Genomic DNA, 56,685 nt, shown 5'->3' on the forward strand with positions numbered 1-56,685 from the left:
CGCCGATCCGACGCTGGTCGCTCGCTACCACGAGGACGTCGACGAGCTCGCCGCCAAGCTGGCCGGGCTGTTGTCGGCCGCGCCCGAGTACGCGCAGGGCGGCGCGCCCAGCGTCACGGATCTGCAGGCCGGGCTGACCAAGCCGAATACCCGGTACGTCGTGCTGGCGCACAAGGCCTCGCCGGTCACGTGTGCCAAGATCCGGGCGCTGGCGGTGTCCAACACCAGCGACCCGGCCAGCATCGTCGGGGTCTACACCAACTCCCGCGACGACCGTCGTACCTATCCCGGGGGCACGCTGGCGGCGAACGTCATCGGCTTCACCGACGCCGACGGTGTCGGCAAGGGCGGGATCGAGCAGATGCTGAACGACCGGCTGGCCGGCAAGGACGGCCAGGAGTCGTATCAGGCGGCCTCCGGGGTGGAGATCCCCACCACCGGGGTGAATCTGAAGCCGGCGGTGGACGGGCAGAGCGTGAAGACCACCATCGACCCGGACATCCAGTGGGCTGCCGACCAGGCGCTGTCCCAGGAGGTGAAGAAGACCGGCTCGCTGTCGGGGACGGTCGTGGTGCAGGACGTGAAGACCGGCCAGATCCTTGCCCTGTCGAACTACCCGACCTTCGACCCGCGCCACATCAGCAAGGCCGACACGCCCAACCTGGGCAACCGCGCGTTCACCGACCCCTTCGAGCCCGGGTCGGTGGCCAAGGTCATCACCATGTCCGCGGCCATCGAGACCGGCGTGGCCGAGCCGGACACGCAGCTGCCGCAGTTCTCCTCGCCGAAGCTGTTCAACGGCGTCTTCTACCACGACGACGTGGACCACGGCCCGTGGAGCCTGACCATGACCGGAGTCCTGGCCGCGTCCTCCAACGTCGGCACCATCGAGGTCGCCGACCTGTTCCAGCCGCACGGCGTGGACCGCGACCAGACCATCGCCAAATACCAGCGGCTGTACGGCTTCGGGCAGAAGACCGGCATCGGCTTCCCCGGCGAGAGCGCGGGCATCCTGGACCCGCCGAACAAGTGGAGCGACTCCGAGCGCTACACGGTGCTCTACGGCCAGGGCCTGGCCGCCACCGCCGTCCAGGACGCCTCGGTCTACCAGACCATCGCCAACGGCGGCGTGCGCATCGCGCCGTCCCTGATCCAGGGCTACACCGACTCCTCCGGCAAGTACACGCCGGCTCCGGCGCCGCAGCAGACGCAGGTGGTCAGCGCCGCGACCGCCGGCAAGGTGGCCGACATGCTGGAGGCGGTCACCACCTCCCAGCGCGGCACCGGTACCACGGCCAAGATCCCGGGCTACCGGGTCGCCGGCAAGACCGGCACCGCGAACCGTTACGACCAGAAGACCGGCGGCTACAACGGCTACACCGCGTCGTTCATCGGCTTCGCCCCGACCGACAAGCCGCAGATCGTCGTCGCCGTGTCGTTGCAGGCCCCGGTCGGCGCGCACTTCGGCGCCGAGATCGCCGCGCCGGTGTTCACGCAGGTCATGGGGTTCGCGTTGCAGAGCCGCGGGGTCGCGCCGACGGACACGCCGCCGGCCGATCTGCCGACCACATACGGCACCGGTGACTGACCGGTCACCAGGAGCTGTCCATGAAGTCATTGACATTCAAGGCGGCCCCTGCCGCGTCCGTCACGTTTCACCAGCGGGTTTGGTCCGCGAGCGCGGCGGACGCGAATATTCAGCGAGGAGCTGAACGCACGACCGCGCTCTGCGAACCGGTAGCCTTCCGCACGTGCCCCATCTGACCGTCTCCGCCGATCCGAGGACGTATCGGGATCCCATGACCTCCACACCGCGCCCGCACCACCTTCCGCAGCACAGCGTCCGCGCCTGTGCGGAGTACGTCGGCGCTGCCGTGGCCGCGACAGCGGCCGCGACCACGGAGGCCCTGGACACGGCGGTCACCGGGCTCTCGCACGATTCGCAGGGCATCCGGCCCGGCGACCTGTACGTCGCCTGGCCGGGCGCGGCGCGGCACGGGGCCGAGTTCGCCCCCGGCGCCGTGGCCGCCGGAGCGGTCGCGGTCGTGACCGACGCCGCGGGCGCGATGATGCTCGACGGCCTCGCGGCCCCGGTCCTGGTGGCCGAGGACGTGCGCGGCCTGGCCGGCCGGCTGTCGGCGTTCGTCTACGGCGAACCGGCGGCGCGGCTGGCGATGTACGGCGTCACCGGCACCAACGGCAAGACCACGACCAGCTACCTGATCGACGGCGGCCTGCGCCGCGCCGGCCTGAAGACCGGCGTGATCGGGACCGTGCAGATCCTCATCGGCGACGAGGTGGTGCCCTCCGTGCGCACCACGCCGGAAGCCCCGGACCTGCAGGCGATCCTGGCCACGGCCGTGGAGAAGGACGTCGACGCGGTCGCGATGGAGGTCTCCAGCCACGCGCTGGCCTACGGCCGCACCGCCGGGATCCGGTTCAAGGCGGCCGCGTTCCTGAACCTGACGCAGGACCACCTGGACTTCCACGCCGACTTCGAGGACTACTTCGAGGCCAAGGCCAAGCTGTTCACCCCGGAGTACACCGAGCGGGCCGTCGTCGACGTGGACGACGAGCACGGCCGCCGGATCGTCGAGCGGTGCCGGGCCAACGGCGTCGAGGTGCACACCTTCTCCATCAAGGGCGCCGCCGCGGACTGGACCGCCGAGGACATCGTGCTCGGCGCCGACGCCTCGACGTTCACCGTCGTCGGCCCGGACGGCCGCCGGCACAAGGCCTCCGCCGGGCTGCCCGGCGACTTCAACGTCGCCAACGCGCTGGCCGCGATCGTGCTGCTGGCCGTCACCGGGATCGACCTGGAGACCGCCGTCGCCGGCGTCGCCGACGTGCACGGCGTTCCGGGCCGCATGGAGCGGGTCCAGGTCCCCGGCCAGGAGTTCCTCGCGGTCGTCGACTACGCCCACACCCCCGACGCGGTGCTGACGGCGCTTCGCGCGCTGCGGCCGGTGGCCGAGCGCGGCCACGGCCGGCTGCGCGTGGTGGTGGGCTGCGGCGGGGACCGCGACAAGACCAAACGGCCGCTGATGGGCGCCGCCGCGGTGCGGCTCGCCGACGAGGCCGTATTCACCGATGACAACCCGCGTACGGAAAGTTCAGCGGACATTCTCGCGGCCGTCACCGCCGGCGCCGACGCCGAACTGGCCGGTGCCGAGCAGAATTACCGCGTGGTCGCCGACCGGGCCGAGGCGATCGCGTACGCGGTCGCCGCCAGCGGCCCCGGCGACGTGCTGATCGTCGCCGGCAAGGGACATGAGCAGGGGCAGGAGATCGCAGGAGTGAAGAAGCCGTTCGACGACCGGGTGGTGCTGCGCGCCGCTTTGGAAGCGGCCGGAAAGGACCGCAGCGAGCAGTGAGCCCCCATAATCTCGGCTGGATCGCGGACACCGTGGGCGGGACCCTGAGCGGTCCCCCCGGTACCGCCCAGGAGGAGCTCGCGGAGCTCGACGTCACCGGGCCCGTGGTGTTCGACTCGCGGGACGCCGCGCCCGGAGCGCTGTTCGTGGCGTTCCCCGGCGAGGCCGCCGACGGCCACGCCTTCGTCCAGGCCGCCGTCGACAAGGGGGCCGTCGCCGTTCTGGCCGCCCCCGACGAGGCCTACCGCAAGCCGTGGACCGGCAGGGGGAGCGTCCCGACCGTCACCGTCCAGGACGGGGACCTGCTGCGCGCGCTGTCCGCGCTGGCCACCGCGCACCTGGCCGGGCTGCCCCGGACCACGGTCGTGGGCCTGACCGGCTCGGCCGGCAAGACCACCACCAAGGACCTGATCGGCCGGCTGGCCCGCGAACTGGGCCCGACGGTGGCGCCGAAGGGGAGCTTCAACAACGAGCTCGGATTCCCCATCACCGTGCTGCGCACCGACCAGGACACCCGGTACCTGGTCGCCGAGATGGGCGCGCGCGGCATCGGGCACATCAAGCACCTGGCGACCATCGCGCCGCCGCGCATCGGCGTCGTGCTGAACGTCGGCAGCGCGCACCTCGGCGAGTTCGGCAGCGTCGAGGCCATCGCCGAGGCCAAGGGCGAGCTGGCCGCCGCCGTGCCGGAGGCCGGGAACTGCAACCCCGACCGGGACGGCGTGGCCATCCTCAACGCCGACGACGTCCGGGTGCGGGCCATGGCCGCGCGCACCAAGGGCCGCGTGGTGCTGTTCGGCGAGGCGCCGGACGCCGACGTGCGGGCCGAGGACGTGCACATCGGCGCGGACGGCCGGGCGGGCTTCACGCTGCTCTACCGCGACGCCGAGGGACCGCACCGGTTCCCCGTCGCGCTGCGCCTGGTCGGCGAGCACCAGGTGTCCAACGCGCTGGCCGCCGCGGCGACCGGCCTGGAGCTGGGCCTGGCCGGCGAGAAGGTGGCCGAGGTGCTCTCGGCCGCCGAGCCGGACAGCAAGTGGCGGATGGCGATCGGGGAGTCCGCCGACGGCGTGACCATCGTCAACGACGCCTACAACGCCAACCCGGAGTCGATGCGCGCGGCGCTGAAGACGCTGGCCACCATGGCCCGCGCGCGTCCCGGCGCGCGCTCCTGGGCGGTGCTGGGCACGATGGGCGAACTCGGGGACAACGCCGCGGTGGAGCATGACGCCGTCGGGCGGCTGGCGGTGCGGCTGAACATCAGCCAGACCGTCGCGGTCGGCGCGACCGCCGCCGCGATCCACAGCGGGGCCTCGATGGAAGGGTCCTACGACGGGGAGTCGGTGGCCGTGCCGGACGGCGAGGCCGCGCTGGCCTTCGTGCGCGCCGGCGCCAGGCCCGGCGACGTGGTGCTGGTGAAGGCCTCGCGCTACGTCGGCCTGGAGTGGGTGGCCGAGGCGCTGCTGGAACGTGCGGGTGCGGGGGACGGGGACTCCGACGTGGACAGCGGGGACCACGGGGACTTCAGACATGGTGCCGGGGACGGCGACGCGCCGCAGGCGCGCGGTGCGGGAGGTGGCGTCCGGTGAGCAACTTCGCGGCGGTCCAGACCGGGGTGGGCGCGATCGTGCCGCACGCCGGTTCGGAAGGCGGCCTGCAGATGCGCGGGGTGCTGTACGCGGCGGGGATCGCGCTGTTCTTCTCGCTGATCGGCACGCCGATGGCGATCAAGACCCTGGCGCGCTACGGCTTCGGCCAGCCCATCCGTGAGGACGGCCCGACCACGCACCAGGCCAAGCGCGGCACGCCGACCATGGGCGGCGTGGTGATCGTGCTGGCCACCCTGCTCGGCTACGGCTTCACCAAGCTGGCCACGATGAAGGTGCCGACCGCCTCCGGGCTGCTGGTGCTGTTCCTGATGGCCGGCATGGGCGTGGTGGGCTTCACCGACGACTTCCTGAAGGTGTTCCGGCAGCGCTCGCTGGGCCTGCGGGCCAAGGCGAAGATGGTCGGGCAGTGGATCGTGGCGATCGCCTTCGCGGTGATGGCCATCCACTTCCCCAACGCGCTGGGCTACACCCCGGGCAACACGCACCTGTCGTTCGTGCGGAACATCTCGGCGGTCGACCTGGGCGCGGTGCTGTTCGTGATCTGGGCCGGGCTGCTCATCGCCGGCACGTCCAACGGCGTGAACCTGACCGACGGACTGGACGGCCTGGCCACCGGCTCGTGCGTGATGGTGTTCGCCTCCTACGTGCTGATCGGCGTGTGGCAGCACGGCGAGTCCTGCGCGACGCTCGGCACCGGTGTGCAGGGCTGCTATCCGGTCCGAGATCCGCTCGACCTGGCGATCGTGGCCGCGGCCATCATGGGGGCCTGTTTCGGCTTCCTGTGGTGGAACACCTCGCCGGCCAAGATCTACATGGGCGACACCGGCTCCCTGGCCCTCGGCGGCGCCCTGGCGGGCCTGGCGATCTGCTCGCAGACCGAGCTGCTGCTGGCGCTGCTCGGCGGGCTGTTCGTGATCATCACCCTGTCGGTGGTGATCCAGGTCGGCTACTTCAAGATCAGCGGCGGCAAACGGGTCTTCAAGATGGCCCCGCTGCACCACCACTTCGAGCTCGTCGGCTGGGCCGAGGTGACGGTGGTGGTGCGGTTCTGGATCATCTGCGGACTGTTCGTCGGACTGGGGCTGGGCGTGTTCTACGCCGGGTGGATCACGGTCAAGTAGCTTCGTTCGACGTCAGGCCCCGCTGCTACGAAGGCAGCGGGGCCTTCGTCGTCGCGGTGACGGTCCAGTGCGCTGTGTCCAGTGTCCGCAGCGACGCGTCGGCGTAGAGCCCGCACAGGTCGCGCGGCAGATCGACGCGCACAGCGGTGCCCTGCGCGTCGACCAGCGCGATCGCCGGCGGCACGACGCCGATGGCCGGACACGCCAAGACCGGGCCGGCGGGCTCGGGGATGAGCGGGGGCTTGAGGGCGGCGAGCACCGCTTGGAGATCGGCCGCGGTCGAGGTCTGGGAACTCGTCACGGTGAAGGCACCGGTGTCCCAGCTGTCCGTGCAGCGCACCGCACGGACCGGGGCGAAGCCCGGCGGGACGCGGCCCGCGGTCTGCTGCGCGGGCGGCGTCCCGGAGTCGGCCGGCGTGGGCGGCAGCGGCCGGAAGGCCGGTTGCGGGGCGATCGCGCACGCGGGCAGGACGTAGACCGGCGGTCCGGTCGGCACCGTGGCCAGGACCAGTCGGGTCGGGATGTCGGTGGAGCCGGGGGCCAGGCGCCATCCCAGGCCGGCTCCGCCGACCGCGGCGATCGCCGCAGCTCCGAGTGCCGCCACAACCGCGAGTCTCATGGCTTTTCGACGCGGGGCGGGCGCCGCCGGTTCCCCGGGTCATCATCGCCGGTCACCCGCGATCCGCCACCCGCCACCCGCGATCCGCGATCCGCGATCCGCGATCCGCGATCCGCGAGCAGCCTGCTAGCTGTGCGACCAGCTCTTCGCCACCCGCTCCGCCAGGGCCGTCAGGTGGAACTCGGCATGGGCCATCGCCTCCTGCGCGGAGCCGGCCTGCTCGGCGACCTCGTACGCGGCCGCGAATCCGGCGGCGGCCAGTTCTCGCTTGCCCACTTCCACCACGCCGGCCAGGACCAGGCACGGCCGGCCGGACTTCAGGGCGGCCTCGGCGACGCCGGTGGGGACCTTGCCGCCCAGGGAGCTGTGGTCGAAGCGGCCCTCGCCGGTGATGACCAGGTCCGCGTGCGCGATCAGGTCGGCCAGGCCGGTCTCGGTGATGACGGTGCCGATGCCGGCGACGCGGCGGCCGCCCAGGAGCATCAGGCCGTAGCCCAGGCCTCCGCCCGCGCCGGCGCCGGGGGCGTCCAGGGTGCGGCGGATCGCGCCGGGTTCCTGGCCGATGGCGCCGGCGAGCTCGGCGAAGTGCGTGAGGGCGGCGTCCAGGCGCTGGACGTCGTCGTCGGTCGCGCCCTTCTGCGGGCCGAAGACGGCCGCGGCGCCGCGCAGGCCCAGCAGCGGGTTGTCGACGTCGCTGGCGATGACGATCTCGACGCCCTCCAGCCGGCGCCGGGGCTCGGTCAGGTCCAGCGTGTGCAGGCTCTTCAGGGCCGCGCCCCCGGCGCGCAGCACCTCGGCCGGCTCGGCGCCCAGGGCCGCCAGAAGCCCTGCGCCGCCGTCCGTGCTGCAGGTCCCGCCGAGCCCGATGACCAGGCGCTTCGCGCCGTCCTCCACGGCCGCGGCGATGAGCTCGCCGACGCCGTAGGTGCCGGCGGCCTTGGCGTCGCGCTCCTCGGCCGGGACCAGGTGCAGTCCGCAGGCCTCGGCGACCTCGATGTACGCGGTCGGGTGTCCCGCGACCTCGGTGTCGCCGGCCGGGCCGCCGCTCAGCTCGATCAGGTAGCGCCCGGTGACCTCGGTCCCCAACGGCCCGGTGACCGTGGCCAGCCGCTCCCCGAAGCGCCGCCGGCCCTCGAAGGCGTCGGCGAGGGCGTCCAGGAAGCCGGGGCCGCCGTCCGACATCGGGACGGCCGTCACGGTGTCCTCCGGCGAGGTCCGGAGCCAGCCGGCGGCGACGGCCTGCACGGCCTCCGGGGCGGTGAGCGTTCCGGCGAACTTGTCCATGGCGATGACGATGTGCACGCACCGGATGGTAATCGCTTTCCCCCAGCCGGAGCTGTGACGTCCGCCACGGCGCGCGGTCCTCGCTTCTCGTCACACTGACACTAGGGTATGATCCTTTAACGTCAGATAGACGAAAAGGGGTGACGGGATGTCCACAGCGTCCACCGAGGCACCGGCTCCGGCCTTCCAGGAGCCGACTCCGACGCCGGTCAGCCTGCTCCTGCTGGGCCGCTCCGCCGACCCGCGCAGCGAGCGCGGCGTGGAGTGCCCGGGCGATCTGCCCCCGGCCTCCGACCCCGACCTGGTGGCCCGCGCCGAGGCGGCGAAGGCCAAGCTGGGCGACCGGCTGTTCATCCTGGGGCACCACTACCAGCGCGACGAGGTCATCCGGTTCGCCGACGTCACCGGCGACTCCTTCAAGCTGGCCCAGCAGGCCGCGGCCCGCCCCGAGGCGGAGTACATCGTCTTCTGCGGCGTGCACTTCATGGCCGAATCGGCGGACATCCTCACCAGCGCCGACCAGCAGGTGATCCTGCCCGACCTGGCCGCCGGCTGCTCGATGGCCGACATGGCCACCGCCGAGCAGGTCGAGCGCTGCTGGGAGCGCCTGCAGGACCTTGCCCGCGGCGGAGCCGCTGATGGATACAGCGCGGAGAACGTTGTACCGGTCTCCTACATGAACTCCTCCGCCGACATCAAGGCCTTCACCGGCCGCCACGGCGGCACGATCTGCACCTCCTCGAACGCCCAGCGGGCCCTGGAGTGGGCCTTCGCCAAGGGCGAGCAGGTCCTGTTCCTGCCGGACCAGCACTTGGGGCGCAACACGGCGGTGCGCGACATGGGCTTCTCCCTGGACGACTGCGTGGTCTACAACCCGCACCGCCCCGACGGCGGCCTGACGGACGACCAACTCCGCGGCGCGAAGATGATCCTGTGGCGCGGCCACTGCTCGGTCCACGGCCGCTTCACCCCGGAGTGCGTGGACGACGTGCGCGAGCGCGTCCCCGGCGTGAACGTCCTGGTGCACCCCGAGTGCCGCCACGAAGTGGTCGAGAAGGCCGACTACGTGGGCAGCACGGAGCGCATCATCACCCTGCTGAACGAGGCCGAGCCCGGCAGCGCCTGGGCCATCGGCACGGAGCTGAACCTGGTGAAGCGCCTCGCGACCGAGCACCCGGACAAGCAGATCGTGTTCCTGGACAAGAGCATCTGCTACTGCTCGACGATGAACCGCATCGACCTCCCGCACCTGGTGTGGGCGCTGGAGGCGCTGGCCGACGGCCGGGTGCCGAACGTGATCGAGGTGGACGCGGACACGGCGCACTACGCGCGCGTGGCGCTGGAGCAGATGCTCGCGCTGCCGTAGGGCGGGGGACAAGCGGGGGATCAGGCGTGGGGCCGGGCTCTTGAGGGTGAGCCCGGCCTCATTGGTTTTCGTTCACTGGGTTTCGTTGACTGGGTTTCGTTCACAGGTCTTCGCTCACCCTGTCCAGCGCCGCGAACATCCGCCCGGCCGCGGCCGTCACCTCGGCGCGCACCGCCTCGATCTCCTCCCCGGCGGCGAGCTTGCGCCGGATCTCGGCGACCACCGCGCGGAATGTGCCGGCGAGCGCTCCGGCCAGCAGGCGGGGGAGCGGGTCGCCGGGCGCGGCCTCCTCGGCCAGGGCGGCGGCGAGCGCGGCTTCCGAGCGCTCGGCGATCTCGCGGGTGCGGGCCCGCAGCGACGAGCTCTCGTCGACGATGTGCCAGAAGGCGTCCGCCTCCTTGCTCAGGCCGAGCGTCGGGTCGCCCTGGGCCAGCGCGCTCAGGACGCCGTCGCGGACGGCCGCGGTCGGCGTCGTGCCGCGGGGGCGGGTGCGGACCCAGGCGGCCAGGCGGTTCTCGACTTCGGACTGATCGGCGCCGACGTCCCCATACGCATCGCCGAGAACGGCTGGTCCACTGGCGGCGGACGTTCCGAGCAGCGCCAGGCCGAGGTGGTCGAGACCGTCCTGGCGACCGTCCTGCGCCTCAGGGAGCGCTTGAGCATCACCGGTTACAGCCACTTCTGTCTGCGCGACGCCGATTCCGCCGCCACCGGATCCCTCTACTACGGCTTCGGTCTACTCCATACCGACTACACGCCCAAGCCCGCCTTCGCCGTCTACCGAGCCGCCTGTCGGCAGGCCGGGCACTAGAAACGCCCCGACCGGGTATGAGCCGCCGCACAGCCGCGCTCTGTCCAGCACCACTGATCCGGGACCTGTGCGACGATGGGGACGGAATAGCTTCCGGCGGCGCGTGGTTCCCCCTTGTTGTGCAGGCGCGCTCCACGGGGCGCCGGTGTCCAGAAGAAGGAGTACGCATATGACCGTGCAGACGGAGGCCTCGCAGGAGGCGACTGTCGCGCAGGGCATCATCTTGACGGCCGAGGCGGCCTCCAAGGTGAAGTCCCTGCTGGAGCAGGAGGGCCGCGACGACCTGTCGCTGCGCGTCGCCGTTCAGCCCGGTGGCTGCTCGGGTCTGCGCTACCAGCTCTACTTCGACGACCGCACCCTCGACGGCGACGTGGTCGCCGGCTTCGACGGTGTGAACGTCGTCACCGACCGGATGTCGGCGCCGTACCTGGCCGGGGCGACGGTGGACTTCGTCGACACCATCGAGAAGCAGGGCTTCACGATCGACAACCCGAACGCGGGTTCGTCGTGTGCCTGCGGCGACAGCTTCAGCTAAAGAGGAAACGACCCGCCCGGGCCCGCACGGCACCCTCGAAGGTGTGTGAAGGCCCCGGCGGCGGTTAATACGGTGGGTGGGCCCGTTCGCGGGTCCACCCATTTGCCGTGCCCGCGAGATGCCCGCCAGAACCGCGACACCCGCGAGGTCCCCGGACGCCGGAGCGACCGGTGCCGCGGCCGACTTCCCCGCCGAACAGAATCGAGTCTCCCGTGCGTGTTGCCGTCGCCGCCTCCATCGCGACCGACCACCTGATGAGCTTCCCCGGCCGCTTCGCCGAGCAGCTGGTGGCCGACCAGCTCCACACCGTCTCGCTGTCGTTCCTGGTCGACTCCCTGGAGATCCGCCGCGGCGGCGTGGCCCCGAACATCTGCTTCGGCATGGGCAAGCTGGGCATGCGCCCGATCCTGGTCGGCAGCGCCGGCGAGGACTTCGCCGAGTACCGGTCCTGGCTGGAGCGGCACAACGTGGACTGCGAGTCGGTCCGGATCAGCGACCTGCTGCACACCGCGCGCTTCGTGTGCACCACCGACTCCGACCACAACCAGATCGCCTCCTTCTACACCGGGGCGATGGCCGAGGCCCGGCTGATCGAGATCGGCCCGATCGCCACCCGGCTCGGCGGTCTGGACCTGGTGCTGATCGGCGCCGACGACCCCGAGGCGATGCTGCGGCACACCGAGGAGTGCCGCGAGCGCGGCATCCCGTTCGCCGCCGACCCCTCCCAGCAGCTGGCGCGCATGGAGGCCGAGGACATCAAGCGGCTCGTGGACGGCGCGCAGTACCTGTTCACCAACGAGTACGAGGCCGCGCTGATCGAACAGAAGACCGGGTGGGACGCCGACGAGATCCTGCGCCGTGTCGGCGCCCGGGTGGTCACCCTCGGCGCCAACGGCGTGCGCATCACCCGGCGGACCGCGGACGGCGAGGTCCAGGTCCTGGAGGTCGCCACCCCCAAGGAGGAGGCGAAGGCCGACCCGACCGGCGTCGGCGACGCCTTCCGCGCCGGCTTCATCGCCGGCCTGTCCTGGGGTGCCGGCGAGGAACTGGCGGCCCAGGTCGGCTGCATGCTGGCGACCCTGGTGATCGAGACGATCGGCACCCAGGAGTACGACCTGAGCCGCGGCCGCTTCCTGGAGCGCTTCGCGGTGGCTTACGGCAGTGCCGCGGCCGGCGAGGTCGTGAAGCACCTGGCGGCCTGAGTGCCCTGAGTGTGCTGAGCAGTCTGGGCAGCCCGAGCCGGCCCGGTGCTTTCACTCGATCGGGTCAGTGCGGCTTCTGGTCAGCGCAGCTTCTCCACAACGCGCGGCAGCACGGCGAGGAAGCGGTCGACGTCTTCCTCCGCCGTGCCGAACGGCAGCGAGACCCGCACGTTGCCCCGGTCCGCGGCGCCCATGGCGACCAGCACGTGGCTCGGGGTGACGGTGTCCGAGGTGCACGCCGAGCCCGACGACACCTCGAACCCGGCCTCGTCCAGGTCCAGCACCAGGGCCTCGGCGTTGACCGCCGGACAGGAGAAGGCGACCAGGTTCGGCAGCCGGTCCACCGGGTCGCCGAAGACCTCGATGTCGTCGGCCACCGTCGGCAGCACCGCCCGCAGCCGCTCGGTCAGCGCGCGCAGCCTTACCGCCTCGGCCTCCCGCTCCTGCTCCCGGGCCAGCAGCGCGGCGGCGGCCGCGACGATCCCGGGCAGGTTCACCGCCCCGGGCACCCGGCCGTCCTCGTGCTCGTCGACGGCCCACGCCGGGGCGAACCGCGTCCCCTTGCGGACGGCGAGGATCCCGACGCCGGCCGGCCCTCCCCATTTGTGAGACGAAGCACACAGCACCGACCACTCCCGGGGCACCGGCAACCGCCCCACGACCTGGGCGGCGTCCACCAACAGCGGGACCCCGGCCCCGACCGCGGCCTCGAACACCGGCGCCAGCGGCTGGACCGTGCCGACTTCGTGGTTCGCCGCCTGCAGGCAGGCCAGGGCGGTCCCCGGCACCCGCACCTCGCGCGCGAAGACCTCGGGGTCCACGCGGCCGAGCGGGTCCACGCCGACCACCGACACCACGCCGGAGGCGGCCAGGACCTCGGCGATCGTCGGTTCGCTGCCGCTGCCGCTGCCGCTGCCGCTGCCGCTGCCGCCGGTGCCGCCGCTGCTACCGCCTCCACCACCACTCCCGACCGTCGCGACATGCAGCTCCGCCGCGTGCAGCACCGCCGAGTGCTCGACCGCTGAGACCACCAGCCGCTGTCCGGTCCGCCGCCGCCCGGCCAGCACCCCGGCGACCCCGTAGTGGATCGCCGCCGTCCCCGAAGGAGTGAAGAACACCTCCCGGGCCCGGCACCCGAGCACCTCGGCCACTGCCGCCCGGGACTGGTCCAGCAGCATCCGTGCCTGCCGTCCGGCCCGGTACAGCCGGCCCGGGTCGGCCCAGCCCTCGTCGAACGCCGCCAGCAGCGCGGCGCGGGCGGCCGGGTGCGGGGGCTCGGCGGAGGCGGCGTCGAAATGAGTCACAGCCTTGACGATACGGCGTGTTCCCCCGCTCCGATCTTCGGATGAACGCTCGTCAGTTCGGCCGTAAGCGTGACCGCCGCACCCCGCCACAAGCGTTAACCGGGACCTGCACGCGGGAGGCAATTGGGGCTGGAGTAGGGTTTGGCCGCGAGAGAGAAGACACCGCCCCTGGCAGGGCCGTGACGTGCGGGCACACCGGGTGCGATCCCGGCGGGTCCGCCGCCTGCCTGCCGCCAAGGCTTGAACCTCGGGAAGGCAACCTTGAGTCCACACGGCTCCGACCCGTCGCCGCAGCGCACCACCCCGGCGCGGCGATCGCGGCGCGCGAAGCTCGGCGTTCTTGCCGTGGCCGGGCTGGTCGCCGCGACCGCCACCGGCTGCGACAGCGGCCAGTTCAAACGGCTGGGCGTCCCCGCGCCGGCCACCAAGGAAGCGCCGATCATCCTGCACCTGTGGCAGGGCTCGTGGATCGCCGCGCTCGCCGTCGGCGCCCTGGTGTGGGGCCTGATCCTGTGGTGCGTCATCTTCTACCGCCGCAAGCGCACCGGTGTGGAGATCCCCGCTCAGACCCGCTACAACGTGCCGATCGAAGTGCTGTTCACGGTCGTGCCGTTCATCATGATCGCGGTGTTGTTCTTCTTCACGGCCAAGGACGAGTCCAAGCTCCTGGCGCTGCACAAGGACCCCGCCGTCAAGGTGAACGTCGTGGGCCGGCAGTGGTCCTGGTCGTGGAACTACAACTACGACGCGACCACGCAGCAGGCCACCCCCGGCCAGCTGGCCGTGTACGACGCCGGCACGCCGGCGGACCTGCCGGTGCTGTGGCTGCCGGTGAACGAGCGGGTGCGCTTCACCCTGACCTCCACCGACGTCATCCACTCCTTCTGGGTGCCGAACTTCCTGTTCAAGCTGGACGTGGTGCCCGGCCGGGTCAACGAGTTCGAGCTCACCCCGAACAAGGAGGGCGAGTTCATCGGCCGCTGCGCCGAGCTGTGCGGCGTCGACCACTCCCGGATGCTGTTCAAGGTCAAGGTCGTCTCCGCGGCCGACTACCAGGCCCACCTGGAGGCCCTGGCGAACAAGATCGACCCGGTGACCGGCAAGGGTCAGACCGGCCAGATGCCCGTGGGCTACAACCCGAACGGCGTCCCGCTGCGCGTCGGCCCGCTGACCGGTATCGGCAACGACACCACAGGGAAAGAAAAGTGACGGCCATCAGTGAACCGCGCGCGGTCAGCGCGCCGTACGAGCGCCGTGTCCCCGGCAACATCGTGGTCAAGTGGCTGACGTCCACCGACCACAAGGTGATCGGGTACATGTACCTCATCACGTCGTTCTGCTTCTTCGGGATCGGCGGCCTGCTCGCCCTGCTGATGCGCGCCGAGCTCGCCCGGCCGGGTCTGCAGTTCCTGACCACCGAGCAGTTCAACCAGGCGTTCACCATGCACGGCACGATCATGCTGCTGATGTTCGCCACCCCGCTGTTCATCGGGTTCGCGAACGTCATCGTGCCGCTGCAGATCGGCGCCCCGGACGTGGCCTTCCCGCGGCTGAACATGTTCGCCTACTGGCTGTTCCTGTTCGGCTCGCTGATCGCCGTCGGCGGCTTCCTCACCCCGCAGGGCGCCGCGGACTTCGGGTGGTTCGCCTACTCGCCGCTGACCGACGCGATCCACTCCCCGGGCATCGGCGCGGACATGTGGATCATGGGTCTGGCGCTGTCCGGCTTCGGCACGATCCTCGGTGGCGTCAACTTCATCACCACGATCGTGTGCATGCGCGCGCCCGGCATGACGATGTTCCGCATGCCGATCTTCACCTGGAACATCCTGCTGACCGCGGTGCTGGTCCTGATGGCGTTCCCGGTGCTGGCCGCCGCGCTGTTCGCGCTGGAGGCCGACCGGCGCCTGGGGGCGCAGATCTTCGAGTCGGACAACGGCGGGGCGCTGCTGTGGCAACACCTCTTCTGGTTCTTCGGACACCCAGAGGTGTACATCGTCGCGCTGCCGTTCTTCGGCATCATCTCCGAGATCATCCCGGTCTTCAGCCGTAAGCCGATCTTCGGCTACAACACGCTGGTGATGGCGACGATGTCGATCGCCGGCCTGTCGGTGACGGTGTGGGCGCACCACATGTTCACCACCGGCGCGGTGATGCTGCCGTTCTTCGCCTTCATGTCGTACCTGATCGCGGTGCCCACCGGCATCAAGTTCTTCGACTGGATCGGCACCATGTGGCGCGGCTCGCTGAGCTTCGACACGCCGATGCTGTGGTCGGTGGGCTTCCTGGTCACCTTCCTGTTCGGCGGTCTGACCGGCGTGCTGCTGGCCTCCCCGCCGATCGACTTCCACGTGCAGGACTCGTACTTCGTGGTCGCGCACTTCCACTACGTGCTGTTCGGCACCGTGGTGTTCGCGATGAACGCCGGCTTCTACTTCTGGTGGCCGAAGTTCACGGGCAAGATGCTGGACGAGCGCCTGGGCAAGATCCACTTCTGGATCCTGTTCGTCGGCTTCCACACCACCTTCCTGGTGCAGCACTGGCTCGGCGCCGAGGGCATGCCCCGCCGCTACGCGGACTACCTGGCCAGCGACGGGTTCACCACGCTGAACACGATCTCCTCGATCGGCTCGTTCGTCCTGGGCGCCTCGACCCTGCCCTTCCTGTACAACGTGTACATCACCGCCAAGCGCGGCAAGAAGGTCACGGTCGACGACCCGTGGGGCTACGGCCGCTCCCTGGAGTGGGCCACCTCCTGCCCGCCGCCGCGGCACAACTTCACCTCGCTGCCGCGCATCCGCTCCGAATCCCCGGCCTTCGACCTGCACCACCCCGAGGTCGCGGCCCTGGACCTGGGCCACGGGCACGGCAAGAAGCCCGCGGTGGCCGCCGCCAAGTCGGCGCCGGCGCAGGACACTCAGGACACGACCGGGACTGACACGGAGGACGGTGCCAAGTGAAGGTCGAGGCCAAGCTCTTCGGGTTCGTCGCCGTCTTCCTGATGATCGACATCCCGGTGTACTGGTTCCTGTCCAAGGACACCGTCGGCACCACCGCGCTGTCCATGGCCTTCGGCCTGTGCGCGCTGGTGTGGTTCTACCTGTACTTCACCGCGATCCGCATCGGGCCGCGCCCGGAGGACCGCGACGACGCGGAGATCTCGGAGATGGCCGGCGAGCTCGGCTTCTTCTCCCCGCACTCGTGGTGGCCGCTGTACACCGCGGGGTCCGCGGCGATCGCCTTCATGGGCATCATCTTCGGATGGTGGCTGTTGCTGGTGGCGGTCCCGTTCGGCGCCTACTCGGTGATCGGGTTGGTGTTCGAGTACTACCGGCGTGAGAACAACCGGTACGGCGAGGCCGGCGCCGGGCACTGAACCGGCGCGGCTGCCCCCGGGCGGTCTGCTGAAGTTGGAGAAGGGCCCGGGCCCCGGAGCGATCCGGGGCCCGGCCCTTTTGCTTTCCAATGTCTGCGCCCTGTCCCAGGAATGTCACGAGACGACCTTCTTTCGAGATCAGACGCAACGCACAAGGCCCCTGAGGCGTCTATCCGGGTGTAGATCGTAAGGATCATTCCAGGCTCAAGGGCATGACAACTTATAGAGCATGACAGCTCACGTGGAACGGGAGGGACTCGTGGCAGACCAGATCAGGCACGGTGTCACCGCGGGCGGACGGCGCCGGTATCGGCGGGTAGCGCAGTGGACGGCGGCCGCGGCGGCCGTGGCGCTGCTGGCGGGTGCGTGCGGCGGCTCGTCGGGCACCAAGACCGCGACGGCGCCGGTAGGGGACGGGCAGACGGCCTCGTCGCCGGCCTCCGGAGGGGCCGCGGGCGGCGCCCCGGCGACGTCCTCCTCCGCGGCTGCGCAGCCGATGACGCTCTCGGCCAGCCCCGCGGACGGCACCCAGGGCGCCGACCCGGGCAAGGGCATCCAGGTCGCCGCCGTCAACGGCAAGCTGGAGAGCGTCACGGCCACCGACGGCTCCGGCAAGACCGTGGCCGGGGCGCTGGCCGCTGACGGCTCCTCCTGGGCCTCCACGGGCAACCTGGCGATCTCCAGCACCTACACGGTCGTGGTGAAGGCGCAGGACGGCTCCGGGGGCGAGAAGACCACCACGTCGAAGTTCACCACCCTGACCCCGGGCAAGCGCCTGGGCCTGGACCACTACGTCCCGGACAACGGCACCACGGTCGGCGTCGGCCAGCCGGTCGCGGTCTTCTTCACCAACGCGCCGAACGAGAAGGACCGCGCGGCCGTCGAGAAGGCGATGACCGTCACCACCACCCCGCACGTGGACGGCGCGTGGAACTGGCGCAGCGACACCGAGGCGGACTGGCGCCCGCAGAACTACTGGCAGCCGGGCACCAAGGTGCAGGTGCACCTGGGCCTGAACGGCGTGAAGGCCGGCGAGACCACCTACGGCTCGTTCACCAAGGACTTCTCCTTCACCATCGGCGACTCGGTGATCAGCACCGTGGACCTGGTGAAGGACAAGATGACCGTCACCAAGAACGGCCAGGTCCTACGCACCATCCTGGTCAGCGGCGGCGAGGTCCCCAAGCACATGACCTGGAGCGGCAAGATGGTGGTCCTGGAGAAGGACTCCTCACTCCAGATGACCTCGGCCTCGGTGAACTTCACCGACGCCTCGGACTTCTACGACCTGAAGGTCCAGGACGCGGTGAAGCTCACCACATCCGGCACTTTCCTGCACGCCGCCCCCTGGAACGACGGCAAGTTCGGCCGCGTGAACGGCAGCCACGGCTGCATCGGCATGAGCCTGGACGACGCCGCGTGGTTCTTCAACACGGTGAAGGTCGGCGACGTGGTGAACGTCCTGCAGTCGTCGGACACCAAGCCCAACGTCACGACGAACTCGATGCCCGGCTTCGACGACTGGAACCTGAGCTGGAGCCAGTGGCTCGCGGGTTCCGGCGCGGGGGTGCAGGCGCAGTAGAGCTCGGTCGCTGTTCGCAATCGGTTGGCCACGTCCTGTCAGAGGGCGTGGCTAGCCTTTTGGGGTATGACAGTCGCTATGAACTACGAACCACCTCCACCTCCGGTAGCGGAGCTGGAGAAGTCGCCAGAGCTCTGGGCCGCCTTCAGCCTGGTGGAGTGGGCCGGCCTGCTCGACGGCGTCACACTGGAGATGTGGGAGCACATCCCCGAGGACTTCTGTCGGGATCACGAGCTCGACAACGGCCGCCTGATCCGGCGGGAGTCCGGCAGCCTGGGCCACCAGCACGTATCCATCGAGCTGGCCGTGGTCCTGAAGGCCGCAGCCAAGAAGGCGGTCGAGAAAGGCACGTTTCCCTGCCTGAAGGTGGTTGTGGACTCGGACATCCGGTTGTGGGAGGTGCCGTGCGCGACCGTACGTCGGCCCGATGTTCTGGTCTATCGCTGCCTCGAAGCAGAAGAAACGAAGCTGTGGGCCAAGCACGTGGTGTTGGCCGTCGAGATCGTGTCGAAGTCCAGCAGGGCGACCGACACCGGGCAGGACAATCCGGATACCGGGTTCGAGTCGAAGATGACTCAATACGCGCGTTCCGGGATCAAGCACTACTGGATCGTGCGGCTGAAGCCCGACGACTCGGCTGTCGAGTCGATCGAACAGTGGCGTCTGGGGGAGTACCGCGGTCGGTACGGACCGGTCGGGTACTGGGAATCCGGGCTCAGCCGTGACGCGGTCCTGACCGACGAGCCGTTCCCCATCGCCATCAGCTGGTCCGACCTGGAGTTCTGACCCCCGCGTGCCCGCCTCGGCGACCGGCGGGCACCCGAAACCGGCAGGCGCCCGCATCCGGCGCTCAGCCCTCCCGCACCAGCCGCTCCGACACCTCGACCCACTTCGCCAGCACCCGTTGCGCGGCCCCCGAATCGATCGCCTCGGCGGCCTTGGCCAGGCCGGCGCCCAGCCGTGCCGTCACCGGCTCGGCGGAGGGCTCCAGCGCCGCCAGTGCTGCGGCTGAGGACAGCAGGACCGCGTCGCGGACCGCGCCCTGCTCGCCGGCGAGCATGCGGCGGGCCACGTCCGCGTTGAACTCCGGGTCGGCGCCGCGCAGGGCGGAGACGGGGGAGTACTCGATGCCGACGTCGCGGGGGTCGAAGACCTCGCGGTGGACCTGGCCGCCGGTGGCGGTCCAGACGGTGGTGGTGGTGGCCACCGAGATCTCGTCCAGGCCGTCGTCGCCGCGGAAGACCAGTGCCTCCACGCCGCGGCGGGCGAACACGCCGGCCACGATCGGGGCCATGCGCTCGTCGAAGACGCCGACCGCGCTGGCCCTGGGCCGGGCCGGGTTGGTCAGGGGGCCCAGGAAGTTGAAGAAGGTCGGGATCGCCAGCTCTTTGCGGGGGACGCCCGCGTGGCGCAGGGAGGCGTGGAAGACCGGGGCGAAGCAGAAGGTGATGCCCACCTCCTTGGCGACCTGGGCCACCGCCTCGGGCGGCAGGTCCAGGCGGACGCCGAGCCGCTCCAGGATGTCCGCGGCGCCGGAGGAGGAGGACGCGGCGCGGTTGCCGTGCTTGACCACCGTGGCGCCCGCGCCGGCCGCGACGATGGCGGACATCGTGGAGATGTTCACGGTGTGTGCGCGGTCGCCGCCGGTGCCGACGATGTCCACCGTGGCGCCGGGGACGTCGATGAGCAGCGCGTGCTTGTACATCGAGCGGACGAAGCCCTCGATCTCGTCGATCGCCTCGCCCTTGGCGCGCAGCGCCACCGCCAGGCCCGCGACCTGGCTCGGGGTGGCCTCGCCGGTCATCACCCGGTCCATGGCCCACGCCGCGTCCTGGACCGAGAGGTCCTCGCGGCGCAGTACCGCCGACAGGAGCTCGGGCCACGTGCGCTGCTCGGTCATCGGCGGTTCGCCTCCGTCTACGGAACGCTGGGAACGCTCGGATCGCTCGGGTCGCTCAAAGGAGTGAATCTCGGAAGGAGAAGCGGCCCGGGGCCCGCACGGCCCAGGGCTCCTCCACAGCGGAACCCTACGCGGCGACGCGCTTGGCGAGCCGCGCCCGGACCAGCTCCGCGACCGAGTCTGCCAGGGCGACCGGGTCGATCGGGTGCGGTGTCCACGCCTCGGCCCGCGACCAGGTGGCCAGCCAGCCGTCCTGCGGGCGCCCGGTGAGCACCAGGACCGGCGGGCACTGGTAGATCTCGTCCTTGAGCTGGCGGCACACGCCCATGCCGCCGGCCGGGGTCGCCTCCCCGTCCAGGATCAGGATGTCGAAGCCGCCCTTGTCCACGGCGGCGACCACGGCGGCCGGCGTCGCGTACTCGTGCGTCTTGATCGGCGGCAGGTCGGCCGCCACCCGGCGCCCGAGCGCCAGCACGACCTTCTCCCGGGTGGTGGAGTCGTCGCTGTAGATGAGGACTTTGATGGCGGTCTCGCTGGCACTACCAGCGTTGCCGTGCTGGTTGTTCATAAGCGCGAGCTTACTCGGCGTGCAAGCTCGGCTTCCAGACGGTCGGCCCGCCGATCCGGCGGGTTCGGCCCGGGTCTGCTCACCCGTCCGGACCAGAACCCGGCTTCCGGTCGCTTGTCCTCAGATAGGACATCTCCGCCCGACAAGGTCTGCGGCCGTCGCTCAGCTGGTCCAGACGCCATACCGAGCGTGTCCGAAGCGGCCCGGGAACACCGGGATCCGGGCCTTCGTTAACTCGATCGGCCCCATACGCACAGGACACTGGTTCCTTAACACCCACCCCCGGCGCGGAGCCGCCATGGGGTGACGACATAATGGCGGCCGTGGCGACAGCAACTGCAACTACTCAAGCGGGGCAGGCCCACCGCCTGCCCAACCGGCCGAACCTGGTCAGCGTCGGAACGATCGTCTGGCTGAGCTCGGAACTGATGTTCTTCGCGGCACTGTTCGCGATGTACTTCACGATCCGATCGGTGCACGGGTCTGCCTACTTCGTTCAGCAGGCCAAGCACCTGAACATGTCCCTGGCCGTGCCGAACACCACCATCCTGGTGCTGTCCTCGGTCACCTGCCAGATGGGCGTGTTCGCGGCCGAGCGTGGGGACGTGCGGAAGCTGCGGAGCTGGTTCATCCTCACGTTCATCATGGGCGCGGTCTTCGTGTCCGGTCAGGTCTGGGAGTACTCGGCCCTGGTGAAGGAGAACTACACGATCGGCCACAACGCGTGGACGTCGGTGTTCTACCTCACCACCGGGTTCCACGGCCTGCACGTCACCGGCGGGCTGCTCGCGTTCCTGTTGGTGCTGGGCCGGACTTATCTCGCCAAGCGATTCACCCATGATCAGGCCACCTCCGCGATCGTCGTGTCCTACTACTGGCACTTCGTCGACGTGGTGTGGATCGGCCTGTTCTTCGTCATCTACATCATGAAGTAGTCCGGACCAGTGGAATCGGTAAGGAATCCTCTGTCGTGAACACGCTTTCGGCACGACGGCGCCATCCGCTGGCCGCGTTCGTCGTCCTCTTCTTCGCGCTGGCCATGATCGGCGCGGCATACGCCACCCTGGGCTCCTCCACGGCGTCGGCGGCTGGTTCGGCCGCCTACACGCCGGACCAGGTGCTGGCCGGCCAGAAGCTCTTCCAGTCCTCGTGCTCGTCCTGCCACAACATGAACGGCCAGGGTGTGCAGGGCTCGGGTCCGCCGCTGATCGGAGTCGGCGCCGCCGCCGTCGACTTCCAGGTCGGCACCGGCCGCATGCCCGCGCAGCAGATCGGCCCGCAGGCGCCCAGCAAGCCGCCGGTCTTCACGCAGGACGAGATCGACGACATGGCCGCGTACATCAGCTCGCTGGGGGCCGGCCCGGCCGTCCCGGACCCGTCGCTGTACGCCGCCGACCCGAACAACGCCGCGAGCGTCTCCAACGGCGGTGTGCTGTTCCGCAGCAACTGCTCGCAGTGCCACAACGTGGCCGGCGCCGGCGGTGCCCTGACCGACGGCAAGTACGCGCCGTCGCTGAAGGAGACCTCGCCCAAGCACATCTACGAGGCCATGCTCACCGGCCCGCAGAACATGCCGATCTTCAACGACAACGTGATGTCCCCGCAGGACAAGAAGGACATCATCGCGTACCTGCTGCAGACCCGTACCGGTCCCAACCCCGGCGGTCTGGACCTGGGCTCGCTCGGCCCGGTCTCCGAGGGTCTGTTCGCCTGGACGATCGTGCTGGGCCTGCTGCTCGTGTTCACCGTCTGGATCGGTGCGCACACCACCAAGGCGTCCCGTGCCCGTGTCGCGCACTTCGAGGCGACCACCGGGAAGGACGCCACCGACAATGACTGATCGGGACATGGAAACGGACCACCTGCCTGAGAACACCGGTGGGGCGGGCCACGGCACCCTGACCAAGGACGCCGCGGCGGACGACCCCTTCCAGGACCCGGGTCTGCCGGCCTACCGGCCCCGGGTCACCGACCTCGACCCCAAGGCCGCCAAGCGCGCCGAGCGCCAGGTCGCCCTGCTGTTCCTGATCTCGATCGTGGGTCTGATCGGGTCGATGGTCTGCTACACCTTCGTGCCGAACACGCGGGTGCACACCTTCACGGGCCTGGGCACCGTGAACATGAACAACCTGGCCCTGGGCCTGTGCCTGGGCTTCGCGTTCCTGGCGCTGGGCGGCGGGGCCATCCACTGGGCCCGCACCCTGATGACCGACGTGGACCTGGTCCAGGAGCGGCACCCGATGAAGTCGGACCCCGAGTCCACCGCGTTCGCGGTCTCGGAGTTCAAGCAGGGCGTCGCGGACTCCGGTTTCACCAAGTACCCGCTCATCCGGCGTTCCCTGCTGACCGCCATGATGATCCTCCCGCTGCCGGCCGTGTGGCTGCTGCGCGACCTCGGCCCTCTGCCGGGGGACGCCCTGCGGCACACCCTGTGGGCTCCGGGCGAGAAGCTGGTCAACCCGAACACCGGCCAGCCGCTGAAGGTCTCCGACGTCACGGTCGGCACGCTCGCGCTGGCGAACCCGGCCAGCCTGAACGACGTGCCCGAGGAGCGGATCGACAACCTGGCCAAGTCCGCGGTGCTGGTCGTCCGTCTGCCCCAGGAGGCCCTGAAGGGCTCCGAGGCGCAGAAGAAGAAGCAGTGGGACTGGTCGGTGGACGGCGTCATGGCCTTCTCCAAGATCTGCACCCACGTCGGCTGCCCGGTGGCGCTGTACGAGCAGCAGACGCACCACATGCTGTGCCCGTGCCACCAGTCGACCTTCGACCTGTCCGACGACGGTAAGGTCATCTTCGGCCCGGCCGCGCGGTCGCTGCCGCAGCTGCCGATCACGGTCGACGCCGACGGCAACCTGGTCGCCGTGAGCGACTTCCGGGAGCCGGTCGGCCCGAGCTTCTGGGAGCGCGGATGAGCGCCACGACTGCCCCGGTCGGCGGGGCCTCGGCCGACAACGAACCCGTGAAGACCGATCCGGTCTCCAACTGGGCGGACGAGCGGCTCGGGATCTACAAGGGCTCGAAGAACCTGCTCCGGAAGGTCTTCCCGGACCACTGGAGCTTCCTGCTCGGCGAGATCGCGCTGTTCTCGTTCATCCTGATCCTGCTCTCGGGCGTCTTCCTGACGCTGTGGTTCAACCCGAGCATGGGCGAGGTCCAGTACAACGGCTCGTACCACCCGCTCGACGGCGTCTCGATGTCCGAGGCCTTCGCCTCGACCCTGCACATCAGCTTCGACGTCCGCGCCGGACTGCTGATGCGCCAGGTGCACCACTGGGCGGCCCTGATCTTCATCATGTCGATCATGGTCCACATGCTGCGCATCTTCTTCACCGGTGCGTTCCGCAAGCCCCGTGAGATCAACTGGCTGATCGGCTTCACGCTGATGGTGCTGGGCCTGCTGGAGGGCTTCGCGGGCTACTCGCTGCCGGACGACCTGCTGTCCGGTACCGGTCTGCGCATCGCCTCCGGCGTCATCCTGTCGATCCCGATCGTGGGCACGTACGTCTCGTACTTCCTGTTCGGCGGCAACTTCCCCGGGCACGACTTCATCCCGCGCCTGTTCACCATCCACGTGCTCCTGATCCCGGCCCTGATCGTCGGCCTGGTGACCGCGCACCTGATCCTGGTGTTCGTGCAGAAGCACACGCAGTGGGCCGGTCCGGGCAAGACCAACGAGAACGTGGTCGGCCTGCCGCTGCTGCCGGTGTACACCGCCAAGGCCGGCGGGTTCATGTTCGTGATCTTCGGCGTCTGCTTCCTGCTGGCGGGCCTGGTCCAGATCAACCCGATCTGGGCGTACGGGCCGTACGTACCCGACCAGATCAGCGCGGGTTCCCAACCAGACTGGTATATCGGCTTCCTCGAAGGCTCCCTTCGCATGATGCCGAACTGGGAGTGGAACATCTGGGGCCACACGCTGTCCTTCAACGTGCTGATCCCCTCGCTGGTCGTCCCGGGCATCCTGTTCACCGCCCTGGCGGTGTGGCCGTTCCTGGAGCAGTGGATCACCGGCGACAAGCGCGAGCACCACATCCTGGACCGCCCGCGCAACCGCCCGACCCGCACGGGCCTGGGCGTCGCCGGGATAACGTTCTACGGCGTCCTGTGGCTGGCCGGCGGCAACGACCTGATCGCGACCCACTTCCACCTCTCGGTGGAGGCCCTGACCTGGACCTTCCGCGTCCTGGTCTTCCTGGGCCCGGTGATCGCCTTCTGGTGCACCAAGCGCATCGCCCTGGGCCTGCAGCGCCGCGACAAGGACAAGGTCCTGCACGGCCGCGAGACCGGCATCATCAAGGTCTCGCTGGAGGGCGAGTTCACCGAGGTCCACGAACCCCTGTCGGCCGGCGAACGCTACCGCCTGACCGCGCACGAGGTGCAGAAGCCGCTGGAACTCGGCCCCGCCACGGACGAGAACGGCGTCGAGCGCCCGGGCAACCGCGCGCTGAAGCTGCGCGCCAGGGCCTCCAAGGCGATGTTCTCCGACCACGTGGAGACCACGGTCGAGGAGTACAAGGAGATCGAGGCCGGGCACGGCCACCACTGAGGTTCAGCTGTCGCACGTCGCAGGGGTCTCGCCTTCGGGCGGGGCCCTTGTGGCTTTTCGGGGCGACCGGCTGGCTTGGGTGTGGGTGGGTCCACCGCGGTCCATGGCCCACTGCGGTCCACGGTCCACTTGGGCTTCGCTGGGGGGCGCTGCTTGGTTGGTCCTGGTGCCTGGTGCCTGGTGCCTGGTGCCTGGTGCCTGGTGCCTGGTGCCTGTGCCTGGTGTCGCGTTGGCGGCACACCAAAAGGGGACCGCGCACGAAGCGCGGTCCCCTTTCAGTTCTCAGTGATTACCAGCGGCGGTCGCGCGTCGGACGGTTGTCGTCGCGCTGGTCGCCGTTGCTGTAGCCGCCGCGCGGGCGGCCGAAGGCGGTGCGCTCGCCGAAGGTGCGACGCTCGCCGCCCTCACGGTTGTCACGGTCGAAACCGCCGCGCTGGCCGAAGCCGCGGTTCTGCGAGCCGTTGCGGTCGCCGCCGCGGTTGTCGCGGTCGAAGCTGCGGCCCTGCGTCTGCGAGCCGTTGCGGTCGAAGGGCCGACGCTCGCCGCCGCCCCGGTTGTCACGGTCGAAGCTGCGACCCTGCGGCTGCGAGCCGTTGCGGTCGAAGGGGCGACGCTCGCCGCCGCCGCGGTTGTCGCGGTCGAAGCTGCGGCCCTGCGTCTGCGAGCCGTTGCGGTCGAAGGGCCGACGCTCGCCGCCGCCCCGGTTGTCCCGGTCGAAGCCGCCACGGTTGGTGTCCCGGTTGGTGTCGCGGTCGCCGAACGAGCGACGCTCCCCGCCGCGGTTGTCGCGGTCGCCGAAGGGCCGACGCTCGCCGCCGCCGCGGTTGGCGCGGTCGAAGCCGCCACGGTTGGTGTCCCGGTCGCCGAAGGAGCGACGCTCCCCGCCGCGGTTGTCGCGGTCGAACGAGCGACCCTCGGCACCGCCGCGGTTGTCCCGGCTGAAGCCGCCGCGGTTGTCGCGGTCGCCGAACGAACGGCCCTCGGCGCCACCACGGTTGGTGTCGCGGTCGCCGAACGAACGACGCTCGCCGCCGCCGCCGAAGCCGGAGCCCGAGCCCGAGCGGTCGCCGCCGAAGCTGCCGCGCTTGTCCCGGTCGAAGCCGCCACGGTTGGTGTCGCGGTCACCGAACGAGCGACGCTCGCCGCCGCGGTTGTCGCGGTCGAAGCCGCCACGGTTGGTGTCGCGGTCGCCGAACGAGCGACGCTCGCCGCCGAAGCCAGAGCCCGAGCCGGAGCCCGAACGGTCGCCGCCGAACCCGCCGCGGTGGCCGCGGTCGAAGCGGTCGCGGTCCTGGCGGAAGCCTTCGCGTCCGCCGCGGAAGCCGCCCTCGCGACCGCCGCGGAAGCCGTCGCGGCCCTCGCGCCGGTCATCGCCCATGCGGGCATCGCGCGCCGCGCGGCGGGCCGAGTGGTAGGCGTCGGCCTCGGCGACGTACTCGGCCACCGGACGGCCGCCGGTCAGTTCGCGCAGGGCCTCCGAGCTCGGGGTGACCTTCGTCAGCTCCGCCTCGACGCCGGCCGTCTCCAGCAGGCGCATCGTGCTCTTGCGCTGCTTGGGCAGGACCAGGGTGACCACGGTGCCGCTCTCGCCGGCGCGGGCCGTGCGGCCGGCGCGGTGCAGGTAGTCCTTCGGGTCGCCGGCCGGGTCGACGTGCAGGACCAGGTCGATGCCGTCGACGTGGATGCCGCGGGCGGCGACGTCGGTGGCGACCAGGACCGGGACGCGGCCGTCCTTGAAGTCCGCGAGGGTCTTGGTGCGGGCGCGCTGGGTCATGCCGCCGTGCAGGGCCAGGGCCGAGACGCCGGCCTCGCGGATCTTCTCCGCGATGCGGTCCGCGCCCAGCTTGGTGCGGGCGAACAGGATGGTGCGCCGGCCGTCCTGGCCGCCGGGGGTGTGCCGGGCCGCGATCTCGGCGGTGACCATGGCCTTGTCCGCCGGCTCGACGATCAGCAGGTGGTGGTCCATCTGGGCCTGGTCGTCGTCGTCCGGGGTCACCGAGTGCAGGACCGGGTCGGTCATGTACTTCTGGACCAGCTCGTCGACGGCGCCGTCGAGGGTGGCGCTGAACAGCAGGCGCTGCCCGGCCGGGTCGGTCTGCGACAGCAGCTCGGTGACGATCGGCATGAAGCCCATGTCGGCCATCTGGTCGGCCTCGTCCAGGATGGCGATCTCGACCTCGGACAGGTCGCACTCTTCCTGCTCGATCAGGTCGGTCAGCCGGCCCGGGGTGGCCACCAGCAGCTCGACGCCGCGGCGCAGCGAGAAGACCTGCTTGTACATCGGCGCGCCGCCGTAGACCGCGGCGATGTCCGCGCCCACGGCGAAGCCGTACGGCTGCAGCGCGTCGCTGACCTGCATGGCCAGCTCGCGGGTCGGCACCAGGACCAGGGCCAGCGGCTTGCCCTTGCGGGCCCGCTTGCCCTTCAGGTTGGCCAGCGCGGCCAGGCCGAAGGCCAGGGTCTTGCCGGAGCCGGTGCGGGCCTTGCCCAGCACGTGCCGGCCGGCCAGGGCGTCCGGGATGGTCGCGGCCTGGATCGGGAAGGTGTTGTGCACGCCGCTGTCGGCGAGCTTCTTCACCAGTTCCTCGGGCAGGCCCAGCTCGGTGAAGGCGACGGGCGCGGAGCCGGCGGTCTCGGCGGCTTCGTCCTCGTCGTCGTCCTCGTCGTCCTCGTCCAGAGCGTCGATCTCGTCGGCGTCGTCATCGAAGTCGTCGTCGGCATCGTCGGCGTCGGCGGCGTCGGCGAAGTCGGCCTCAAGGCCGTCGAGCTCGGTGTCGAGGTCGGTGGCAATGTCGGTGTGGGTGTCGGTGTCGAGCTCGGCGGCGGGAGTGAACTCCTCGGCCGCGATCTCGTTCTCAGGGGTGATTGCAGACATGGCTGATTAAGCCCTTCTGAAGGCGGACACGTCCTCAGGGGCACACGAGCGCATGGATTGCGCCGCAGCGGGTTACAGAACGGTCACTAAGGCGGCCTGGTTCCATTGTTGGACGACCAGGTAGGCGATAGCCGCGCCTGAAGTGGTGGACCGGGGAATGGCAGGTTCCGGACCCCACTGCGTTCTGCGTCACATGAAGGAAGCCGGTTTCCGACCGGCTTCTAGGTGACCTGTCCCGCGCAGCGTTCGCTTGGATTTCGATCCATGGTAGCGGCCACCGGCGCGAATCCAAGAATCGCGCAGGTCAGGTGTGTCGGTTGGGGTCCTTCAGCTCCGCCGGCGGGGGCCCGTTGAGCGGGTCCACGCGTACCAGGTGGCCCCACCAGATGAGCCGGTAGGTCGAGGCCCATTCCGGGGTGCACGTGGTCAGGGTGATGTACTGCCCGGGCTTGGTGAACGGCCCGCCCTTGGGGATCGGCGCGATCGTCCCGATGTTGGTCGGGTCGGTCTGCGGCAGCTCCTTGTCCAGCGCGTAGACGTACCAGCCGTGGGTGGTCTCCACCACCACGTGGTCGCCGATCCGCAGCTGGTTGATGTACCGGAACGGCTCCCCGTAGGTCCGCCGGTGCGCCGCCACCGCGAAGTTCCCGGTCGGGTCCCACGGCATCGCCGTGGCCGGCGTCGTGTAGTGCCCGACGGCGCCCTTGTCGAGCACCTTCTCCTTGTCCACACCCTGCATCACCGGGATGTTGGCCTTGCCGATGGCCGGGATGGTCAGCAGCGCGAAGCCCTCGCTCGGCGCGAACGCCGACTTCGGCTGCGTGCCGGCCGGCGCGTTCGGCGTCAGCTGCTGCTGGAACTGCTGCTGGATCGCGCCGGCCTCGGAGTTGGCGGCCTTGTCCGCCTCCACGTTCGTCCACCACAGCGTGTAGACGACGTACAGCGCCATGACCGCGCCGAGCGTGATCAGCACCTCGCCGACGCTGGACAACAGCATCAGCCGGCGCTGTGCCGACCGCACCGCGCGGTTGGAGCTCCGGGCCGACCTGCTGCCGGGCGGCGGTGCCTGGTAGCCCTCCCCGTCAGGAGCCTGAGACGGCGGCGGCGTGTAGACGACCTTCGGGATCATCTCCGTCGGCGCGTCGGCGGGGGAGGGTACGTCGGTGATCCGCGGGATGTACTCCGTCGGAGCCTCGGGTTCCAGCGGGACCCCGTGGTTTTGCGGCATGTCCGAAACCGTAGCGGACCATCATTCTTCCGGTGGGCTGTATCCCGAATGACGGGGACCGCTCGGGGCCTCCCACTCTGATTCCGGCTTCACCGCGGCGGGTTTGGGCTGACGCCGCCGTTGCCACAGCACGTATCCGCCACCTGCGAGGATCACGATGAAGCCGATCAGCAGGACCGGGCTGAAACCGCCTGATCCACCTCCGCTTCCGGCCGCCGCGTGTGACCCGTTCGAGGGACCCGTGGAGAAAACCGGATTGGTCGGCCAGATGTTGGCGGTGTCGGTGGTGCCGGGAGCCGAGGCTTGAGGTGTCTGCCCACCGGACGGCGCCTCGGAGGCACCGGACCCCGTGGCGGCCGACGAAGGGGCGCCGGAAGCAGGGGACGTGTTCGCGCCCGTCGGCGCCGACCGCGAGCTCGGCGCGGTGCTGCGGGGCGCCTGATTGACCGGGAACATCGCGTCGAACCCGGGCAGGGCCTCGGGATCCACCGGTTCCAGGCTGACCGCCTGCACCGGCGCGATGATGCCGAACCCGAGCTGGTCGGTGTGCAGGTTCCCCGACGCCGGGTTGATCGAGCCGGCCATCTGCGCCACCACCTGGCGCGCCGGCCAGTTCGCGTGGCCGGCCCGCAGGATCGCGGCCAGGGCGGCGACGTAGCCGGAGGCGGTCGAGGTGTCGTTGCCGTAGGCGGCCAGCGTGACCGCCGGACCGGAGGAGGACGACTGCTGCGGGGCGCCGGAATCGTCGGCGGAGGCCACGTTCACCACGCCCTGCGGACGCTGCGACATCGCCTCCCCGGTGTCGCCGGCCGCCGCGATCACCAGCGCCTGGCCGCCGATCGACGCCGGATCGACCGAGGTGTCGGCGACGACCACGATCGCGCCGTCGGCCGATCCGGTCCGCACCTGCGCGTCCGGTGCCAGGGCGCTGATCGCGCACGCCGCCTCGGCGACCCGGTCCGGGGCGCCGACCACGCCGATGGTGACGCCGCCGCCCTTGGTGCCGGCGACGCTCCAGGCGCGGGTGGCGTTGAACGCCAGCAGCGGGCCCTGCGGATCAGGGCACGAGGCCGCCGAGGCGCGGGCCGGCCCGGCGGCCGCTCCGAAGCCGGCCAGCAGTGCCGCGCATCCGACGGCGACCAGAGTCCTTCTCAGCACATGGTGACGCTACCCGAAGCGGGGCGTTCTCATGGGTGACCGCCCGCGCCTCGGTGTCGTCGATATCCGTCAGGCCCCGTTGTGCCGGCCCGACCACGTCCACGCGTACCCCGGATCCTCCGAGGCCACGCCGCCCTCGCCGATCTCCAGCGGCCGGAACGTGTCCACCATGACCGCGAGCTCGTCGAAGAACTCCGCACCGATCGAGCGCTCCGCGGCGCCCGGCTGCGGACCGTGCGTCAGGCCGGAGGGGTGCAGCGAGATCGAGCCCTGGCCGATGCCCGAGCCGCGGCGCGCCTCGTAGTTGCCGCCGGTGTAGAACAGCACCTCGTCGGAGTCGACGTTGTGGTGGTTGTACGGCACCGGGATCGACAGCGGGTTGTAGTCCACCTTGCGCGGCACGAACGAGCAGATCACGAAGTTCGGGCCCTCGAAGGTCTGGTGCACCGGCGGCGGCTGGTGCACGCGTCCGGTGATCGGCTCGAAGTCGGCGATGTTGAAGGCGTACGGGTACAGGCAGCCGTCCCAGCCGACCACGTCGAAGGGGTGGTGCGCGTAGGTGAGCTTGGTCCCGCCGGCCCGGTGGCGCACCAGCACCTCCACGTCGGAGCCCTCGGCCAGCAGCGGCTCGGACGGCCCGCGCAGGTCCCGCTCGCAGTACGGCGAGGACTCCAGGAACTGGCCCTTCGCGGACAGGTAGCGCTTGGGCGGGCCGATGTGCCCGGTGGCCTCGATCACGAACAGCCGCAGCGGCTCGTCGCCGGCGCCGGCGGACGGCACCCACCGGTGGATGGTCGAGGTCGGCAGGATCACGTAGTCGCCCTGCCCGACCTCCAGCGTGCCGAAGGAGGTCTCCACGACGCCTGACCCGGACTCCACGTACACGCACTCGTCGCCTATGGCGTTCCGGTACAGGGGAGAGGCCTCGGTCGCCGCGACGTACGAAAGGCGCACGTCTCCGTTGCCCAGCAACAGATGCCGGCCGGTGACGGCGTCCAGGCCCGAGGCGTCGAGTTTGTGCGTCAGGAAGTGCCGCGGCTTCAGCGGACGGTTCGCGACCGCCCCGGACAGCGGTCCCGGCGGCTCCCATTCCACGGAGTCCACGATCGCCGTCGGAAGTCCGACGTGGTAGAGCAGCGCGGAGTCGGAGGAGAAGCCCTCGACGCCCATCAGCTCCTCGGAGTACAGCTCGCCGTCCGGGCGGCGGAACTGAGTGTGGCGCTTGTGCGGGATCTCGCCCACTGCGCGGTAGTAGGCCATCGCCGCCGTCCCCTTCGGGTTGTCCTGTCATCCGGGTGTTCGATAATCGGACGCTACTGTCCGCTCTCTTCGACCATGGGCTACCGTGGCGGTCATGTCAACCGCCGACCCCGGCGCCCTCGGCGTCCTGTTCGCAGAGCTGATCGACGACGCCGCGCTGTTCCCGCCCGGCGACGCCCCCATCGCCGAGGCGGTGCCCGCGCACCTGGCCTACGACGCCGGCGCCCACAGCGGCCTGCTGGGCCGCTTCCTGTGCCCGGTCTCCAAGCTCGCCGATCTGAAACCGCTGCTGAGCGACGACGAGGGCCTGCGGCTGGGCCTGATCGGCGACACCGGCGTGGACGGTCTGCTGGCCGCGTTCACCGAGTTGGAGGACGACGACCGGGTGATCCTGGAGGCCGTCGAGATCCGCCATCCGGGCGAGCGCCTGGAGGAGCTGGAAGCGAAGCTGCCGTACGGCGTCGAGGCCTACATCGAGATCTCCCCGGCCGACATGCGATCCCTGCTTCCCACCCTCACCGGCCGTGAGTCGCTGTACGCCAAGCTGCGCACCGGCGGGCTGACCGCCGAGGCGTTCCCGACGCCGCTGGCCGTGGCCGAGTTCCTGGTGGGCTGCGCGGACCTGGAAGTCGGCGTGAAGTGCACGGCCGGCCTGCACCACGCGGTGCGGCACACCGACGCCGAGACCGGGTTCACGCACCACGGCTTCCTCAACGTGCTGCTGGCCGCCGAGCGCGCGAGCGACGGCGCGGAGATCGAGGACGTGGCGGCCGTCCTGGCCGTGACGGACGGCGCCGAACTGGCCGAACGTGTCAAAGCTCTGACGGTCGAGGCCACGGCCCGGACCCGCGATCTGTTCCACGGCTTCGGGTCCTGTAGTTTCCAGGAGCCGATCGACGATCTGGCGGGCCTGGGCCTGCTGCCGGATCTGCCGACCGGCTGAAGGCCGCACCGCCCCAAGGCGCCGACGGCCCCGTGCCACCGAACGAAGGACGGTTATGACACAGCCCACCTGGGTCCCGCTCCCGCCCCAGACCGACTTCCCGGTCGAGAACCTGCCCTACGGCGTCGCGACCCACGGTGAGCGGCCGGCGCACGTGGTCACCCGGATCGGCGACTTCGTCGTCAGCCTCGGCGCGCTGGCGGCGAACGGCCTGCTGGACGGCACGATCGAGGACCCGGCGGCGTACTTCGGGATCGGCACGCTGAACCCGTTCATGGCCCTGGGGGCGCCGGCGTGGGCGGCGGTGCGGGCCCGGCTCACCGAGCTGTTCACCGACCCCGAGCGCCGCAAGGCCGTCGAGCCGCTGCTGGTGCCGCTGGCCGACGCGGTGCTGTACCTGCCGTTCCAGGTCGCGGACTACGTCGACTTCTACTCCTCCGAGGACCACGCCACCAACCTCGGCCGCATCTTCAGGCCGGACGCCGAGGCCCTGCTGCCGAACTGGAAGCACCTGCCGATCGGCTACCACGGCCGCTCCGGCACGATCGTGCCCTCCGGCACCCCGATCGTGCGGCCGACGGGCCAGCGCAAGGCCCCCACCGACGAGGAGCCGCGCTTCGGGCCCAGCGTGCGCCTGGACATCGAGGCCGAGGTGGGCTTCGTGGTCGGGACGCCCTCGCCGCTGGGCGGCGGGGTGCGCGTGGAGGAGTTCCAGGACCACGTCTTCGGCGTGGTGCTGGTCAACGACTGGTCCGCGCGCGACATCCAGGCCTGGGAGTACGTGCCGCTGGGCCCGTTCCTCGGCAAGTCGTTCGCGACCTCGATCTCCCCCTGGGTGGTGCCGCTGGCCGCGCTGCAGGACGCGCGCGTCGCGCCGCCGTACCAGGACCCGGTCCCGCTGCCGTACCTGCAGGGCGAGACCTGGGGCTACAACATCCACCTGGAGGTCAAGCTGAACGGGAACACGGTCTCCACGCCGCCGTTCGCGGGCCTGTACTGGACCCCGGCGCAGCAGCTGGCGCACATGACGGTGAACGGCGCGAGCCTGCGCACCGGCGACTTCTACGCCTCCGGCACCGTCTCCGGGCCGCTGCCCGAGCAGCGCGGCTCGTTCATCGAGCTGACCTGGAACGGCACCGAGCCGCTGGCCCTGGCCGACGGCTCCACGCGCACCTTCCTGGTGGACGGCGACACGGTCGCGATCGGCGGCGTCGCCCCGGGGCCGAACGGGGCGCGGATCGGGTTCGGCGAGGTGGTCGGGACGATCCAGTCGGCGGTGCGGCAGCCGGAGCTGTAGCGGCCGGCTCGCCGGTGTCGTGAGTGCGGAATCCTGGGTGTGAGTTCTGTCACGCGGTCGTGGTGAGCCTGGCGTCCAGCGCCGCGAGGTCCGCCTCGGAAAGCCCGTTCGCCAGCAGGTAGTCGGGCATCTTCAGCCCGGCGATCGTCGAACCCAGCGACGCCTCGATGGTGGTCCCGTGCCCCGCGAGGCGCTCGCTGGTCGCGACGAGTTGGTCCCGGGCGCCCAGGGCGGCGTACCGCTCCTTCATACGGTCGAAGGTGAGCAGGTAGTCGGCGACGATCTCGCCGGGTTCCGCGCCGGCCAGGACCAGCAGGACCAGCGCGATCAGGCCGGTGCGGTCCTTGCCGCCGGCGCAGTGGAACACCACGCAGCCGGGTTCGGCGGTGGCGATCGCCCTGACGGCGGCGACCACGCGCTCCGGGTACTCGGCCAGCAACGCCGGGAGGTACATCGGCGACGCCATGTTGTCGATCGGCGCCCAGTGGTCGTGGAACGGCGTGCCGGGCTCGGGGTCGATCGGCGCGCGGACGGTCGTGATGCCGGCGGGTCTGGGCGCCTCGTCCGGCCAGTCCTCGTCAGCGGCGCGCAGATCGAGCACGGTGCGGACGCCGTAGTCCCAAGCCGAGGCCCACCCGGTCGCGGTCAGCCGGGTCGGGGCTTCCATCCGGACGACCGCACCAGGCTTGATGCGGCCGAGGCCGCCGAGGTCCCGGACGTTGGCGCAGCCGTCCCAGGCGAGGTCTCTGCTTGCGATGAGGTCTGTATTCGCGCTGAGGTCTGTATTCGCGCTGAGGTCTGTGTTCGCGCTGAGGTCTGTGTTCGCGGTCACGCGGTTCAGATTAGGGGAGTGCCTCAGGCCGCGGAGAACTCCGCGAGCACATCGGCCAGCACCTCCAGCACCACCACCGCGTCCGGCAGCGGCGTGCCGTCCGAGGGCCAGTACACCCAGCGCGCGGTGCTGCCGTCCATGCTCACCGACGGCGGGACGAAGACGTAGCTGCCGCGGTCGTGCCAGCGCAGGCCCGGGTGCTCCTGGAGCGTCTCGGGGCGGCAGTCCAGGGAGCTGGACCACCACTCGTCCTCGTCGACGTCCTCGCTGTCGGGGTTGGTCCGCGGAGCGGTGAAGAACAGGTAGCGGCCCTCCACCTCGGCGACCGGGCCGGGGGCGGTGCCGGAGACCAGGATCCGGCGCAGGGCGTCGGCGCCGGCCTGTTCGGGCACGTCCAGGACCGAGTGGGTCTTACCGGTCGGCGTGGCGTAGTTGGCCTCGGGATGGCGGGCGCGCCACAGCGCCAGACGTTCGGGGTCGGTGCTGGCCTCGACCTGCCAGGCGCGCGAGAGCGGATGCGCGGCCGGAGTGGGACAGCCCAGACGGTCGCAACTGCACGAGCCCTCGCGCGGGGCGGCCGCCGGGACCACCGCGAAACCCGCGGCGACCAGGCGGTCGAGCGGATCCGGAAGGCCTTCGGCGGGCAGCCCGTCGGGGGAAGCGGCGAGATCGCGCTTCCGGTTCTTGGCAGGTCGCCAGCTCCTCGGCACCCAAGCCCCCTGACGTGGTCGAAGGCCTAACGCGGTAAGGGTCAGGATACCTTGTGGTAACCCGGTCTTCGTCAGGGGGTGCCGGTGGGGCGAAGCGTGGCGCGGGTACCGTGTGCGCGTGACCACACCTCCGCAGGGGACCCGGCCTGCCCCAGCAGACCGCCGCATCCCGCTGGCCGGCACGTTCAACCTCCGCGACGTCGGCGGCTACCCGGCCGCCGGCGGCACCGTGCGCGCCGGCCGGCTGCTGCGCGGCGACGCCCTGCACCGCCTCGACGACGGCGCCCGCGCGGCCCTGGCGGGCCTGCCGGTCCGGACCGTGGTCGACCTGCGCGAGGACTTCGAAGTCCGGCTGTCCCCGGACGCCCTGGACGGCACCGGCATCGCGGTCCTGCGCCTGCCGGTCTTCCGCGTCACCGGCGACTCCTTCGGCAAGTCCCCCGAGGACCTGACCACGGTCTACGAGCACATGGTGGACGCCTGCGGCACCGTCCTGGCCGTGGCCGTCGGACACGTCGCGACCGAGGCCGCCCAGCCGGTCCTGGTGCACTGCTCGGCCGGCAAGGACCGCACGGGCGTGGTGGTCGCGCTGGTCCTGTCGCTGCTCGGCGTCGCCGACGAGGTGATAGCCGAGGACTACCACCTCACCAGCGCCTACCTCGCTGACGAGTTCACGCAGGCCGTCGAGCAGCTCCAGGCCTCCACGGGCCTCGGGCAGAAGCTCCACGGGCAGGCCCTGGCCTGCCCGCCGGAGCTGATCCTGGCGACGCTGGGACGGATGCGCGCCTCGCACGGCTCGGTGGAGGGGTATCTGCTGGCGCACGGCTTGGCGGCGGAGCAGATCGCCGCGCTTCGCAGCAGTCTGATAGAGCCGCTCGCGGTGGTCGAGGTGGAGGCGGTCGCTGTGGAGACGGCTGACTGAGGGGAGCGGTGGCCGACCCTCACTCCCCGCTGGGCAGCGTCAGCACCTCGACCCCGTCGTTCGTCACCACCATCGTGTGCTCGAACTGCGCGGTGCGCTTCCGGTCCCGGGTCACGGCCGTCCACTTGTCGGCCCACATCTCGTAGTCGGCCGTGCCGAGCGTCAGCATGGGCTCGATGGTGAACGTCATGCCGGGCTGCATCACCAGGGTCGCGTAGGGGTCGTCGTAGTGCGGGATGATCAGGCCGGTGTGGAAGGCCGTGGAGATGCCGTGGCCGGTGAAGTCGCGGACCACGCCGTAGCCGAAGCGCTTGGCGTAGCTCTCGATCACGCGGCCGATGACGTTGATCTGCCGGCCCGGACGGACCGCCTTGATGGCGCGGTCCAGGGCCTCGCGGGTGCGCTCGACCAGCAGGTGCGACTCCTCGTCGACGGTGCCGACCTCGAAGGTGGCGTTGGTGTCGCCGTGGACGCCGCCGATGTAGGCCGTGATGTCGACGTTCACGATGTCGCCGTCCTGGAGCACCGTGGTGTCCGGGATGCCGTGGCAGATCACCTCGTTCACCGAGGTGCACATCGACTTCGGGTAGCCCTTGTAGCCCAGCGTGGAGGGGTAGGCCCGGTGGTCCAGCAGGTACTCGTGCCCGATCCGGTCCAGCTCGTCGGTGGTGATGCCCGGCTTGGCCGCCTTGCCGGTCTCCACCAGCGCGTCGGCGGCGATCCGGGAGGCGGCCCGCATCTTCTCGACCGTCTCGGCGTCCTGCACCTCGCCGCCGGTGTACGGCCTGGGTCCCTTGCGTCCCACGTACTCCGGTCGCTTGATCCCCGCGGGGACGGGCAGAGTGGGAGAGACGGTGCCGGGTACGAGTGTCGCCATAGTCAGACAGTCTAGGCACCCGGTGACAGCAGGGAGAGTGCGATGCGCTGGACCAAGAAGGGCGAGCCGCCGGCGGACGACGGCTGGTACTACTGCGTGAAGCACGGCACGGTAGAGCCGGCGGGGGAGTGCGCCGCGAAGGACCGCCTGGGGCCGTACGAGACCCGGGAGGAGGCCGAGCACGCCCTACAGCGGGTGCAGGAGCGCAACGAGGCGTGGAAGCGGGCCGACGAGGCCGCGGACGCCGACAGCTAGCGGACCGGCCACACAGAGCGAACACGCCGCCGGCGGCAGTGGCCGAGACCACAGCCGCCGGCGCGCCGGGCTCAGCCCAGCGCCTTCACCTCATCGGCGGTCAGCGCCCGCCCGAACACGCGCACATCCGAGATGTAGCCCTTGAACGGATTCGACGGGTACTTCTTGTACCAGCTCCGCCCGATCGCGAACGGCCCCGTCGCGGCATACGGCGCGGACCCGGTCTTGAGCGGTCCGCCCTGCGGCGCGCCGTTCACGAACAGCTCGATCGTCCCGGCCTGCGCGTCGTAGACCCCGGTCAGCTCGACCCACGTGTTCATCGGCGTCGGGGCGGTCGCGCCGGCGCTGACCGCCACGGGGGCGGCGCCGTCGGCGTTCGCGCGGACGAAGGACCAGGTCTTGCTCTCCACCGAGTAGCTGAAGGTGAAGGCGAAGCACTGCGGGCCGTCCTGGCTGAAGGCGGCGGCGAACTTCGTCGGCGTCGTGATGCCGGTCTGGTCGACCCACATCGAGACCGTGAAGCTCTTCGTGGTGTCGATCGCCGGGCCCTTGGTCTGGACCTGGCCGGCCTTGATCTGGTTCGCCGCGCCGCTGAACTCCACGGAGCCGCCGTGCGCGGTCGAGAAGCCGGCGGCGCCGGACAGGGCGCCGGCGTGGTTCTTGCCGGAGGCGTCGGCGGCGGTCTTGCTGCCGGCCTTGTCGTTCAGGTGCCAGTCCAGGACGTCCGCGACCGGGGCCGCGGCCGGCGGCGCGGCCTTCGAGGTCGCCGGCGCGCTCGATGACGGCGGTTGCGAGGTGCCGCCGGGGCTGGTGGACGTCCCGGACAGGGCCGCGTGCGAAGCCGACGGCGTCGGGGCGGGGTCGGGCTGCTTCTTGCCGCTCCCGCTCGTGGCGAAGACGACGGCTCCGGCGGCGACCCCGGCCACCACGACCGCCGACGCCCCGATCACCAGAACCTTGCGACGCTTGGCGGTGCCGCCCCCGGCCGGCGGTGCGGGCGGTCCCGGCGGACCGAACTGTCCGGGCGGCCCCATCGGGCCGTTGAACTGCGGCCCCGGCTCGGATCCCGGAACGGCCCGGAACCCGCTGGCCGACAGGTCCGGGTTGCCCTGCGGCCCGACCGCCCGGAACGCGCCGGTCGCGGCGAGCGGGAAAGACGTCATCGGCGGCGGGCCCTGCGGCGGCGCCTGGACCGGCGGCGGCTCCGGCGGCCGGACGGCGGCGTACGTCCCGGTCGCCGCGAGCGGGAACGACGTCATCGAACCCTGCGATCCTCCGGGGGCGCCACCCTGCGGGCCGCCTGGGCCACCCTGCGGGCCGTTCTGCGGGCCGTTCTGGGACCCGAACTGCGACCCGAACTGAGGCGCGTTCTGCGGTCCACCCTGAGGTCCGTATTGAGGTCCGTACTGTGGTCCGTTCTGAGGCCCGCCCTGCGGTTCGACGTGCGGCCCACCGTTCCCCTGCCAGGGGAATCCGCCCGGCGGCGGCCCGCCCGAGTCCCCCGTCGCTTCCGGCGGCGCGCCCCACGGCGGCCCGTTCCGGTCCCCGTTGTCCATGTCAAGCCCCTCGTTAGGACAGTCAACGGCCTTCGATCATAGGGACGGCTCAGCGTGCGCCGCCAGCCTTTCGGCCCTGACCGTGACCGCGTGGACGTCCGTCCGCGCGTCGTAACGCCGGAACCCGGGCAGGCACGCGGCCAGTCCCACCACCGCCCCGACGCAGGCCACACCGCCGAACCCGACCGAGAACACCGGCCCGCGCAGCGCCGCCATCGACCCGGCGCGCACCTGTCCCAGAATCGGCCCGGTCGAGAACGACAGCATCTCGATCCCGGCCAGCCGGCCGCGCAGCGCGTCGGGGATGGTCTGGTTCCAGATCGACATCCGGAAGACGCCGCTGACCGCGTCCGCCGCGCCGGCGGCGGCCAGGCAGGCCAGGACGACCCACACCTGCTGTGTCGCCGCCACCAGCGCGATCGCCACGCCCCAGGCCCCGGCGGCCCAGATCACCGCCAGGCCGTGCCGGTGGACGTGCTTGGTCCAGCCGCTGGTCAGGGAGACCAGCGCGGATCCGACCGCGGGCGCGGCGTACAGCAGTCCCAGGGACCACGCGGCGTGCAGATGGTCGGCGAGGAAGGGGAACAGCGCGGTCGGCATCGCGAACGTCATCGCCGCGATGTCCACCACATACGTGCCGATCAGTTCCTGCCGGCTGCGTGCGTACCGCCAGCCGGCGGCTATCCCGCGCAGACTCGCTTCCTCGGCGTCCTCGCCTTGCGGCGACGGTCTGAGCCGGAGCAGGAAGCCGACGGAGATCACGAACGTCGCCGCGTCGACCACGTAGGAGACCGTCGGCCCCGTGGTGGCGACCAGCACGCCGCCCAGCGCGGGCCCCGCGATCTGCGTGAACGAGCCCAGCAGCCACTGCAATGCCCCGGCCGGCACCACCAGGTCCGGCGGCACGATGCGCGGCACGATCGCCTCCCGCGAAGGCCGCTGCAGGCCGTTCACCGCCGCGAACGCCGCCGTCAGCGCGTAGATCGGCCACAGCGCCGGATGCGGCATGAGCGCGTTCAGCAACAGCAGTACCGACAGCAGCGCGGAGGCGGCCTCGGTCGACACGACGAGCTTGCGCCGGTCCATGGCGTCGGCCAGCGCGCCGCCCCACAGCCCGCACACCACCAGCGGCACCAGCTCGGTCGCCCCGAGCAGGCCGACGGCCAGCGCCGAGCCGGTGAGTTCCTTGATCTGGAAGGGAACCGCGACATAGGTCAGGAAGGAGCCGAAGCCGGAGATCACCGAGGAGGCGGTCAGGAACCGGTAGTCGCGCGAGACCTTCAGCGGCGTCACGTCGACGCTCAGATCGCGCCATCGGCGACGGGGCGGGGCGCCCTGCTGCGGCGCGTCGCCGGGCGCCGCAGGTTGTGCTGTCACGCGCCGCATTGTTCGGGTTCGCGCCCACGCCCCGCAAACGACTTTCGGGCCGGTGTGAGCAGAGTCACGGATGGGGCGGGGGCGAGGTCGCGGCCTCTTAACAAGGGATCCGGAGCGTGAGACGATCAGCCTCGTCCGGGTACGCCGTTTCGGCGCCTCGAGTCGTCTCTCAAGGAGAAACCAGCATGTCCGCTGAAGACAGCGCCACGCAGGAATCCGCAGTATCGCAATCGTCCGCCCAGCCCAAGCTCTCGCTCTACGGCGGCACCGGGACCGGCCGCCGGGTCACGGTCCGGGACCTGGCCAAGGCCAAGCGCGAGGGTGAGAAGTGGGCCATGCTCACCGCCTACGACGCCCTCACGGCCGGCGTCTTCGACGAGGCCGGCATCCCGGTCCTGCTCGTCGGGGACTCGGCGGGCAACAACCACCTCGGGTACGAGAACACCGTGCCGGTGACCGTCGACCAGCTGGTCATGCTCTCCGGCGCCGTGGTGCGCGGCACCAAGCGCGCCATGGTCGTCGGCGACCTGCCGTTCGGCTCCTACCAGTCCTCGCCGGCGCAGGCGCTGGACACCGCGGCCCGGTTCATGAAGGAGGCCGGCGTCGGCGCGGTCAAGCTCGAGGGCGGCCGCCGGGTGCTGCCGCAGGTCGAGGCGCTGGTGCAGGCCGGCGTGCCGGTGATGGCGCACATCGGCCTGACCCCGCAGTCGGTGAACGTCCTGGGCGGCTACCGGATAGCCGGACGCGGCGACGAGGAGGCCGAGAAGCTGATCTCGGACGCCAAGGCGCTTCAGCACGCCGGCGCCTTCGCGATCGTGCTGGAGCTGGTCCCGGCCGAGCTCGCCACCCGGGTCTCCGCCGAGATCGACATCCCCACCGTGGGCATCGGCGCCGGGGCCGGAACCGACGCGCAGGTCCTGGTCTGGACCGACATGGCCGGCCTGACCCCCGGCGGCGTGCCGAAGTTCGTCAAGCAGTACGCGGACATGCGCACCCTGCTGGGCGACGCGGCCCGGGCCTTTGCCAGCGACGTGGTGCACGGCGCGTACCCGGACGAGTCGCACTCGTACCACTGAGCCCTGATCCACACTGAATATCCCGGTCCGGGTGTCCTGGCGGCGCCCGGACCGGCAGTATGAATGCCATGGATGCCGAGCAGACCACCTTCCTCCGCGAACTCGTCAGCGGCACCCCGTGGTTCGGCGAATGTCGCGGCTTCGCCCGCACCCTCACCCGCGCCCCGCGCAGTCCCGGCGGCCTCCTCCTGGTCGGCACGCCGGAAGAGGAACCCTGGCACCTCGCCGCCCACCTGGACACCGAAGCCGGCCTGGCGAACCTCCCCCAGCTGGCGCCGACCCTGGTCCGCCACCAGATCCCCGACGGCGCACCCCCGCACCTGGCGATCCCCCTGGCCCGGCTGGAACAAGCCCGCAAGGGCGAGGCGGTCTTCATCGTGGCCCCCGATTACCCCGGCGCACCCCTGCTGGAGCGCGTCGACGACGCCCGCCGGCGCGGAGCGGCGATCCTGACCCTCGCAGAGGACGAAGAAACCTCCAGCGAGCTCCTCACCATTTCGCACGACGCACTCCTGGTGCCGCAGAACGGAATCGTGCCCGGCTTCGACGCCGCACAGCACCTGCTCGCCTCGACCGCGGGCGAGGGCGACGGCCGCAGGGGCCGCACCGGCCAGCGCCTGGGTTTCCGCGACCGGCTGACCGCGCTGATCGATCAGGTCTCCGGGGGCTCGGCCGACACGTATCGCTAGCGCTGCCGGGACGGGTGATCAGGACCCTGCCGACACCTTGTGCAGCCGGCGGGAGAGCTGGTGTCCGCCCACGAACAAGCCGCACCCACACGCCAACACCGCCGCCGAGATCATCAGCCGCGTACCGCAGCCAGGCACGCGTCGTAGAGATCCATGACCTCGTCCTCGCCGTCCTCGCCGTCGTTGCCGACCCAGGCGATGGTCGCGGCGTCCAAGCACGCGAACGCGGTCGCGATCACCGCGCGTGCCGCGAGCTCCGTGCCGTCCATGCGCGGCGTGATGAGCGGTAGCAACTCGTCCTGGAGCCGAAGCCGCTTCTCGAGCCAGCCGGCGCGCAGCGAGGCGGTGTTGTGCAGCAGGCGGAACCGTTTCAGTGCTTGTTCGTGGCTCTCGTGCAGGGCCAGGACCGCGACGATGCCCGCGCGGAGAACCTCCCAGACGTGACGGTGCTTCGGTCGTGATCACCATCGGTGCCGGCGAAGGCCTCGGCGCCGCCATGACCGCCGCCAAGGGTGCGCTGCTCCCGATGATGCGTGCCCTGGCGCTGGAACTCGCGCCGCGCGGCATACGCGTCAACGCCGTCAGCCCCGGCCTGATCGACACCCCGGCCTACAGCAAGCTCGGCGTCACCCGGGACATGATCGAGGCCTGGGGTGCGGAGGTCCCCCTCGGCCGGGTCGGTGCCGCCGCCGACGTCGCGGAGGCCGTCGCCTTCCTCGCGTCGGCCGCGGCCGGCTACGTCACCGGCGACAACCTGGTCGTCTCCGGTGGGATGGGGGTCCATTCCCAGCCCTGACAGGGGTCCCGCGGGGTTCCCCCGGAGTTCAATACGAAACGGTTGCGTCTCGATAATCCCCGGCGTACAGTCCCCGTGGGAAATCGATACGGACCCGTTTCGTATCGGATCGATCCCGCACCGATCGAGGGGATAGGGGAAGGCAGTGGATCGGGAGACTTTGCAGAGGCGCCGGTGGGCGATCCTCGGTGTGCTCATCTTCAGCTTGCTCGTCGTCGTGTTGGACAACACGATCCTGAACGTCGCGCTCAAGATCATCTCGCAGCCCAAGAGCGACCCGCATCAGCCGGGGCTGGGGGCTTCGCAGTCTGATCTGGAGTGGGCGATCAACTCCTACACGCTGGTGTTCGCCGGGCTGCTGTTCACCTTCGGGATCGTCGGGGACCGGTTCGGGCGCAAGAAGATCCTGATGGCCGGCATGGTCGGGTTCGGGATCGCCTCGGTGCTGTGCGCGTATGCCGGGAGTCCGGGGGCGCTGATCGCCACGCGGGCGGCCATGGGCTTCTTCGGTGCCGCGATCATGCCGGCCACGCTGGCCATCATCGCCAACGTCTTCGAGCCCAAGGAGCAGCCCAAGGCGATCGGCATCTGGGCCGGCGGCGTGGGCCTGGGCGTGGCCATCGGGCCGGTGCTGGGCGGTCTGCTGCTGGACCACTTCTGGTGGGGCTCGGTGTTCCTGATCAACGTGCCGATCATCGTCATCGCGCTGATCGCGATGTCGCTCCTGGTGCCGGACTCCAAGAACCCCAAGCCGGGCAAGCTGGACCCGCTGGGCGTGATCCTGTCGATGGCCGGGATCGTGGTGTTCGTCTACGGCATCATCCGCGGCGCCGACGTCGGCTGGAGCAACCCGCAGATCATCGGCTCGCTGGCCGCCGGGGTGCTGCTGTCCGCGGGGTTCGTCTTCTGGGAGCTGCGCACCGACCACCCCGCGCTGGACGTGCGGCTGTTCCGCAGCTCGCGGCCGTTCTCGGCCTCGGTCATGCTGGTCGGCCTGTCCTTCTTCGCGATGATGGGCGTGCTGTTCTTCCTGTCGTTCTACCTGCAGTCGGTGCTGGACTACAGCCCGCTGAAGGCCGGTCTGTACCTGACGCCGTTCGCGCTGGCGCAGCTGATCTTCTCGCCGCTGTCGGCGCGCCTGGTGCAGCGCTTCGGGGCCCGCGCGGTGTCCACCTTCGGCATGGTGGTCATCGGCGTCACGTTCCTGATGTACCAGTTCGTGAACCAGACCTCGCCGGCCTGGCTGCTGCTGCTGATCTTCTTCCTGCAGGGCATGGGCATGGCGAACGTGATGCCGCCGGCGACCACGACGATCATGACCTCGCTGCCGCGCGAGAAGGCCGGCGTGGGCTCCTCGGTGAGCAACACCGTCCGGCAGGTCGGCGGCGCGCTCGGCGTCGCGGTGCTGGGCACGCTGCTCACCACCGCCTACCGCAGCCGGATGGAGGGCCCGCTCAAGACCGCGGTCCCGCCCTCGGCGCTGCATGACATCGACGGCTCGATCCAGGCCACCAAGGGCGCCGGCGAGCACCTGCCGAAGCTGGCCCAGTTCTACCCGCAGGCCGACGCCGCGTTCATCCACGCGATGCACGTGACCGTCACGGTCTCGGCGGTCGTGGCCTTCCTGGCCGCGCTGGTCTCGCTGACCTGGCTGCCGCGCAAGGCCTCCGGTCCGGCCGCCGGCCCGCAGCGCCAGGCCGGCACCGACGCCGCGGCGGCGGCCGAAGCCGCTGGCGTGGCCTAGGGGACTCCGTCCGAGCAAGGGGGCCGACACGGGGGACCGGTACACGGTTTCCCCCGTGTTGTCCCCCCTCGGCCCGGCTTCGACGAGATGATGGAGCGCTATGACGATGATCCATGACGGCCGCCGCCCCGACGACCGCCATCCCGGGCACGTGGCCGGCGCCTGCGCCGATGCGGCCTGCGCCGGAGCCGGAGCTGGAGTTGGAGCCGGGGCCGGGGACCGCCGCCGCAAGCCCGGCCGGCCGCGCAGCGAGGCCGCCGAGCGGGCGATCCTCGACGCGGTGCTGGGCCTGCTCAGCGAGGGCGTGCCCTACGGCTCGCTGTCCATGGAACAGGTCGCGACCCGGGCCGGCGTCGGCAAGGCGACCGTCTACCGCCGCTGGCCGAACAAGGAGAGCCTGGTCGTCGACTCGATGGCCACGCTGTGGCAGGAGTGCCCGCCGCCGGATCTGGACGACGACCGCTCGACCCGCGAACGGATCCTTGAGTATCTCAACACCATGGTCGACCTGATGCACGAGGACACGGCCGGCCTGGTGTTCGCCTCGGTGATGGCCGCCGCGACGCTGCACCCGGAGCTGGTGCAGCGCTATCAACAGGTGGCGATCGAGCCCCGGCGCGAACAGCTGCGCATGATCCTGCGGCACGGCATCGCCGCCGGGGAGCTGCGCGCGGACCTGGACGTGGAGCTCGCTGTGCGGCTGTTCGCCGGGCCGATCGTGCACACGATGAAGTCCGAGCACCCCGGCAAGGCGGTGAGCCCGGAGTTCGTGGAGGGTGTGGTCGACAACCTGCTGGAAGGTATCGCCGCACGCTGATCCAGGGGCTGGTTCCGGGGCTGGTTCCGCGGCTGATCCAGACACTGATCCACGGACCGGCCCGCCCGGATCAGCCCTCGTACTTGGCCGCCAGGTACTCGGCCCACGTGATCTTGCCCTGCCGGTTCTCCGGGCAAGTGTGCACCCCGGCCCGGAACGCCCGTCCGGCCTTGCCCGGTACCCGGAACGGCACGATCAGCCGCCGCTTCCCGGTCGTGCGCAGGTACGTCTTCGCGATCTCCCCGCCGTCCAGCAGCTCCGGCCCGCCCATGTCCTCGGCCCGGCCCAGCGGCTCGCCGAGGGCCAGGTCCGCCAGGCGGCCGGCGGTCTCGTGGGCGTCCAGGGGCTGGAACGGCACCGAGGGCACCGGCACCACCGGCGACTTGGTCGCCAGCGTCAAGAAGGTGTCGAGCAGCTGGAACCACTGCGTGGTCCGCTGGATCGTGTGCGGCAGCCCGCCGGCCTCGATGGTCTGCTCGGCCTGGTACTTGGCCTGGTAGTAGCCGAAGGGATGCCGGTCCACGCCGACGATCGAGATGTAGACCAGGTGCGGCCTGCGCCCGCCGCGCTTGGCGGCCTCGACCAGGTGCCACGCGGCGTCGGCGTCGCCCCGGCCCTGCCCGCGGGTGTTGGAGGCGGCGTGGACGATCACGTCGATCCCGTCCACGGCCTCGTCCAGCCCGGCGCCGCTGCCCAGGTCGCCGACGACCCACTCGAACGAGCCGGTACCGCCGGGGCCCCTGCCGCCGCGCTCGCGCCGGCTCAGCGCCCGAACGTCGGACCCGCGCCGGGTCAGCGTCGGGACGAGCAGACGGCCCAGTGTGCCGCCGGCTCCGGTCACCAGGATCATGATCGCACCTCCCCGGTGTCCCCTACCCAGGAACAGCCCGGCAAAGCCCAGTGGGAGCTCAGCAAGAGCCCAACAAGAGCCCAGCAAAAGTCCGAGGCCTCACCGCACGGGGGGACGGTGAGGCCTCGGGATGGGAGACCCCATCGCACGGGGGGACGATGAGGTCTCGTTGCAGGATTATTCTCCGTTCAACAACGCTTGGCGAGGGGTTCCGGAGAGATTTTCGGCAAAGATCTTCAGAGTTTCCTCGCGAATACCCGGTGTGACCGATTCCCGTCCGCTTCTGTTCGGATATGGGTCGTTTTGCTCCCGAAGTGCCGGAGTACGGCACCGGCCGCCATGTCGACGCGGCGTCGGTATGGCGGTCTACTCAGTACATGACGACCGTGCCCGGGCATCAGGTTGCATGCCGAGTCGCAATCGTCGGCGCCGGGTTTTCCGGCCTGTGTATGGCGATCCAGCTGAAGCGCGACGGAGTCCGGGATTTCGTCGTGTTCGACAAGGGCACGGACGTAGGCGGGGTCTGGCGCGACAACGTGTACCCCGGATGCGGGTGCGATGTGCCCTCGCATCTCTACTCGTACTCGTTCGCGCGCTATTCGGGGTGGTCGCGCGCCTACCCCAAGCAGCGGGAGATCCTGGACTACCTGCACCGCTGTGTGCGGCGTTGGAAACTCGCACCACATCTGCGGCTCGGCACCGAGATCGTGGCCGCGCACTGGGAGCCGCAGGAGCGCCTGTGGCGGCTCCGGGACGCCTCGGGGTCCGAGTACACCGCTCAGGTACTCGTGTGCGGCGTGGGACAGCTCAACAGGCCGCGGTACCCCTCTGTGGCGGGGCGCGAGACGTTCGCCGGGGCGGCGTTCCACTCGGCGCGGTGGGACGCCGCGTGGCCGCCGGAGGCGTTCGCCGGCAAGGACGTCGCCGTCATCGGGACGGGACCGTCGGCCGTGCAGTTCGTCCCAGAGATCGCCCGCCATGCGCGCAAGCTCTATGTGTTCCAACGCTCCGCGAACTGGGTGATCCCCAAGTACGACTACGCCTTCAGCCCGCTGGCCCGCCGCGCCTTCCGCACCGTCCCGGGCTTGCGCCTGGCGTTGCGCGGGTTCATGTACGCCGTGGTCGGGGAGACGCTGCTGTACTCCGCTATAGCGGGAAGCCCACTGGGACGCGTTGTGCAGAAGTTCTCCAGGCGTCACCTGAACAGGCAGATCCCCGGCGACGCCGACCTGCGGGCCAAACTCACGCCGGACTTCCCGATCGGCTGCAAACGCATCCTGATCTCGGACGACTGGTACCCGGCGCTCGCGCGGGACAACGTGGAGGTGGTCACCGAACCGGTCACGGCGGTGACCACAAGCGGGGTGCGCACAGCGGACGGCCGCGAACGCGACGTCTCGGTGCTCATCTACGGGACCGGGTTCCGGGCCACGGAGTTCCTGGCGCCGATCGACATCGTTGGTCGGGACGGGGTACGGCTGCACGACCGGTGGCGGGAAGGCGCCACCGCGTACCTCGGCATGGCCGTCCCCGACTTCCCGAACATGTTCCTGCTCTACGGGCCGAGTACGAACCTCGGCCACAACTCGGTGGTCTACATGATCGAGTCGCAGGTCCGGTACATCATGCGCTGGCTCCGGGCGGCCCGGAACGGCCAGGTCGAGGTGGCCGAGGAGGCGCTGGCCCGGTACGAGGCGACCATACGGCGGCTGCTGGGGCGGACCGCCTGGGAGGGCGGCTGCACGTCCTGGTACATGACCCCCGACGGCCGCGTCGTCAACAACTGGCCACTGCGCTCCTACCGTTACCGCATGGCCACGAGCCGTCCTCGCGCACGCGACTTCTTAGCGCCGTAATCACACGGAAACGCACCTCGTTCATACTGTGCTCATGGAACGTCAGCAGGAGTTCGTACTCCGCACTCTCGAAGAGCGGGACATCCGCTTCGTGCGTCTGTGGTTCACCGACGTCCTGGGCTTCCTGAAATCGGTGGCGATCGCCCCGGCGGAGCTTGAACAGGCGTTCAGTGAGGGCATCGGCTTCGACGGCTCGTCGATCGAGGGCTTCGCCCGGGTGGCCGAGTCCGACATGCTGGCCAAACCCGACCCGGCGACGTTCCAGATCCTGCCCTGGCGCGCGGAGTCCCCCGGCACGGCGCGCATGTTCTGCGACATCCTCATGCCGGACGGCGCCCCCAGCTACGCCGACCCCCGCTGGGTCCTCAAGCGCACGCTGGCCAAGGCCGCCGAGCGCGGGTTCACCTTCTACACCCACCCCGAGATCGAGTTCTACCTGTTCGAGGGCCAGCCCAAGCCGGGCAAGGCCCCCGAGCCCGTTGACCACTCCGGCTACTTCGACCTCACCCCGCACGGCATCGGCCACGACTTCCGCCGCCAGGCCATCACCCACCTGGAGTCGATGGGCATCTCGGTGGAGTTCAGCCACCACGAGGGCGGCCCGGGCCAGCAGGAGATCGACCTGCGCTACGCCGACGCGCTGTCCACCGCGGACAACATCATGACGTTCCGCCACGTCATGAAGGAGGTGGCGCTGGAGCAGGACGTCTACGCCTCGTTCATGCCCAAGCCCCTGGCCGAGCACCCCGGCAGCGGCATGCACACCCACCTGTCGCTGTTCGAGGGCGACCGCAACGCCTTCCACGAGCCCGGCGCGGAGTACAGCCTGTCCAAGACCGGCCGCAGCTTCATCGCCGGCCTGCTGCACCACGCCAGCGAGTTCACCGCCGTCACCAACCAGTTCGTGAACAGCTACAAGCGCCTGTTCAGCGGCGGCGAGGCCCCCAGCTACATCAGCTGGGGCCACAACAACCGCTCGGCACTGGTCCGGGTGCCGATGTACAAGCCCTCCAAGTCCCAGTCCAGCCGCGTCGAGGTGCGCTCCCTGGACTCGGCGTGCAACCCCTACCTGGCCTTCGCCGTGATGCTGGCGGCCGGCCTGAAGGGCGTCGAGGAGGGCTACGAGCTGCCCGCCGGCGCCGAGGACAACATCTGGACCCTCACCGACGGCGAGCGGCGCGCCCTGGGCATCGAGACGCTGCCCTCGTCGCTGTCCGAGGCCATCTCGCGCATGGAGGAGAGCGAACTGGTCGCCGAGACGCTCGGCGAGCACGTCTTCGACTTCTTCCTGCGGAACAAGCGCGCCGAGTGGCTGGACTACCGGCACCAGGTGACGCCGTTCGAGCTGAACCGGTACCTGCCGGTGCTGTAGCGGCGCCCCTCCGGCGCTACGCCGCCCTGGTCCAGTTCCGCAGGACCCAGGAGATGGCGCGCACGTCGACCTTCCCCTCAGCCGCGTCGCCCGCGAGTTGGGCCGCCTCGCGCAGGTCCGGCAGCACGCGCAGCCCGCAGGCGGACAGGTACGCCACCGCGGTCGCCGCGGCGAACAGCCGGTTGGCGTTCTCCAGTGCGGGGACGCGGGCCAGCTGGTGCAGCAGCGCGGCGGCCCGGTGGTGCGGCTGTTCGTAGACCCGCCGGCCGAGCACCACGGCCTCGGTGCGGGCCAGGGCGGCGAACAGCGCGCCGTAGTCCAGGACGGCGGGGTCCCCCGGGAGTCGTTGCGCGGCGTCGAGCAGCCAGGCGATGTCGATCGGATGACCGGGTGTGTCCTCAGAGCTCACGCGTCAGGGCTCACGCGGCCGGCTGCAGGTCGTCGTCGAACGCGCCGGAGGTCTTGGCGTCCTGGACGAACTGGTCGAAGACCGAGTCGAAGACCGCCCGGCGGCCCCGCGTGTCGGCGTCGATCAGCCGGGTCAGGTACTCGCCGAGGTTCACTCCCGCGTCGGCCGCGGCGGCGCGGGCCGCTTCGGCGATCGCGTCGGGGACGCGCGCGTTCAACTGCTGATTGCCCATGACCTCATGCTAGCGCTGCTATCAAGGGCTGTCACCGGGGCTTAGGACAAAAGTCGCAGTCGAGTGCGGGCCGCGGCCCGAGGCGTCCGGCGCGGGTTCCCGGCGAGGATCGGGAGCACCCAGTCCCCGGTGTTGACGGTGATACAGAGCAGGAGGAACGGCATGCGCGCGGTATGGCTGCGAGAGTTCGGTGCCCCTACGGAGCTGCACGCGGAGGAGACCCCGGAGCCTTCGCTCGCGCCCGGCACGGCCTTGGTCGACGTCGCGTACGCCAACATCACCTTCGTCGAGACCCAGGCCCGCGCCGGCACCGGCCCGTTCCATCCGGAGTTGCCGACTGTCCCGGGCAACGGGGTCGGGGGCGTGGTGCGCGCGGTCGGCGACGGCGTGGACCCGGCGCTGGTCGGCACGCGCGTGGTCGGGTCGACCGGCGGCTCCGGCGGCTACGCCGAGGTGGCGCTGGTGCCCGAGGCGGTGCTGTATCCGGTGCCCGACGGCCTCGCCCTCGACGCGGCGGTCGCGGTCCTGGCCGACGGCCGCACCGCCTCGCTGCTCGTCGAAGCGGCGGCGATCCGGCCCGGGGAGCGGGTGCTGATCGAGGCGGCGGCCGGCGGCGTCGGCACGCTGCTGATCCAGCTCGCGAAGGCCGCGGGCGCCGTGGTGGTCGCCCTGGCCGGCGGCCCGCGCAAGACCGGGCTGGCCACCGATCTGGGCGCCGCCCAGGCGATCGACTACCGCGACCCGGCCTGGCCCGGGCTTTTGAGGGAGCCGGTGGACGTGGTCTTCGACGGGGTCGGCGGCGCCATCGGCCGTACCGCCTTCGAGCAGCTGCGGCGCGGCGGCCGCATCCTCACCTACGGGCTGGCCGGCGGACAGTGGACTGAGATCCCCGAGGAGGAGGCGGAGCGGCGCGGGGTCCGGGTCGTCCGGCCCACCGCGGGGCCCGAGGACATGCGGCGGCTGACGGAGTCGGCGCTGCGTGCCGCCGCCGAGGGGAGGCTGCGTCCGGTGATCGGACAGCGGTTCCCGTTGGAGCGTGCCGACGAGGCGCACGCCGCGATCCAGGAACGGCGGACGGTGGGGAAAACCCTGCTTGTCGCCGGTGGGGCCCACCAAGCGGGGCTTTCCACCCCTTGACCAGGCCGCTTTCGGCTGCTGTCCTGTCAGACGCCCTGTCCAACGCGTTCTGATACGCCGCCGGGAGCAGCCGATGCCGCGAAGCCGCACCACCCTCGCCGAAGACCTCGCGGTTGCCCGGGTTGTGGCGCCGGACCTCGCGGAGCGGGCCGCGCGGGTGGTGGAGCGGATGGGCGATCCGAGGGCGGTGTCGCCGCTGCCCGGATGGCGGGCGTCGGACGTCGCGGTGCACCTCGGGCTGGCCTGCACCGCCTACGCCGCCGCGGTGGCAGGGGAGCTCGAGGCCGGGCGCTGGGACGCGATGGTGCCCGAGCACCCCGACCTCGCGCAGCGCGTCGCGGTGCTGAACGCGACCACCCTGGCCAGCGCCGCGCCCGACGAGTACCTGGCGGTCCCCGGCCAGATCCGCGCCGCGGCCGCCACCCTGGTCGCGGCGCTGGGGAAGCGCGAGCCCGAGGAGCCGTGCAGCATCCCCTGGTTCGGAGCCGACGCGCCGCTGCCGGTGGCCGCCGTCGCGGGCCTGTTCCTGAGCGAGACCGTGCTGCACACGCTGGACATCGCCCGCACCTCCGGACAAGCGTGGACGGTGCCGCCGAAGATCGCACGGCTGATCATCTCCCTGACGTACCCGGAGACCATCCCGCGCACCGTCGACGCCTCCCGCGCCGCGAACCTGCACGCGGCGGTGCGCATCCACGTGCGCGGCGGCGTGACCCTCGGCGTCGACATCGACGGCACCCGCGTCCGGACCCACCGCGACCCGCCACCGGGGCGCACGGACTGCCACATCTGGGTCGAGCCGGCGGCCTTCGTGCTCACCGCGAGCGGCCGCACCTCCCTGGCCCGCCAGATCGCCGCCGGCCGCATGATCTCCGTGGGCCGCAAGCCCTGGCTGGCACCGGTGATCGCACGCCTGTTCGCTCACCCCTGAGGCGCGTGCCCCGGAACCCGCAGCTCGCAGCGGCCGTCGACGCACTCGCGGCGCACCCGCCCCGCCGACAGGGTCTGGACCAGGCCCATGGTCCAGCACATCGGGCAGCCGCGGAGCGCCACCAGCCCGACCGGGACCAGGAGCAGCGCGGCCAGGCCCAGGACCGGGACGAGCGCGAGGCCGGCGGCCACGGAGCCGAAGCCGAGGAGGCCGCGGGCCAGGTGGCGGGGGAGGGAGGTGCTGGCGAACTGGTTTGTGCCGTTACCCACGTCCTGCTCCCTCTGCTCCCTCCGCCACCAGCGCCGCCCTTACCTGCGTCCGCGCCCGGTGCAGCCGCGACTTCATCGCCGCCACGCTCAGCCCCAGCTCCAGCGCGACCGCGCGCCCCGACCGGCCCTGCACGTCCCGCATGATCAGCACCCTGCGCAGGTCCTCCGGCAGCGCCACGATCGCCCCGACCACCGCCTCGGCCTCCAGCCGGGCCAACACGTCGTCCTCCACCGGTTCGCAGACCGGCTCGCCGCCCCACTGCCCGACGCGCCAGCCGCCCCGGGCGCGGCGCAGGCACTCGTTGCGCACGATGCGGAACATCCAGGAGCCCAGCGCCGCCGTCGCGCGCAGCATGCCGATGCGGCTGTAGAGGATGATCAGCGCCTCCTGGGCCGCGTCCTCCGCGTCCTGGGGTGTCGCGCACAGTGTCTTGGCGAACCTCAGGACGTGCGGGTACGACCCCGACACCAGTGCCCGGACCGCCTCCGCGTCGCCGTCCTGGGCCGCGCGGACCAGCTGTTCGCCCGGCCAGGCCATCGCCGTATCACCCACGTGTCCGACCCCGCTTCCGCATCAGCGACACGGTGCACGCGCACACCAGCACCGCCGCCACGACTCCCGCCGCTGCCCACATCATCCTCGGTGTCCTCTCCGATTCCGGCGGCCGGCCGACGACCGGCTCCGGGGATAAGAGGCGCGCGGTCCCCGGAAGGATTCATCCGGGGCGTCCATGTTTTGATGGCCGGGTGAACCCCGACGAAGAGCTCGTCTACGAAGTGGACGAGAACGACCGGATCCTGCGGATCGTGCGCCGCGGCGAACTCACCGACAAGAACCTGCGCCACCGCAGCGTCGAGATCCTCTTCCGCGACAACGCGGGCCGGATCCTGGTGCACCGGCGGGCCGCCGCCAAGCGCGTGTTCCCCCAGTACTACGACATGTTCGTGGCCGGCATGGTGCCGGCCGGCGAGTCCTACGACCAGGCCGCGCGCCGGGAGGCCGGCGAGGAGGTCGGACAGCGCAACGTGCTGCTGCGGCCGGTCGGCAGGTGGCGGTTCGACGACGACCGGGTGCCGCAGTGGGGCTCGGTCTACACCGCGACCGTCACCGGCCCGGTGGTCCCGCAGGTCGAGGAGGTCGAGTGGTTCGGCTTCCTGACCGAGGCCGAGCTGGCCGAGAAGATCGGGCAGGACAAGTTCTGTCCGGACAGCCTGTACTTCTACCGCCGGCTGCGCCGCGAGGCCGACTGAGCAAGGCCGATTGAGCAAGCAGAACGCCGACCGCGAGGCCGACTGAGCAAGCCGAACACCGACCGCGAGGCCGACTGAGCAAGCAGAACACCGGCCGGCCCATCGCGAGCCCGGCCCGCCGCGAGCCCGGCCGACCCTTGATCGGGCCCTGAACAGCCCCGCCGCGCGCGACGCGACCGGCCTCCGGACACCACCCGCCGGTCGCGATCGCTGTCGGCTAGATTGGGCCGGGTGGCACAGACGGCGGCACTAGGCCGGGAACCGGAGTCGGCGCGCTCGCGACTGGTCAGGCTCGGCTTCACCGATCCCGAATCCGCCCTCCAGACCCTCGCCGAGGCACCGCTGGGCGAGTTGCGCGGCGACCCGCTCTTCCTGGAGGCGCTGGGCCGCACCGCCGACCCCGACCAGGCCCTGGCCGCCACCGGGCGGCTGCTGGCGGCCGCCGGCGACGCCGAGAAGCTGGCCGCCACCCTGGCCTCGGCCAAACCCTTCCAGGACCGGCTGCTCGGCGTTCTCGGGGTGAGTGTGGCGCTCGGGGAGCACCTGGAGCGCCATCCCGAGGCCTGGCACGGGCTCGTCGAGTTCGACGTCGAGGACCTGGCCCCGGCGTTCCGGCGGCTGATGCTGGAGGCGGTCGGGGCCGGTGCCGCGGCCCCGGATCCGGTGGCCGCCCTGGCCGGGATCCCCGCCCGCGACGCCCTGCGCGTCGCCTACCGGGACGCCCTGCTGGGCATCGCCGCGCGGGACATCGGCGCCTCCCTGAAGGACGACGCCACCGCCACGTACGACCAAACGGCCGCCGACTTGTCGGACCTGGCCACCGCCACCCTGGAGGCGGCCCTGGCGGTGGCCCGCGCGGAACTTCCCGACGATTCCCCGGCGGCGCGCCTGGCGGTCATCGCGATGGGCAAGTGCGGCGCCCGGGAGCTCAACTACGTCAGCGACGTCGACGTGGTGTTCGTCGCCGCCGCCCCCGACGGGACCGACCCCGACGAGGAGCACCTGGCCCTGCGCACCGCCACGCAGCTGGCCGCGACGATGATGCGGGTCTGCTCCGACACCACCTCCGAGGGCTCCATCTGGCAGGTCGACGCGAACCTGCGCCCCGAGGGCAAGAACGGCCCCCTGGTGCGCTCCCTGGCCAGCCACATCGCCTACTACGAGCGCTGGGCCAAGACCTGGGAGTTCCAGGCGCTGCTCAAGGCGCGCGCCGCCGCCGGCGATCCGGACCTGGGCGCCAAATACGTCGAGGCCGTCACGCCGATGGTGTGGGCGGCCTCGCGGCGTGACGGGTTCGTCGCGGACGTCCAGGCGATGCGCCGGCGTGTCGTCGCCCACATCCCGGCCAAGGAGGCCGAGCGGGAACTGAAGCTCGGATCCGGCGGTTTGCGGGACATCGAGTTCGCCGTGCAGCTGCTGCAACTCGTGCACGGCCCCACCGATCCCGCCCTGCGCAAGCGCGGGACGCTGGAGTCGCTGGCGGCTCTTTCCGCAGGTGGGTACGTGGGTCGCACCGATGCCGGGGCGCTGGCCGACGCCTACCGCTTCCTGCGCACGCTGGAGCACCGGCTGCAGATCCACCGGCTCCGGCGCACCCACACGCTGCCCGAGGAGAAGCCGGAACGGCGGCGTCTCGGGCGGTCCATGGGCTTCCGCAAGGATCCGGTAGATCAGCTGAACGGTGAATGGAAACGGCACAAGCGGGAAGTAAGGCGCCTGCACGAAAAGCTCTTTTACCGACCGTTGTTAGACGCGGTGGCCCGCTTGACGCCGGGTCAAGCCGCATTGGGTGGTGCTGTTCACTTGTCGCCGGAGGCTGCACAGTCACGGTTGGAAGCACTCGGCTATACCGATCCCGCAGGAGCGTTGCGTCACCTGACGGCGCTCACCTCGGGGGTGAGCCGGCGGGCAGCGATCCAGCGGACGCTGCTGCCGGTGATGCTCGACTGGTTCGCCGACGCGGCGGATCCGGACGGCGGATTGTTGGCGTTCCGCAAGGCGTCCGAGGCGCTCGGCGACACGCACTGGTACTTGCGGCTGCTGCGTGACGAGGGTGCCGCGGCTGAACACTTGGCGCGCGTTCTGGCCTCGGGCCGGTATGCGCCGGACTTGTTGCTGCGGGCGCCGGAGGCGGTGGCGATCCTCGGTGACCCGGCGAATCTGGTGCCGCGGGCCCGGCCGGTGCTGGAGGCGGAGATCCTGGCCGCGGTCGGGCGTGCTTCCACCCCTGAGGCGGCTGTCGCCGCGGCGCGCGCTGTGCGTCGGCGCGAGCTCTTCCGTATCTCCGCGGCGGACTTACTGGGCCTGCTCACCGTCGAGCAGATCGGCGACGGCCTCAGCGCGGTCACCGCGGCCACCTTGAGCGGTGCGTTACAGGCTGCGACTACTGCGATCGAGAACCGGCTCGGCACGCCGCTGCCGACGCGCTTCGCGATCATCGCCGCCGGCCGGTTCGGCGGGCGCGAACTCGGCTACGGCAGCGATGCGGACGTGTTGTTCGTGCACGATCCCTTGCCGGACGAGGCCGCAGACGCGGAGTCGGAGCCGGAGAGGCTGTCCCGCGACGGCGCCCGGCCCACGAACGCCGCCCGCGGCGTCTCCGCCCAGCGCGAGCGCGCCGCGACCGACGCCGCGCACGCCGTGGCCAACGAACTGCGCCGGCTGCTCCAGATCCCGACCCCGGACCCGCCGCTGATCATCGACGCCGACCTGCGCCCCGAAGGCCGGCAGGGTCCGCTGGTCCGCACCCTGAGTTCCTACGCCGAGTA

At 71.0% G+C, this 56,685-nt stretch carries 52 protein-coding genes and 1 pseudogene (2 of these 53 cut by a window edge); 32 read left to right on the forward strand and 21 right to left on the reverse strand.

All coding sequences use genetic code 11. The annotated features are described in order from the left end of the window. The 4 genes from ABIA35_RS35290 to mraY form a co-directional block, all read left to right on the forward strand. Window positions 1-1,588: the 3' portion of a peptidoglycan D,D-transpeptidase FtsI family protein gene (locus ABIA35_RS35290; RefSeq protein WP_370360850.1), read on the forward strand. The gene continues 491 nt to the left of window position 1, outside the view; 1,588 of the gene's 2,079 nt are visible here — the last part of the coding sequence; its start codon lies beyond the left edge, outside the window; its stop codon occupies window positions 1,586-1,588. A gap of 163 nt (window positions 1,589-1,751) precedes the next feature. After that, window positions 1,752-3,374, forward strand: a complete 1,623-nt coding sequence (locus tag ABIA35_RS35295) for a UDP-N-acetylmuramoyl-L-alanyl-D-glutamate--2,6-diaminopimelate ligase (protein ID WP_370360851.1) — start codon at window positions 1,752-1,754, stop codon at window positions 3,372-3,374. Next, complete coding sequence (gene murF / locus ABIA35_RS35300; RefSeq protein ID WP_370360852.1) at window positions 3,371-4,963, forward strand: UDP-N-acetylmuramoyl-tripeptide--D-alanyl-D-alanine ligase; 1,593 nt, start codon at window positions 3,371-3,373, stop codon at window positions 4,961-4,963. The genes ABIA35_RS35295 and murF overlap by 4 nt, the downstream gene beginning before the upstream one ends. Before the next feature lie 71 nt (window positions 4,964-5,034). After that, window positions 5,035-6,105: a phospho-N-acetylmuramoyl-pentapeptide-transferase gene (gene mraY / locus ABIA35_RS35305; RefSeq protein WP_370339860.1), complete on the forward strand. Its 1,071-nt coding sequence runs from the start codon at window positions 5,035-5,037 to the stop codon at window positions 6,103-6,105. Window positions 6,106-6,130: 25 nt separating this feature from the next. Here the strand turns inward: mraY and ABIA35_RS35310 are convergent, their stop codons facing one another. Continuing rightward, on the reverse strand, window positions 6,131-6,709 hold the full coding sequence (locus ABIA35_RS35310) for a hypothetical protein (RefSeq protein WP_370360853.1): 579 nt from the start codon (window positions 6,707-6,709) through the stop codon (window positions 6,131-6,133). Between the two features lie 141 nt (window positions 6,710-6,850). After that, complete coding sequence (locus ABIA35_RS35315; RefSeq protein WP_370339829.1) at window positions 6,851-8,026, reverse strand: glycerate kinase; 1,176 nt, start codon at window positions 8,024-8,026, stop codon at window positions 6,851-6,853. A gap of 130 nt (window positions 8,027-8,156) precedes the next feature. Here ABIA35_RS35315 and nadA point away from each other — a divergent pair, with 130 nt between their 5' ends. After that, the gene (gene nadA, locus ABIA35_RS35320) at window positions 8,157-9,374 is read left to right on the forward strand and encodes a quinolinate synthase NadA (RefSeq protein ID WP_370339830.1); all 1,218 of its coding nucleotides are present in this window, start codon (window positions 8,157-8,159) and stop codon (window positions 9,372-9,374) included. A 100-nt stretch (window positions 9,375-9,474) separates the two neighbouring features. Here the strand turns inward: nadA and ABIA35_RS35325 are convergent, their stop codons facing one another. Beyond that, a complete protein-coding gene (locus ABIA35_RS35325) occupies window positions 9,475-10,053 on the reverse strand; it encodes a TetR family transcriptional regulator (protein ID WP_370360854.1) in 579 nt (192 codons plus the stop codon). On the opposite strand from ABIA35_RS35325, the gene ABIA35_RS35330 reads away from it, so the two are divergent. The 3 genes from ABIA35_RS35330 (at window position 10,030) to ABIA35_RS35340 (ending at window position 11,922) form a co-directional block, all read left to right on the forward strand. Continuing rightward, window positions 10,030-10,185: a hypothetical protein gene (locus ABIA35_RS35330; protein ID WP_370360855.1), complete on the forward strand. Its 156-nt coding sequence runs from the start codon at window positions 10,030-10,032 to the stop codon at window positions 10,183-10,185. The genes ABIA35_RS35325 and ABIA35_RS35330 overlap by 24 nt on opposite strands. Window positions 10,186-10,354: 169 nt before the next feature. After that, on the forward strand, window positions 10,355-10,720 hold the full coding sequence (gene erpA, locus ABIA35_RS35335; protein ID WP_370339833.1) for an iron-sulfur cluster insertion protein ErpA: 366 nt from the start codon (window positions 10,355-10,357) through the stop codon (window positions 10,718-10,720). 212 nt (window positions 10,721-10,932) lie between these two features. After that, window positions 10,933-11,922, forward strand: coding sequence for a carbohydrate kinase family protein (locus ABIA35_RS35340; RefSeq protein WP_370339834.1), 990 nt, complete (start codon window positions 10,933-10,935; stop codon window positions 11,920-11,922). A gap of 83 nt (window positions 11,923-12,005) precedes the next feature. Here ABIA35_RS35340 and ABIA35_RS35345 read toward each other — a convergent pair. Continuing rightward, window positions 12,006-13,226, reverse strand: a pseudogene (locus tag ABIA35_RS35345) (cysteine desulfurase family protein); the annotation flags it as partial. 261 nt (window positions 13,227-13,487) lie between these two features. Between ABIA35_RS35345 and coxB the strand changes: the two are divergent. The 5 genes from coxB to ABIA35_RS35370 all read left to right on the forward strand — a co-directional run bounded on the left by coxB (window position 13,488) and on the right by ABIA35_RS35370 (window position 18,970). Beyond that, entirely contained in the window at window positions 13,488-14,435 is a 948-nt protein-coding gene (gene coxB, locus ABIA35_RS35350; RefSeq protein WP_370339836.1) for a cytochrome c oxidase subunit II, read from the forward strand. After that, window positions 14,432-16,186 (forward strand): cytochrome c oxidase subunit I, encoded by a 1,755-nt coding sequence (gene ctaD, locus ABIA35_RS35355; protein WP_370339837.1) that lies wholly within the window; start codon window positions 14,432-14,434, stop codon window positions 16,184-16,186. Before coxB ends, ctaD begins: the two co-directional genes overlap by 4 nt. Further along, complete coding sequence (locus ABIA35_RS35360) at window positions 16,183-16,602, forward strand: cytochrome c oxidase subunit 4 (protein WP_370339838.1); 420 nt, start codon at window positions 16,183-16,185, stop codon at window positions 16,600-16,602. The genes ctaD and ABIA35_RS35360 overlap by 4 nt, the downstream gene beginning before the upstream one ends. A 259-nt stretch (window positions 16,603-16,861) precedes the next feature. Continuing rightward, window positions 16,862-18,184, forward strand: a complete 1,323-nt coding sequence (locus ABIA35_RS35365) for an Ig-like domain-containing protein (protein ID WP_370339839.1) — start codon at window positions 16,862-16,864, stop codon at window positions 18,182-18,184. A 66-nt stretch (window positions 18,185-18,250) separates the two neighbouring features. Further along, window positions 18,251-18,970: a Uma2 family endonuclease gene (locus ABIA35_RS35370; RefSeq protein ID WP_370360856.1), complete on the forward strand. Its 720-nt coding sequence runs from the start codon at window positions 18,251-18,253 to the stop codon at window positions 18,968-18,970. A 64-nt stretch (window positions 18,971-19,034) separates the two neighbouring features. Here ABIA35_RS35370 and trpD read toward each other — a convergent pair whose 3' ends face one another. Together trpD and ABIA35_RS35380 are read right to left on the reverse strand one after the other, a co-directional pair. Next, window positions 19,035-20,084, reverse strand: coding sequence for an anthranilate phosphoribosyltransferase (trpD, locus tag ABIA35_RS35375; RefSeq protein ID WP_370360857.1), 1,050 nt, complete (start codon window positions 20,082-20,084; stop codon window positions 19,035-19,037). A 127-nt stretch (window positions 20,085-20,211) separates the two neighbouring features. After that, the gene (locus tag ABIA35_RS35380; protein ID WP_370339842.1) at window positions 20,212-20,652 is read right to left on the reverse strand and encodes a hypothetical protein; all 441 of its coding nucleotides are present in this window, start codon (window positions 20,650-20,652) and stop codon (window positions 20,212-20,214) included. Window positions 20,653-20,966: 314 nt separating this feature from the next. Here ABIA35_RS35380 and ABIA35_RS35385 point away from each other — a divergent pair, with 314 nt between their 5' ends. From ABIA35_RS35385 to ABIA35_RS35400, 4 genes are read left to right on the forward strand one after another with little or no spacing between them, the layout of a single operon-like run. Beyond that, on the forward strand, window positions 20,967-21,587 hold the full coding sequence (locus tag ABIA35_RS35385) for a heme-copper oxidase subunit III (protein ID WP_370339843.1): 621 nt from the start codon (window positions 20,967-20,969) through the stop codon (window positions 21,585-21,587). Window positions 21,588-21,622: 35 nt separating this feature from the next. Continuing rightward, a complete protein-coding gene (locus ABIA35_RS35390) occupies window positions 21,623-22,492 on the forward strand; it encodes a c-type cytochrome (protein WP_370339844.1) in 870 nt (289 codons plus the stop codon). Next, the gene (locus tag ABIA35_RS35395) at window positions 22,485-23,564 is read left to right on the forward strand and encodes a Rieske 2Fe-2S domain-containing protein (RefSeq protein ID WP_370339845.1); all 1,080 of its coding nucleotides are present in this window, start codon (window positions 22,485-22,487) and stop codon (window positions 23,562-23,564) included. The genes ABIA35_RS35390 and ABIA35_RS35395 overlap by 8 nt, the downstream gene beginning before the upstream one ends. Continuing rightward, window positions 23,561-25,198, forward strand: a complete 1,638-nt coding sequence (locus ABIA35_RS35400; protein ID WP_370339846.1) for a cytochrome bc complex cytochrome b subunit — start codon at window positions 23,561-23,563, stop codon at window positions 25,196-25,198. Before ABIA35_RS35395 ends, ABIA35_RS35400 begins: the two co-directional genes overlap by 4 nt. A gap of 289 nt (window positions 25,199-25,487) precedes the next feature. Here the strand turns inward: ABIA35_RS35400 and ABIA35_RS35405 are convergent, their stop codons facing one another. From ABIA35_RS35405 to ABIA35_RS35420, 4 genes are all read right to left on the reverse strand, one after another. Then, a complete protein-coding gene (locus tag ABIA35_RS35405) occupies window positions 25,488-28,073 on the reverse strand; it encodes a DEAD/DEAH box helicase (RefSeq protein WP_370360858.1) in 2,586 nt (861 codons plus the stop codon). Between the two features lie 304 nt (window positions 28,074-28,377). Further along, window positions 28,378-29,301, reverse strand: a complete 924-nt coding sequence (locus tag ABIA35_RS35410) for a class E sortase (protein ID WP_370340473.1) — start codon at window positions 29,299-29,301, stop codon at window positions 28,378-28,380. Between the two features lie 21 nt (window positions 29,302-29,322). Next, window positions 29,323-30,459 (reverse strand): hypothetical protein, encoded by a 1,137-nt coding sequence (locus tag ABIA35_RS35415; RefSeq protein ID WP_370340475.1) that lies wholly within the window; start codon window positions 30,457-30,459, stop codon window positions 29,323-29,325. Window positions 30,460-30,528: 69 nt separating this feature from the next. Continuing rightward, a complete protein-coding gene (locus tag ABIA35_RS35420) occupies window positions 30,529-31,719 on the reverse strand; it encodes a homogentisate 1,2-dioxygenase (protein WP_370340477.1) in 1,191 nt (396 codons plus the stop codon). 94 nt (window positions 31,720-31,813) lie between these two features. Between ABIA35_RS35420 and ABIA35_RS35425 the strand changes: the two genes are divergently transcribed. After that, window positions 31,814-32,662, forward strand: a complete 849-nt coding sequence (locus ABIA35_RS35425; RefSeq protein ID WP_370340479.1) for a hypothetical protein — start codon at window positions 31,814-31,816, stop codon at window positions 32,660-32,662. Between the two features lie 55 nt (window positions 32,663-32,717). Next, window positions 32,718-33,959: a fumarylacetoacetase gene (gene fahA, locus ABIA35_RS35430; protein WP_370340481.1), complete on the forward strand. Its 1,242-nt coding sequence runs from the start codon at window positions 32,718-32,720 to the stop codon at window positions 33,957-33,959. A 49-nt stretch (window positions 33,960-34,008) separates the two neighbouring features. On the opposite strand, the gene ABIA35_RS35435 is transcribed toward fahA, so the two are convergent. Both ABIA35_RS35435 and ABIA35_RS35440 read right to left on the reverse strand, forming a co-directional pair. Then, on the reverse strand, window positions 34,009-34,716 hold the full coding sequence (locus tag ABIA35_RS35435) for a tyrosine-protein phosphatase (RefSeq protein ID WP_370340914.1): 708 nt from the start codon (window positions 34,714-34,716) through the stop codon (window positions 34,009-34,011). Between the two features lie 98 nt (window positions 34,717-34,814). Next, window positions 34,815-35,501 (reverse strand): bifunctional DNA primase/polymerase, encoded by a 687-nt coding sequence (locus tag ABIA35_RS35440; protein WP_370340483.1) that lies wholly within the window; start codon window positions 35,499-35,501, stop codon window positions 34,815-34,817. 118 nt (window positions 35,502-35,619) lie between these two features. Here ABIA35_RS35440 and ABIA35_RS35445 point away from each other — a divergent pair, with 118 nt between their 5' ends. Then, window positions 35,620-36,423 (forward strand): tyrosine-protein phosphatase, encoded by an 804-nt coding sequence (locus tag ABIA35_RS35445; RefSeq protein WP_370340484.1) that lies wholly within the window; start codon window positions 35,620-35,622, stop codon window positions 36,421-36,423. A gap of 19 nt (window positions 36,424-36,442) precedes the next feature. Here the strand turns inward: ABIA35_RS35445 and map are convergent, their stop codons facing one another. Next, entirely contained in the window at window positions 36,443-37,300 is an 858-nt protein-coding gene (map, locus tag ABIA35_RS35450; protein WP_370340486.1) for a type I methionyl aminopeptidase, read from the reverse strand. 42 nt (window positions 37,301-37,342) lie between these two features. On the opposite strand from map, the gene ABIA35_RS35455 reads away from it, so the two are divergent. After that, window positions 37,343-37,555, forward strand: a complete 213-nt coding sequence (locus ABIA35_RS35455) for a hypothetical protein (protein ID WP_370340488.1) — start codon at window positions 37,343-37,345, stop codon at window positions 37,553-37,555. A gap of 71 nt (window positions 37,556-37,626) precedes the next feature. Here the strand turns inward: ABIA35_RS35455 and ABIA35_RS35460 are convergent, their stop codons facing one another. Both ABIA35_RS35460 and ABIA35_RS35465 read right to left on the reverse strand, forming a co-directional pair. After that, entirely contained in the window at window positions 37,627-38,814 is a 1,188-nt protein-coding gene (locus ABIA35_RS35460) for a LamG domain-containing protein (RefSeq protein WP_370340490.1), read from the reverse strand. Between the two features lie 333 nt (window positions 38,815-39,147). Next, window positions 39,148-40,416 (reverse strand): MFS transporter, encoded by a 1,269-nt coding sequence (locus ABIA35_RS35465; RefSeq protein WP_370340915.1) that lies wholly within the window; start codon window positions 40,414-40,416, stop codon window positions 39,148-39,150. A gap of 257 nt (window positions 40,417-40,673) precedes the next feature. On the opposite strand from ABIA35_RS35465, the gene panB reads away from it, so the two are divergent. Next, window positions 40,674-41,564: a 3-methyl-2-oxobutanoate hydroxymethyltransferase gene (gene panB / locus ABIA35_RS35470; RefSeq protein WP_370340492.1), complete on the forward strand. Its 891-nt coding sequence runs from the start codon at window positions 40,674-40,676 to the stop codon at window positions 41,562-41,564. 68 nt (window positions 41,565-41,632) lie between these two features. Next, a complete protein-coding gene (locus ABIA35_RS35475) occupies window positions 41,633-42,253 on the forward strand; it encodes a hypothetical protein (protein ID WP_370340493.1) in 621 nt (206 codons plus the stop codon). A gap of 113 nt (window positions 42,254-42,366) precedes the next feature. Here ABIA35_RS35475 and ABIA35_RS35480 read toward each other — a convergent pair whose 3' ends face one another. Further along, a complete protein-coding gene (locus ABIA35_RS35480) occupies window positions 42,367-42,669 on the reverse strand; it encodes a hypothetical protein (RefSeq protein WP_370340916.1) in 303 nt (100 codons plus the stop codon). A gap of 41 nt (window positions 42,670-42,710) precedes the next feature. On the opposite strand from ABIA35_RS35480, the gene ABIA35_RS35485 reads away from it, so the two are divergent. From ABIA35_RS35485 to ABIA35_RS35495, 3 genes are all read left to right on the forward strand, one after another. Beyond that, on the forward strand, window positions 42,711-43,049 hold the full coding sequence (locus ABIA35_RS35485; RefSeq protein ID WP_370340495.1) for an SDR family oxidoreductase: 339 nt from the start codon (window positions 42,711-42,713) through the stop codon (window positions 43,047-43,049). A 190-nt stretch (window positions 43,050-43,239) separates the two neighbouring features. Beyond that, window positions 43,240-44,793, forward strand: coding sequence for an MFS transporter (locus ABIA35_RS35490; protein WP_370340497.1), 1,554 nt, complete (start codon window positions 43,240-43,242; stop codon window positions 44,791-44,793). A gap of 100 nt (window positions 44,794-44,893) precedes the next feature. Continuing rightward, window positions 44,894-45,610, forward strand: coding sequence for a TetR/AcrR family transcriptional regulator (locus ABIA35_RS35495; RefSeq protein ID WP_370340499.1), 717 nt, complete (start codon window positions 44,894-44,896; stop codon window positions 45,608-45,610). A gap of 70 nt (window positions 45,611-45,680) precedes the next feature. Here the strand turns inward: ABIA35_RS35495 and ABIA35_RS35500 are convergent, their stop codons facing one another. Then, on the reverse strand, window positions 45,681-46,460 hold the full coding sequence (locus ABIA35_RS35500) for an SDR family oxidoreductase (RefSeq protein WP_370340500.1): 780 nt from the start codon (window positions 46,458-46,460) through the stop codon (window positions 45,681-45,683). Between the two features lie 377 nt (window positions 46,461-46,837). Here ABIA35_RS35500 and ABIA35_RS35505 point away from each other — a divergent pair, with 377 nt between their 5' ends. After that, window positions 46,838-48,316 carry a flavin-containing monooxygenase gene (locus tag ABIA35_RS35505; protein ID WP_370340502.1) on the forward strand — a complete coding sequence of 493 codons (1,479 nt, stop codon included), beginning with the start codon at window positions 46,838-46,840 and terminating at the stop codon, window positions 48,314-48,316. A gap of 34 nt (window positions 48,317-48,350) precedes the next feature. After that, complete coding sequence (locus ABIA35_RS35510; RefSeq protein ID WP_212020760.1) at window positions 48,351-49,688, forward strand: glutamine synthetase family protein; 1,338 nt, start codon at window positions 48,351-48,353, stop codon at window positions 49,686-49,688. Window positions 49,689-49,704: 16 nt separating this feature from the next. Here ABIA35_RS35510 and ABIA35_RS35515 read toward each other — a convergent pair whose 3' ends face one another. Both ABIA35_RS35515 and ABIA35_RS35520 read right to left on the reverse strand, forming a co-directional pair. Then, on the reverse strand, window positions 49,705-50,097 hold the full coding sequence (locus ABIA35_RS35515; protein WP_370340504.1) for a fic family toxin-antitoxin system, toxin component: 393 nt from the start codon (window positions 50,095-50,097) through the stop codon (window positions 49,705-49,707). Window positions 50,098-50,107: 10 nt separating this feature from the next. Then, window positions 50,108-50,329: a hypothetical protein gene (locus ABIA35_RS35520; protein ID WP_370340506.1), complete on the reverse strand. Its 222-nt coding sequence runs from the start codon at window positions 50,327-50,329 to the stop codon at window positions 50,108-50,110. A gap of 162 nt (window positions 50,330-50,491) precedes the next feature. Here ABIA35_RS35520 and ABIA35_RS35525 point away from each other — a divergent pair, with 162 nt between their 5' ends. Continuing rightward, a complete protein-coding gene (locus ABIA35_RS35525; protein WP_370360859.1) occupies window positions 50,492-51,466 on the forward strand; it encodes a zinc-binding dehydrogenase in 975 nt (324 codons plus the stop codon). A gap of 73 nt (window positions 51,467-51,539) precedes the next feature. Further along, the gene (locus tag ABIA35_RS35530; protein ID WP_370360860.1) at window positions 51,540-52,397 is read left to right on the forward strand and encodes a maleylpyruvate isomerase N-terminal domain-containing protein; all 858 of its coding nucleotides are present in this window, start codon (window positions 51,540-51,542) and stop codon (window positions 52,395-52,397) included. Here ABIA35_RS35530 and ABIA35_RS35535 read toward each other — a convergent pair. Both ABIA35_RS35535 and ABIA35_RS35540 read right to left on the reverse strand, forming a co-directional pair. Next, complete coding sequence (locus ABIA35_RS35535; RefSeq protein WP_370360861.1) at window positions 52,388-52,666, reverse strand: hypothetical protein; 279 nt, start codon at window positions 52,664-52,666, stop codon at window positions 52,388-52,390. The two genes, ABIA35_RS35530 and ABIA35_RS35535, sit on opposite strands and share 10 nt — an antisense overlap. Next, entirely contained in the window at window positions 52,659-53,204 is a 546-nt protein-coding gene (locus ABIA35_RS35540) for an RNA polymerase sigma factor (RefSeq protein WP_370340514.1), read from the reverse strand. Before ABIA35_RS35540 ends, ABIA35_RS35535 begins: the two co-directional genes overlap by 8 nt. Window positions 53,205-53,413: 209 nt before the next feature. Here ABIA35_RS35540 and ABIA35_RS35545 point away from each other — a divergent pair, with 209 nt between their 5' ends. Both ABIA35_RS35545 and ABIA35_RS35550 read left to right on the forward strand, forming a co-directional pair. Further along, on the forward strand, window positions 53,414-53,917 hold the full coding sequence (locus ABIA35_RS35545; RefSeq protein ID WP_370340516.1) for an NUDIX domain-containing protein: 504 nt from the start codon (window positions 53,414-53,416) through the stop codon (window positions 53,915-53,917). A gap of 231 nt (window positions 53,918-54,148) precedes the next feature. Further along, window positions 54,149-56,685, forward strand: partial view of a bifunctional [glutamine synthetase] adenylyltransferase/[glutamine synthetase]-adenylyl-L-tyrosine phosphorylase gene (locus ABIA35_RS35550; protein WP_370360862.1) — the 5' portion only. Its footprint extends 625 nt past the window's final position; only the first 2,537 of its 3,162 coding nucleotides appear in the window; the start codon lies at window positions 54,149-54,151; the stop codon falls past the right edge of the window.

The sequence above is a fragment of the Catenulispora sp. MAP12-49 genome, from assembly GCF_041262705.1.
Classification (GTDB): Bacteria; Actinomycetota; Actinomycetes; order Streptomycetales; family Catenulisporaceae; genus Catenulispora.

Excerpts from the sequence above, each read along its gene's own strand:
- mraY (WP_370339860.1), top strand. The coding sequence starts at position 5,035 with ATGCGCGGGGTGCTGTACGCGGCGGGGATCGCGCTGTTCTTCTCGCTG.
- ABIA35_RS35400 (WP_370339846.1), top strand. The coding sequence starts at position 23,561 with ATGAGCGCCACGACTGCCCCGGTCGGCGGGGCCTCGGCCGACAACGAA.
- ABIA35_RS35495 (WP_370340499.1), top strand. The coding sequence starts at position 44,894 with ATGACGATGATCCATGACGGCCGCCGCCCCGACGACCGCCATCCCGGG.
- ABIA35_RS35500 (WP_370340500.1), bottom strand. The coding sequence starts at position 46,460 with ATGATCCTGGTGACCGGAGCCGGCGGCACACTGGGCCGTCTGCTCGTC.
- ABIA35_RS35410 (WP_370340473.1), bottom strand. The coding sequence starts at position 29,301 with ATGCCGCAAAACCACGGGGTCCCGCTGGAACCCGAGGCTCCGACGGAG.
- ABIA35_RS35385 (WP_370339843.1), top strand. The coding sequence starts at position 20,967 with ATGGCGGCCGTGGCGACAGCAACTGCAACTACTCAAGCGGGGCAGGCC.
- ABIA35_RS35455 (WP_370340488.1), top strand. The coding sequence starts at position 37,343 with ATGCGCTGGACCAAGAAGGGCGAGCCGCCGGCGGACGACGGCTGGTAC.
- ABIA35_RS35520 (WP_370340506.1), bottom strand. The coding sequence starts at position 50,329 with ATGGGCAATCAGCAGTTGAACGCGCGCGTCCCCGACGCGATCGCCGAA.
- ABIA35_RS35475 (WP_370340493.1), top strand. The coding sequence starts at position 41,633 with ATGGATGCCGAGCAGACCACCTTCCTCCGCGAACTCGTCAGCGGCACC.
- trpD (WP_370360857.1), bottom strand. The coding sequence starts at position 20,084 with ATGACCGAGCAGCGCACGTGGCCCGAGCTCCTGTCGGCGGTACTGCGC.
- ABIA35_RS35395 (WP_370339845.1), top strand. The coding sequence starts at position 22,485 with ATGACTGATCGGGACATGGAAACGGACCACCTGCCTGAGAACACCGGT.
- panB (WP_370340492.1), top strand. The coding sequence starts at position 40,674 with ATGTCCGCTGAAGACAGCGCCACGCAGGAATCCGCAGTATCGCAATCG.
- ABIA35_RS35505 (WP_370340502.1), top strand. The coding sequence starts at position 46,838 with ATGACGACCGTGCCCGGGCATCAGGTTGCATGCCGAGTCGCAATCGTC.
- ABIA35_RS35460 (WP_370340490.1), bottom strand. The coding sequence starts at position 38,814 with ATGACGTCGTTCCCGCTCGCGGCGACCGGGACGTACGCCGCCGTCCGG.
- ABIA35_RS35380 (WP_370339842.1), bottom strand. The coding sequence starts at position 20,652 with ATGAACAACCAGCACGGCAACGCTGGTAGTGCCAGCGAGACCGCCATC.
- map (WP_370340486.1), bottom strand. The coding sequence starts at position 37,300 with ATGGCGACACTCGTACCCGGCACCGTCTCTCCCACTCTGCCCGTCCCC.
- ABIA35_RS35540 (WP_370340514.1), bottom strand. The coding sequence starts at position 53,204 with ATGGCCTGGCCGGGCGAACAGCTGGTCCGCGCGGCCCAGGACGGCGAC.
- ABIA35_RS35530 (WP_370360860.1), top strand. The coding sequence starts at position 51,540 with ATGCCGCGAAGCCGCACCACCCTCGCCGAAGACCTCGCGGTTGCCCGG.
- ABIA35_RS35370 (WP_370360856.1), top strand. The coding sequence starts at position 18,251 with ATGACAGTCGCTATGAACTACGAACCACCTCCACCTCCGGTAGCGGAG.
- ABIA35_RS35425 (WP_370340479.1), top strand. The coding sequence starts at position 31,814 with ATGTCAACCGCCGACCCCGGCGCCCTCGGCGTCCTGTTCGCAGAGCTG.
- erpA (WP_370339833.1), top strand. The coding sequence starts at position 10,355 with ATGACCGTGCAGACGGAGGCCTCGCAGGAGGCGACTGTCGCGCAGGGC.
- ABIA35_RS35405 (WP_370360858.1), bottom strand. The coding sequence starts at position 28,073 with ATGTCTGCAATCACCCCTGAGAACGAGATCGCGGCCGAGGAGTTCACT.
- ABIA35_RS35420 (WP_370340477.1), bottom strand. The coding sequence starts at position 31,719 with ATGGCCTACTACCGCGCAGTGGGCGAGATCCCGCACAAGCGCCACACT.
- nadA (WP_370339830.1), top strand. The coding sequence starts at position 8,157 with ATGTCCACAGCGTCCACCGAGGCACCGGCTCCGGCCTTCCAGGAGCCG.
- ABIA35_RS35510 (WP_212020760.1), top strand. The coding sequence starts at position 48,351 with ATGGAACGTCAGCAGGAGTTCGTACTCCGCACTCTCGAAGAGCGGGAC.
- fahA (WP_370340481.1), top strand. The coding sequence starts at position 32,718 with ATGACACAGCCCACCTGGGTCCCGCTCCCGCCCCAGACCGACTTCCCG.
- ABIA35_RS35525 (WP_370360859.1), top strand. The coding sequence starts at position 50,492 with ATGCGCGCGGTATGGCTGCGAGAGTTCGGTGCCCCTACGGAGCTGCAC.